Annotated in this window: 58 protein-coding genes, 1 tRNA gene and 3 pseudogenes (2 of these 62 only partly in view); 30 read left to right on the top strand and 32 right to left on the bottom strand. The window is 63.3% G+C overall.

Features of this window, described 5'->3' with window-relative positions; translation table 11 throughout:
- Positions 1-345 carry the 3' end of a thioredoxin domain-containing protein gene (locus tag NKH50_RS05050; RefSeq protein WP_352877071.1) on the top strand. Its footprint begins 1671 nt before the window's first position, so only the last 345 of its 2016 coding nucleotides appear in the window; the start codon falls outside the window, past its left edge; it ends in the stop codon at positions 343-345.
- Between the two features lie 178 nt (positions 346-523).
- Here the strand turns inward: NKH50_RS05050 and rho are convergent, their stop codons facing one another.
- The 3 genes from rho to hemE form a co-directional block, all read right to left on the bottom strand.
- Entirely contained in the window at positions 524-1789 is a 1266-nt protein-coding gene (gene rho / locus NKH50_RS05045) for a transcription termination factor Rho (RefSeq protein ID WP_023675925.1), read from the bottom strand.
- 166 nt (positions 1790-1955) lie between these two features.
- On the bottom strand, positions 1956-2495 hold the full coding sequence (hemJ, locus tag NKH50_RS05040; RefSeq protein WP_502906839.1) for a protoporphyrinogen oxidase HemJ: 540 nt from the start codon (positions 2493-2495) through the stop codon (positions 1956-1958).
- Positions 2496-2500: 5 nt separating this feature from the next.
- Entirely contained in the window at positions 2501-3529 is a 1029-nt protein-coding gene (hemE, locus tag NKH50_RS05035; protein WP_352877068.1) for a uroporphyrinogen decarboxylase, read from the bottom strand.
- Positions 3530-3930: 401 nt separating this feature from the next.
- Between hemE and NKH50_RS05030 the strand changes: the two genes are divergently transcribed.
- The 5 genes from NKH50_RS05030 (at position 3931) to dnaQ (ending at position 7760) form a co-directional block, all read left to right on the top strand.
- The gene (locus NKH50_RS05030; protein WP_254817949.1) at positions 3931-4749 is read left to right on the top strand and encodes a pyruvate, water dikinase regulatory protein; all 819 of its coding nucleotides are present in this window, start codon (positions 3931-3933) and stop codon (positions 4747-4749) included.
- A 171-nt stretch (positions 4750-4920) separates the two neighbouring features.
- The gene (locus tag NKH50_RS05025) at positions 4921-5520 is read left to right on the top strand and encodes a Maf-like protein (protein ID WP_352508600.1); all 600 of its coding nucleotides are present in this window, start codon (positions 4921-4923) and stop codon (positions 5518-5520) included.
- The gene (locus tag NKH50_RS05020) at positions 5513-6355 is read left to right on the top strand and encodes a shikimate dehydrogenase (RefSeq protein WP_352877066.1); all 843 of its coding nucleotides are present in this window, start codon (positions 5513-5515) and stop codon (positions 6353-6355) included. Before NKH50_RS05025 ends, NKH50_RS05020 begins: the two co-directional genes overlap by 8 nt.
- Positions 6352-6954, top strand: a complete 603-nt coding sequence (gene coaE, locus NKH50_RS05015) for a dephospho-CoA kinase (protein ID WP_352877064.1) — start codon at positions 6352-6354, stop codon at positions 6952-6954. Before NKH50_RS05020 ends, coaE begins: the two co-directional genes overlap by 4 nt.
- Before the next feature lie 86 nt (positions 6955-7040).
- The gene (gene dnaQ, locus NKH50_RS05010) at positions 7041-7760 is read left to right on the top strand and encodes a DNA polymerase III subunit epsilon (protein WP_352508603.1); all 720 of its coding nucleotides are present in this window, start codon (positions 7041-7043) and stop codon (positions 7758-7760) included.
- 328 nt (positions 7761-8088) lie between these two features.
- On the opposite strand, the gene secB is transcribed toward dnaQ, so the two are convergent.
- A complete protein-coding gene (secB, locus tag NKH50_RS05005; RefSeq protein ID WP_352877060.1) occupies positions 8089-8589 on the bottom strand; it encodes a protein-export chaperone SecB in 501 nt (166 codons plus the stop codon).
- A gap of 113 nt (positions 8590-8702) precedes the next feature.
- The gene (locus tag NKH50_RS05000) at positions 8703-9194 is read right to left on the bottom strand and encodes an FxsA family protein (protein WP_254817955.1); all 492 of its coding nucleotides are present in this window, start codon (positions 9192-9194) and stop codon (positions 8703-8705) included.
- A 199-nt stretch (positions 9195-9393) separates the two neighbouring features.
- Between NKH50_RS05000 and NKH50_RS04995 the strand changes: the two genes are divergently transcribed.
- The 4 genes from NKH50_RS04995 to NKH50_RS04980 are packed head-to-tail and all read left to right on the top strand — an operon-like array spanning position 9394 to position 12187.
- Positions 9394-10101, top strand: a complete 708-nt coding sequence (locus NKH50_RS04995; protein ID WP_254817956.1) for a Tim44/TimA family putative adaptor protein — start codon at positions 9394-9396, stop codon at positions 10099-10101.
- Between the two features lie 23 nt (positions 10102-10124).
- A complete protein-coding gene (gene mltA, locus NKH50_RS04990) occupies positions 10125-11216 on the top strand; it encodes a murein transglycosylase A (RefSeq protein ID WP_352751410.1) in 1092 nt (363 codons plus the stop codon).
- A gap of 12 nt (positions 11217-11228) precedes the next feature.
- Positions 11229-11765, top strand: a complete 537-nt coding sequence (locus tag NKH50_RS04985; RefSeq protein WP_352508605.1) for a Smr/MutS family protein — start codon at positions 11229-11231, stop codon at positions 11763-11765.
- 53 nt (positions 11766-11818) lie between these two features.
- The gene (locus NKH50_RS04980; protein WP_352508606.1) at positions 11819-12187 is read left to right on the top strand and encodes a helix-turn-helix domain-containing protein; all 369 of its coding nucleotides are present in this window, start codon (positions 11819-11821) and stop codon (positions 12185-12187) included.
- Positions 12188-12196: 9 nt separating this feature from the next.
- On the opposite strand, the gene NKH50_RS04975 is transcribed toward NKH50_RS04980, so the two are convergent.
- The 3 genes from NKH50_RS04975 to NKH50_RS04965 all read right to left on the bottom strand — a co-directional run bounded on the left by NKH50_RS04975 (position 12197) and on the right by NKH50_RS04965 (position 14920).
- Positions 12197-12814 (bottom strand): transglutaminase-like cysteine peptidase, encoded by a 618-nt coding sequence (locus tag NKH50_RS04975; protein ID WP_254817960.1) that lies wholly within the window; start codon positions 12812-12814, stop codon positions 12197-12199.
- Positions 12815-13025: 211 nt separating this feature from the next.
- Positions 13026-14303 carry a polyhydroxyalkanoate depolymerase gene (locus tag NKH50_RS04970; protein ID WP_352751409.1) on the bottom strand — a complete coding sequence of 426 codons (1278 nt, stop codon included), beginning with the start codon at positions 14301-14303 and terminating at the stop codon, positions 13026-13028.
- A 257-nt stretch (positions 14304-14560) separates the two neighbouring features.
- Positions 14561-14920 carry a septal ring lytic transglycosylase RlpA family protein gene (locus NKH50_RS04965; protein ID WP_352701166.1) on the bottom strand — a complete coding sequence of 120 codons (360 nt, stop codon included), beginning with the start codon at positions 14918-14920 and terminating at the stop codon, positions 14561-14563.
- A 303-nt stretch (positions 14921-15223) separates the two neighbouring features.
- On the opposite strand from NKH50_RS04965, the gene NKH50_RS04960 reads away from it, so the two are divergent.
- Complete coding sequence (locus tag NKH50_RS04960; protein ID WP_352701165.1) at positions 15224-15409, top strand: hypothetical protein; 186 nt, start codon at positions 15224-15226, stop codon at positions 15407-15409.
- 58 nt (positions 15410-15467) lie between these two features.
- Here the strand turns inward: NKH50_RS04960 and NKH50_RS04955 are convergent, their stop codons facing one another.
- From NKH50_RS04955 to tauA, 4 genes and pseudogenes are all read right to left on the bottom strand, one after another.
- Complete coding sequence (locus NKH50_RS04955; protein WP_254817964.1) at positions 15468-15650, bottom strand: hypothetical protein; 183 nt, start codon at positions 15648-15650, stop codon at positions 15468-15470.
- A 6-nt stretch (positions 15651-15656) separates the two neighbouring features.
- A pseudogene (locus tag NKH50_RS04950) lies at positions 15657-16522 on the bottom strand (ABC transporter permease subunit).
- Positions 16519-17292, bottom strand: coding sequence for a taurine ABC transporter ATP-binding protein (locus NKH50_RS04945; RefSeq protein ID WP_352737878.1), 774 nt, complete (start codon positions 17290-17292; stop codon positions 16519-16521). Before NKH50_RS04945 ends, NKH50_RS04950 begins: the two are co-directional and overlap by 4 nt.
- Before the next feature lie 112 nt (positions 17293-17404).
- Positions 17405-18418, bottom strand: coding sequence for a taurine ABC transporter substrate-binding protein (gene tauA, locus NKH50_RS04940; RefSeq protein ID WP_352877052.1), 1014 nt, complete (start codon positions 18416-18418; stop codon positions 17405-17407).
- A gap of 97 nt (positions 18419-18515) precedes the next feature.
- Here tauA and NKH50_RS04935 point away from each other — a divergent pair, with 97 nt between their 5' ends.
- The 6 genes from NKH50_RS04935 (at position 18516) to NKH50_RS04910 (ending at position 25633) form a co-directional block, all read left to right on the top strand.
- Complete coding sequence (locus tag NKH50_RS04935) at positions 18516-18956, top strand: hypothetical protein (protein WP_352877050.1); 441 nt, start codon at positions 18516-18518, stop codon at positions 18954-18956.
- Between the two features lie 147 nt (positions 18957-19103).
- Positions 19104-19556 (top strand): RrF2 family transcriptional regulator, encoded by a 453-nt coding sequence (locus NKH50_RS04930; RefSeq protein ID WP_352476864.1) that lies wholly within the window; start codon positions 19104-19106, stop codon positions 19554-19556.
- 49 nt (positions 19557-19605) lie between these two features.
- On the top strand, positions 19606-20952 hold the full coding sequence (locus NKH50_RS04925) for an FAD/NAD(P)-binding protein (protein WP_352877047.1): 1347 nt from the start codon (positions 19606-19608) through the stop codon (positions 20950-20952).
- A 776-nt stretch (positions 20953-21728) separates the two neighbouring features.
- Positions 21729-23153, top strand: coding sequence for a pyridoxal-phosphate dependent enzyme (locus tag NKH50_RS04920; RefSeq protein WP_352877044.1), 1425 nt, complete (start codon positions 21729-21731; stop codon positions 23151-23153).
- Positions 23150-24331 carry a cystathionine gamma-synthase gene (locus NKH50_RS04915; RefSeq protein ID WP_352737875.1) on the top strand — a complete coding sequence of 394 codons (1182 nt, stop codon included), beginning with the start codon at positions 23150-23152 and terminating at the stop codon, positions 24329-24331. Before NKH50_RS04920 ends, NKH50_RS04915 begins: the two co-directional genes overlap by 4 nt.
- Before the next feature lie 324 nt (positions 24332-24655).
- Positions 24656-25633 (top strand): GlxA family transcriptional regulator, encoded by a 978-nt coding sequence (locus tag NKH50_RS04910; RefSeq protein WP_352737874.1) that lies wholly within the window; start codon positions 24656-24658, stop codon positions 25631-25633.
- A 137-nt stretch (positions 25634-25770) separates the two neighbouring features.
- On the opposite strand, the pseudogene NKH50_RS04905 reads toward NKH50_RS04910, so the two are convergent.
- Positions 25771-26052, bottom strand: a pseudogene (locus tag NKH50_RS04905) (GIY-YIG nuclease family protein); the annotation flags it as partial.
- A 267-nt stretch (positions 26053-26319) separates the two neighbouring features.
- Here NKH50_RS04905 and NKH50_RS04900 point away from each other — a divergent pair.
- The 4 genes from NKH50_RS04900 to NKH50_RS04885 all read left to right on the top strand — a co-directional run bounded on the left by NKH50_RS04900 (position 26320) and on the right by NKH50_RS04885 (position 31524).
- Positions 26320-27624: a M24 family metallopeptidase gene (locus NKH50_RS04900; RefSeq protein ID WP_352877040.1), complete on the top strand. Its 1305-nt coding sequence runs from the start codon at positions 26320-26322 to the stop codon at positions 27622-27624.
- Between the two features lie 352 nt (positions 27625-27976).
- On the top strand, positions 27977-28654 hold the full coding sequence (locus NKH50_RS04895) for an isochorismatase family protein (RefSeq protein ID WP_352737872.1): 678 nt from the start codon (positions 27977-27979) through the stop codon (positions 28652-28654).
- Between the two features lie 16 nt (positions 28655-28670).
- Entirely contained in the window at positions 28671-29672 is a 1002-nt protein-coding gene (locus NKH50_RS04890; RefSeq protein WP_352877037.1) for an alpha/beta hydrolase, read from the top strand.
- Between the two features lie 211 nt (positions 29673-29883).
- Positions 29884-31524, top strand: coding sequence for an ABC transporter substrate-binding protein (locus NKH50_RS04885; protein WP_352877034.1), 1641 nt, complete (start codon positions 29884-29886; stop codon positions 31522-31524).
- Between the two features lie 49 nt (positions 31525-31573).
- Here NKH50_RS04885 and NKH50_RS04880 read toward each other — a convergent pair whose 3' ends face one another.
- Positions 31574-33061 (bottom strand): pyridoxal phosphate-dependent decarboxylase family protein, encoded by a 1488-nt coding sequence (locus NKH50_RS04880; protein ID WP_352877031.1) that lies wholly within the window; start codon positions 33059-33061, stop codon positions 31574-31576.
- A 25-nt stretch (positions 33062-33086) separates the two neighbouring features.
- Entirely contained in the window at positions 33087-34172 is a 1086-nt protein-coding gene (locus NKH50_RS04875; RefSeq protein ID WP_352508625.1) for a PLP-dependent cysteine synthase family protein, read from the bottom strand.
- 247 nt (positions 34173-34419) lie between these two features.
- On the opposite strand from NKH50_RS04875, the gene NKH50_RS04870 reads away from it, so the two are divergent.
- From NKH50_RS04870 to NKH50_RS04850, 5 genes are all read left to right on the top strand, one after another.
- Positions 34420-36417 (top strand): transcriptional regulator, encoded by a 1998-nt coding sequence (locus NKH50_RS04870; protein ID WP_352877555.1) that lies wholly within the window; start codon positions 34420-34422, stop codon positions 36415-36417.
- A 784-nt stretch (positions 36418-37201) separates the two neighbouring features.
- The gene (locus tag NKH50_RS04865) at positions 37202-37591 is read left to right on the top strand and encodes a hypothetical protein (protein WP_352701150.1); all 390 of its coding nucleotides are present in this window, start codon (positions 37202-37204) and stop codon (positions 37589-37591) included.
- Positions 37592-37624: 33 nt separating this feature from the next.
- Positions 37625-38059 carry a hypothetical protein gene (locus NKH50_RS04860; protein WP_352701148.1) on the top strand — a complete coding sequence of 145 codons (435 nt, stop codon included), beginning with the start codon at positions 37625-37627 and terminating at the stop codon, positions 38057-38059.
- Positions 38060-38279: 220 nt separating this feature from the next.
- Positions 38280-38687, top strand: a complete 408-nt coding sequence (locus NKH50_RS04855; RefSeq protein ID WP_352877026.1) for a lysozyme inhibitor LprI family protein — start codon at positions 38280-38282, stop codon at positions 38685-38687.
- Between the two features lie 144 nt (positions 38688-38831).
- Positions 38832-39059: a DUF4087 domain-containing protein gene (locus tag NKH50_RS04850; RefSeq protein ID WP_352689803.1), complete on the top strand. Its 228-nt coding sequence runs from the start codon at positions 38832-38834 to the stop codon at positions 39057-39059.
- Positions 39060-39141: 82 nt separating this feature from the next.
- Here NKH50_RS04850 and NKH50_RS04845 read toward each other — a convergent pair.
- The 9 genes from NKH50_RS04845 to NKH50_RS04805 all read right to left on the bottom strand — a co-directional run bounded on the left by NKH50_RS04845 (position 39142) and on the right by NKH50_RS04805 (position 47854).
- Positions 39142-39226, bottom strand: a tRNA-Leu gene (locus tag NKH50_RS04845).
- Between the two features lie 73 nt (positions 39227-39299).
- Positions 39300-39920, bottom strand: coding sequence for a 2,3-bisphosphoglycerate-dependent phosphoglycerate mutase (locus NKH50_RS04840; protein ID WP_254817988.1), 621 nt, complete (start codon positions 39918-39920; stop codon positions 39300-39302).
- A gap of 74 nt (positions 39921-39994) precedes the next feature.
- A complete protein-coding gene (dapB, locus tag NKH50_RS04835; RefSeq protein ID WP_352877553.1) occupies positions 39995-40819 on the bottom strand; it encodes a 4-hydroxy-tetrahydrodipicolinate reductase in 825 nt (274 codons plus the stop codon).
- Positions 40820-40839: 20 nt separating this feature from the next.
- Positions 40840-42699: an ABC transporter ATP-binding protein gene (locus tag NKH50_RS04830; RefSeq protein WP_352701143.1), complete on the bottom strand. Its 1860-nt coding sequence runs from the start codon at positions 42697-42699 to the stop codon at positions 40840-40842.
- 118 nt (positions 42700-42817) lie between these two features.
- Positions 42818-43843, bottom strand: coding sequence for a glucokinase (locus tag NKH50_RS04825; protein WP_352648486.1), 1026 nt, complete (start codon positions 43841-43843; stop codon positions 42818-42820).
- A 121-nt stretch (positions 43844-43964) separates the two neighbouring features.
- Positions 43965-45050 carry a penicillin-insensitive murein endopeptidase gene (mepA, locus tag NKH50_RS04820; protein ID WP_352701142.1) on the bottom strand — a complete coding sequence of 362 codons (1086 nt, stop codon included), beginning with the start codon at positions 45048-45050 and terminating at the stop codon, positions 43965-43967.
- A 65-nt stretch (positions 45051-45115) separates the two neighbouring features.
- Complete coding sequence (locus NKH50_RS04815; RefSeq protein ID WP_352877023.1) at positions 45116-46024, bottom strand: SDR family oxidoreductase; 909 nt, start codon at positions 46022-46024, stop codon at positions 45116-45118.
- Positions 46021-47181: a tRNA epoxyqueuosine(34) reductase QueG gene (gene queG / locus NKH50_RS04810; protein WP_352701140.1), complete on the bottom strand. Its 1161-nt coding sequence runs from the start codon at positions 47179-47181 to the stop codon at positions 46021-46023. Before queG ends, NKH50_RS04815 begins: the two co-directional genes overlap by 4 nt.
- Positions 47162-47854: a glutathione S-transferase family protein gene (locus NKH50_RS04805; protein ID WP_254817994.1), complete on the bottom strand. Its 693-nt coding sequence runs from the start codon at positions 47852-47854 to the stop codon at positions 47162-47164. Before NKH50_RS04805 ends, queG begins: the two co-directional genes overlap by 20 nt.
- Before the next feature lie 161 nt (positions 47855-48015).
- Between NKH50_RS04805 and NKH50_RS04800 the strand changes: the two genes are divergently transcribed.
- Both NKH50_RS04800 and NKH50_RS04795 read left to right on the top strand, forming a co-directional pair.
- Positions 48016-48822, top strand: coding sequence for an undecaprenyl-diphosphate phosphatase (locus tag NKH50_RS04800; protein WP_352689800.1), 807 nt, complete (start codon positions 48016-48018; stop codon positions 48820-48822).
- Positions 48823-48916: 94 nt separating this feature from the next.
- The gene (locus NKH50_RS04795) at positions 48917-49522 is read left to right on the top strand and encodes an NAD(P)-binding protein (protein WP_352877020.1); all 606 of its coding nucleotides are present in this window, start codon (positions 48917-48919) and stop codon (positions 49520-49522) included.
- A gap of 137 nt (positions 49523-49659) precedes the next feature.
- Here the strand turns inward: NKH50_RS04795 and NKH50_RS04790 are convergent, their stop codons facing one another.
- The 4 genes from NKH50_RS04790 to rsmI form a co-directional block, all read right to left on the bottom strand.
- Positions 49660-49896 (bottom strand): metallothionein, encoded by a 237-nt coding sequence (locus NKH50_RS04790; RefSeq protein WP_254817997.1) that lies wholly within the window; start codon positions 49894-49896, stop codon positions 49660-49662.
- Between the two features lie 83 nt (positions 49897-49979).
- Positions 49980-50951, bottom strand: a complete 972-nt coding sequence (locus tag NKH50_RS04785; RefSeq protein WP_352689798.1) for a complex I NDUFA9 subunit family protein — start codon at positions 50949-50951, stop codon at positions 49980-49982.
- A 192-nt stretch (positions 50952-51143) separates the two neighbouring features.
- Positions 51144-51521: a YraN family protein gene (locus NKH50_RS04780; protein ID WP_023678973.1), complete on the bottom strand. Its 378-nt coding sequence runs from the start codon at positions 51519-51521 to the stop codon at positions 51144-51146.
- On the bottom strand, positions 51514-52440 hold the full coding sequence (rsmI, locus tag NKH50_RS04775) for a 16S rRNA (cytidine(1402)-2'-O)-methyltransferase (protein ID WP_352877017.1): 927 nt from the start codon (positions 52438-52440) through the stop codon (positions 51514-51516). Before rsmI ends, NKH50_RS04780 begins: the two co-directional genes overlap by 8 nt.
- A 176-nt stretch (positions 52441-52616) precedes the next feature.
- On the opposite strand from rsmI, the gene NKH50_RS04770 reads away from it, so the two are divergent.
- Both NKH50_RS04770 and NKH50_RS04765 read left to right on the top strand, forming a co-directional pair.
- The gene (locus NKH50_RS04770) at positions 52617-52802 is read left to right on the top strand and encodes a hypothetical protein (protein WP_352689797.1); all 186 of its coding nucleotides are present in this window, start codon (positions 52617-52619) and stop codon (positions 52800-52802) included.
- A gap of 7 nt (positions 52803-52809) precedes the next feature.
- Complete coding sequence (locus NKH50_RS04765) at positions 52810-52995, top strand: hypothetical protein (RefSeq protein ID WP_352877014.1); 186 nt, start codon at positions 52810-52812, stop codon at positions 52993-52995.
- A 48-nt stretch (positions 52996-53043) separates the two neighbouring features.
- Here NKH50_RS04765 and NKH50_RS04760 read toward each other — a convergent pair.
- The 4 genes and pseudogenes from NKH50_RS04760 to NKH50_RS04745 form a co-directional block, all read right to left on the bottom strand.
- Positions 53044-53368 (bottom strand): annotated as a pseudogene (locus tag NKH50_RS04760) (low molecular weight protein tyrosine phosphatase family protein).
- Between the two features lie 4 nt (positions 53369-53372).
- Positions 53373-54536, bottom strand: a complete 1164-nt coding sequence (gene hemW / locus NKH50_RS04755; protein ID WP_352877012.1) for a radical SAM family heme chaperone HemW — start codon at positions 54534-54536, stop codon at positions 53373-53375.
- Complete coding sequence (rdgB, locus tag NKH50_RS04750) at positions 54533-55180, bottom strand: RdgB/HAM1 family non-canonical purine NTP pyrophosphatase (protein ID WP_352877550.1); 648 nt, start codon at positions 55178-55180, stop codon at positions 54533-54535. Before rdgB ends, hemW begins: the two co-directional genes overlap by 4 nt.
- A 29-nt stretch (positions 55181-55209) precedes the next feature.
- Positions 55210-55270, bottom strand: the 3' end of a protein-coding gene (locus NKH50_RS04745; protein ID WP_254818002.1) for a VOC family protein. The gene runs 350 nt beyond the window's last position; only the last 61 of its 411 coding nucleotides appear in the window; its start codon lies beyond the right edge, outside the window — the gene reads right to left on this strand; it ends in the stop codon at positions 55210-55212.

The following is a 55270-nucleotide window of genomic DNA, read 5'->3' as shown; positions in this document are numbered from 1 at the left end:
TGGGAAAAAGCCTGGACGGTCGCCGAGCATGCAGCCGGGCGGGCTGAGCACCAGGGCTATGGCCAGGCGGGTACAGTCAATGCCTGTACCTTGGCGTTCGAGCCGTTGAAGTTGGTGATCGTGGAGAGATCTGAGAATCCAAGGCTTGTTCCGGTTGCGAATCGAAATCCGGACCCGCGCCGGGTGGACATCGTCGTGCCTGTCGGCTCGGCGACAAACCTGCCGACGCTGCCAGGCGGCGTCCTGCCACCAACCGAAAAGCCCGGCGCCTGGCTCTGCACCAGGCAGGTCTGCCTGCCAGTGATAACGGAAGCTGAGGAGCTGGAACGGATGCTGCGGCGGTGATGCACCTGGCGCTCCGTCCCTTCTCCCTTGTGGGAGAAGGTGGATTGGCGCGCAGCGCCGAGACGGATGAGGGGTGTTGGACGGAGTGCCGTCGTTGCCAAGCTGGAGCACCCGTCATCCGGCCGAGCGTCGCTCGCCACCTGCTGCTCCCACAAGGGAGAAGGGAAGGCCCGCAACCCTAAGTATTCATCGAATCGAAGAAATCCGCATTGGTCTTGGTCTGCTTGAGCTTGTCGATCAGGAACTCTATAGCGTCGGTTGTTCCCATCGGCGCCAGGATGCGGCGCAGCACGAAGATCTTCTGCAGGTCCTGGCGCGGAACCAGAAGGTCCTCCTTGCGGGTGCCGGACTTGAGGATGTCCATGGCCGGGTAGATGCGCTTGTCCGCCACCTTGCGGTCGAGCACGATTTCCGAATTGCCGGTGCCCTTGAACTCTTCGAAGATGACTTCGTCCATGCGGCTGCCGGTGTCGATCAGCGCGGTAGCGATGATGGTCAGCGAACCGCCTTCCTCGATATTGCGGGCAGCACCGAAGAAGCGCTTCGGCCGTTGCAGCGCGTTGGCGTCGACACCGCCGGTCAGCACCTTGCCGGATGACGGCACGACGGTGTTGTAGGCTCGGCCGAGGCGGGTGATCGAATCCAGCAGGATGACGACGTCGCGGCCGTGCTCGACGAGGCGCTTGGCCTTCTCGATGACCATTTCGGCAACCTGGACGTGGCGAACCGCCGGCTCGTCGAAGGTCGAGGAGACGACCTCGCCCTTCACCGAGCGCTGCATGTCGGTGACTTCCTCCGGCCGCTCGTCGATCAGAAGCACGATCAGGTAGCATTCCGGGTGGTTGGTAGTGATCGAATGGGCGATGTTCTGCAACAGCACCGTCTTGCCGGTGCGCGGCTGCGCCACGATCAGGGCGCGCTGGCCCTTGCCGAGCGGCGCCACCAGGTCGATGACGCGCGCCGAAATATCCTTGGAGGTCGGAACCTCCATCTCCATCTTCAGCCGCGAGGTCGGATAAAGCGGCGTCAGATTGTCAAAATGGATCTTGTGGCGGATTTTTTCAGGGTCGTCGAAATTGATCGTGTTGACCTTGAGCAGCGCAAAATAGCGCTCGCCCTCTTTCGGGCTGCGGATCGGCCCTTCGACCGTATCGCCGGTCTTCAGTGAGAACCGCCGGATCTGCGATGGTGAAATGTAGATGTCGTCAGGGCCTGGCAGGTAATTGGCATTGGCGGAGCGCAGGAAGCCAAAACCGTCCTGCAGCACTTCGACGACGCCGTCGCCGATGATCTCGATATCCTGGGTCGCCAGTCTCTTCAGGATCGCGAACATCAGCTCCTGCTTGCGCATGACGCTGGCGTTCTCGACCTCGAGCGATTCCGCATAAGCGATCAGCTCTGGTGGTTTCTTGTTCTTGAACTCTGTGAGCTTCATTTCTTGCATCATTAGACGGACTCTGAGTAAGCTTTGGGAAAAATATCGGCGGGATGCGACAAATGCCGGGCGCGGCCGAAGCGATAAATGGGCGGCGCATGACGGGAAGGAAGACCCGTCTTTTATCGTCGGTCGGTTGAAAGAGCAAGCCGCCTTTTGCGGGCAACCGAGGACGTCAGAACGGCTTTACGATAACCAGGACGACGATGACGATCATCAGCAATGTAGGGATCTCATTGACGATCCGCCAGTGCCTTGCCGATTTTTCATTGCGGTCTTCGGCAAATTTGCGGACGGCGCCGGCGAGATAGCCATGCATGGCCGACAGACCAACCACCGCAGCGATCTTGGCATGCAGCCAGCCGCCCTGAAAACCAAAGCCTTTCCAGGCGAGCCACAAGCCGAATGCCCAGGTAATCACCATTGCCGGATTGATGATGCCGCGCAGCAGGCGGCGCTCCATCACCTTGAAAGTCTCCGACTGGACGGAGCCTTTTTCGGCATCGGCATGATAGACCAGCAAGCGCGGCAGATAGAGCATGCCCGCCATCCAGGAGATGACGGCAATCACATGGATCGCCTTCGCCCAGGGATAGAAATCATCGGGCCCGAAGAAAAACAGCAGCCCGGCCAGCACCAGGAAGATGGCGATCGCAATTGCCGCGCGGCGCATCGCCCCTCGACCGCTGGTGCTGTTCGCATTGTCTGCGCCCATCATCGTCACGATGCGCTCCGCACCAGTTTCATCATCTGCTCGACATGCGCCAGCGGCGTCTCCGGCGTGATGCCGTGGCCGAGGTTGAAGATCAGTGGTCCGTCGCCCAGCGCCTTCAGGATCGCCGCTACGCCGTCGGCAAGCGCCTTGCCGCCGGCTACAAGCCTCAGCGGATCGAGATTGCCCTGCACGGCGCCGTCGCGCTGCAATTCCTTCGCCGTCGACAAGGGCACGGTCCAGTCGAGGCCCAGCCCGGTCACGCCGGTCTTCTGGCGATAGCTTCGATAGTGATCTCCCGCGCCCTTGGGAAAGCCGATGATCGGAACATTGGGATGGACAGCCTTCACTTGCCGGACGATCTCGGCCACCGGCTCGACGCAGAACAATTCGAAAGACGCTTCGTCGAGCACGCCTGACCACGAATCGAAGATCTGCACCACATCGGCGCCGGCTTCGATCTGGCGGATCAGATAGGCAGCCGAATGATCGGCGAGCACCTTCAGCAGCCGAAGAAAGGCCGCCGGCTCGCGATAGGCGAACAGCCTGGCCGGCGCCTGGTCGGGCGTACCGTGGCCGGCAATCATGTAGGTCGCCACTGTCCAGGGCGCACCGCAGAAGCCGATCAGCGTCGTTTCATCGGGCAGTCTGGCGCGCAATCGCCGCACCGTCTCGTAGACCGGCTCGAGATTCACGTGAAACGTTTCGCCGTCGAGAGCCTCGATCTCCACAGCCGTGATCGGCGTCAGCAGCGGGCCGCGTCCTTCCTCGAAGCGCACGTCGCGGCCGAGCGCATGCGGCACGACAAGGATGTCGGAAAACAGGATCGATGCATCGAAGCCGAAGCGTTCGATCGGCTGCAGCGTCACTTCGACGGCGAGATCCGGGTCGTAACAGAGATCGAGGAAGGATCCGGCCCGCCTCCTCGTCTCCCGGTATTCCGGCAGATAGCGGCCGGCCTGGCGCATCATCCAGACCGGTGGCGGAAACGCCGTCTTGCCTCTCAACACGTCCAGCACGATCCGGTCTTGAGGCATTGAGCGCTAGCCTTTCCAGGCTTCCCCATAATTAAATATTCTATGTTTAGGAATCTTATGATTCTAAGAGTCTGTTGGTTGTGGTGGTTGTCTCCTGTCCCGCTTTGCCCTGGAAAAGACCAGCCAGCATATTGTCGCGCGCTTCTCCAGCGGGATTGCAGGACTTTGTGGAAAACCGCGAATTTACGACTGGAGTCAATGCGTTGCCGCCACGCCAGGGAAATTACCCCTGTGGATGAAGCGAAGGCAAAAAGCTCCGTCCCCGGACTTGTCCCCAACCGCCCGGAGAAGCCGACAGCACATCGAATTGTGGACAAACCGGCATCTGATACAGTCGCTTTGCGGTGGCCGAGTTTTCCGCCCGGCTTATCCACATCGGCCCACAGCCTGGAATGTATCCTGTGAACAAACCGCAAAGCTTCTTTCATCTCCACCTGATTTCCGACGCGACCGGCGAAACGCTGCTGGCTGCCGGCCGCGCGGCTTCCGCGCAATACAAGGATGCGCGCGCCATCGAACATATCTATCCGCTCATTCGCACCGAAAAGCAGGTGACGAAGGTGTTCGAGGACATCGAAGAGGAGCCAGGCATCATCCTCTACACGGTGGTCGACCAGAAGCTTGCCCGCGGCATTGACGAACGCTGCGCGGCCATGGGCCTGCCTTGCGTCTCGGTGCTGGAACCGGTGCTGACGGTGTTCCAGTCCTATCTAGGCACGCCTGCCGGCCGACGCGTCGGTGCCCAGCATGTGCTGGACGCCGAATATTTCCGCCGCATCGACGCGCTCAACTTCACCATGGAGCATGACGATGGCCAGCTGCCGGCCAATATGGATGATGCCGACATCGTGCTCGTCGGCATCTCCCGCACCTCGAAGACGCCGACCAGCATCTATCTCGCCAATCGCGGCATCAAGACCGCCAACATCCCGATCGTGCTCGGCGTGCCGGTGCCCGAAAGCCTGGTCAATGCCACGCGGCCGCTGATCGTCGGCCTGGTCGCCACCGCCGAACGGATCTCGCAGGTCCGGCAGAACCGCATTCTCGGCACCAGCGCCTACGAACCGACCGACTATGTCGACCGTGCCGCGATCGCCGAAGAGCTCGCCTATGCCCGCCAGATATGCACGCGGCATGGCTGGCCGATGATCGACGTCAGCCGCCGTTCAATCGAGGAGACGGCGGCGGCCATCGTTGCCCTGCGCGGCAAGACGCGGTAGGGCATGTCGAGATTCAGGTGATGCCGGCCTGCGAACGGCGGTTTCCTGCGCTTCCGGTACTCACGGACCCAAATGTCCGCTCCGTTCCGGTTCTCGGAACCCACCATTCTCGACGCGGCCTGGCCTGAATCTCGACACACCCTAGTGAGCGCCAGGAAGCGGGCGAAAAAAATGGCGGAAAAAATCATCCTTGCCTCGGGCAGCCCGTTCCGCAAGGCGCTGCTCGTCAATGCCGGCATCACTGTCGAAGCGGTTCCGGCTTCTGTCGATGAGCGCGCGCTGGAGGCGCCGCTGCAGAATAGTGGCGTGTCGCCGGAGGACGTCGCCCTGGTGCTCGCCGAAGCCAAGGCCACCGAAGTCAGCGAGCGCAGGCCCGGCGCCCTGGTGCTCGGCTGCGACCAGACGCTGTCCCTCGGCGACGAGCTGTTCCACAAGCCCGCCGACATGGAAGGGGCGCGCCGTCATCTGCTGGCGCTGTCGGGCAAGACGCATCATCTCAACAGCGCCGTCGTGCTCGCCCGTGACGGCCAGGTTCTGTGGCGGCATGTCGGCATCGCCAGTCTGACCATGCGCAAACTCGATCCGGCCTTCATCGGCCGCCATCTGGCGCGCGTCGGCGCCAAGGCGTTGTCCAGCGTCGGCGCCTACCAGATCGAAGGCGAAGGCATCCAGCTATTCGAAAAAATCGAAGGCGACTATTTTACCATTGTCGGTCTGCCACTTTTGCCGGTGCTGGCCCAGCTGCGTGAGTTCGGGGCGATCGATGGCTGAAGCCTCGAAAAAAGCCTTCGTCACCGGCCACCCGATCGCCCATTCCAGGTCTCCGAAGATCCACGGCCACTGGCTGGCGAAATACGGCATAGACGGCGTCTACGAGGCCATTGACGTTGCACCGGAGGCCTTTGCCAAATTCCTGCAGACGCTGCGGGCACAAGGCTATCGCGGCGGCAACGTCACCATCCCGCACAAGGAAGCCGCCTTCGCTTTGGCCAAGCGGCGTGACGCCGACGCCGAACAGATCGGTGCGGTCAATACGCTGTGGTTCGAGAATGGCGAATTGTGGGGCGGTAACACCGATGCCCATGGCTTTGCCGCCAATCTGGACGAATATGCACCGGGCTGGGCGGCCAACGGCCCCGCCGTGGTGCTCGGTGCCGGCGGCGCCGCTCGCGCGGTCATCCATGCGCTGAAGCAGCGCGGCATCAACGATATCCGCATCGTCAACCGGACGCTTGCAAGGGCGCAGGAACTGCGCGACCGCTTCGGTGCCGGCGTCTCGGCCTATGGCATGGTGGCGACCGGCGAATTCCTCGAAGATGCCGGCCTGCTGGTCAACACGACAGCGCTCGGCATGCATGGCAATGAAGGCCTGTCCGCGGATCCGGGCAGACTGCCGGACCGCGCCATCGTCACCGACATCGTCTACGTGCCGCTGGAGACGCCGCTGCTTGCCACCGCCAAAGCGCGCGGCCTGAGAACCGTCGATGGGCTCGGCATGCTGCTGCACCAGGCGGTGCCCGGCTTCGAGCGCTGGTTCGGCATCAGGCCAGAAGTCACCGCCGAACTGCGGCAAATAGTTATTGCCGATATCGGCGCGATAAAATGATCGTGCTCGGCCTCACCGGATCGATAGGGATGGGCAAATCGACCACGGCCAAGATGTTTGCCGAGGCCGGCGTGCCAGTCCATGATTCCGACGAGGCTGTGCATCGCCTTTATGCCGGCAAGGCCGCGCCCTTGGTCGAGGCGGCCTTGCCCGGCACCACCAGATCCGGTGCGGTCGACCGCGCGGCACTGGCGGAGCGGGTGCTCGGCGACGCCCCCGCGCTGAAACGGCTGGAAGCGATCATCCATCCGCTGGTCCGTGCCGAGGCCGATGCGTTCCTGGCTGAAAATCGTGCCGCCGGCGCGCCGCTTGCCGTGCTCGATATACCGCTGCTGTTCGAGACCGGCGGCGGGAACCGCGTCGACAAGGTCGTGGTCGTCACCGCGCCGCCTGAAGTTCAGCGCGCCCGCGTGCTGGCGCGGCCGGGCATGAACGAGGAGAAACTGGCGTCGATCCTGGCCAGGCAGGTTCCCGACGCCGAAAAGCGCCGGCGCGCCGACTTTGTCATCGATACCAGTCAGGGCTTTGACGCCGCTCGCGCAGCCGTCAAGGCCATCATCGCGGAACTAGTCGTGGATAAGGCAGCCAGGCCTGGTTAAGAGGCTTGCAGACCCACATTAGTTGTTGCCATTTTGTTCCTGGTGTGATTCGGCTAGAATGATGGCGGCACCAGTGGACTGATTCGATGCGTGAGATCATCTTCGATACGGAAACCACCGGCCTCGACACGCGCGAGGACCGCGTCATCGAGCTTGGCGGCGTCGAGTTGGTCAACCGTTTCCCGACCGGCCGAACCTTCCACAAATATATCAACCCGCAAGGCCGCCAGATCCATCACGAGGCGCAGGCCGTGCACGGCATCAGCGCCGCCGATCTCGTCGGCAAGCCGACTTTCATGGAGATCGCCGAGGAGTTTCTGGCCTTCATCGACGGCGCCAAACTGGTCGCGCACAATGCCGGCTTCGACATCGGCTTCCTCAATCTCGAATTCGGCCGGCTTGGCCATCCGGCCATCGATCCGGGACGGATCGTCGACACGCTGGCGCTGGCGCGCCGCAAGCATCCGATGGGCCCCAATTCGCTCGACGCGCTCTGCCGCCGCTACGGCATCGACAACGGCCGCCGCACCAAGCACGGCGCGCTGCTCGATTCGGAATTGCTGGCCGAGGTCTATATCGAGCTCATCGGCGGCAAGCAGGCAAGCCTTATCCTCGACAGCATCCTGACTCCGGCGGGCGGCAGGCAGAATGTCGAAGACATCGATATTTCGATCGGCGTCAGGCCGATCGCCTTGCCGTCGCGCCTGACCGACGCCGAGCGCACCGCGCACGCGGGCATGGTTGGCACATTGGGCGAAAAGGCGCTCTGGCTGCGCGTCGCCCAGGAAGCGAGTTCCGCGGCATAGTTGGGGCCGATCGGCAGCGAACGTCGATAGTTCTGTTCAGTGGCAAATCGCAAAGTTTCGAGATTAGCTGAAACACCCTCCTTCGTGATCCCAGGGCGGAGCAAGGAGCGCAGCGACGCGGCGCAGACCCTAGGATGACGAAGGCATAGTGGCTAAGGCCAATCGCAGATGTCGCAGATTGGCAGTTGTCTTCCAGACATAGCGGATTGTGGCTGATGGGAACCATCGACGCTTGCGTCCGATCGGCCTTCAGCCTGTCGGGCGGGACATCGTTATAAAAAACCCGGCGCAAGGCCGGGTTTGTCAAACACTGGCGAGACAGCCGCGCTCAGCTCACCTTGATCTTGGCGGCAGCCTGGTCCTCTGCCAGCTTCTGCTGGAACATCTGCGCGAAATCGATCGGGTCCAGCATCAGCGGCGGGAAGCCGCCGTTGCGTGTTGCCTCGGCAATGATCTGCCGCGCGAACGGGAACAGCAGCCGCGGGCATTCGATGAACAGGATCGGCAGCATGTGCTCCTGCGGCAAGCCGCTGATGGCGAAGACGCCGCCATAGACCAGTTCGACATTGAACAGCACTTCCTGGTCGAACGACGCTTTGGCGTTCAGCGTCAAATTGACGTCGAACTGCTTGTCCGAAAGCGGATTGGCGTTGACGTTGACGTTGATGGCGATGCCGGGTGCCTTGTCGCGACCGCGCAGCGAGTTCGGTGCACCGGGGCTTTCGAAGGACAGGTCCTTCACATATTGCGCAAGCACGTTGAGCGAAGGCTGCGCCGCATTTCCATTACCGTTGGCTGCGCCGGTCGGCGCGTCGTCGTTGCTGGCCATAAGCTGTGGTCCTTTTGCCTGGGCAGCGTTGCTGACCGGATTGAAATTCGGGCGTTCGCTATCATGGCCGGCCCGACAAGACAAGTTTGCAAAAGACGCTGGTTGCTTTGCGGCTACTCGTCCTTGAGGCGGCGCCAGGGAGAATCCGGTCCGCGCGTATGGTCGTCGGCACGCGAATAGTCGCCGTCGTCGAGATCGATGATCTTGCCGCGTTGCCTTGCCCGCAAACCACTGCTGAAATCGGTGGCCAGCACGATGCGGCCTTTCAGCATCCGCCAGGCAAGATCGCGCACTGGCGGCAGGAACAGCAGAATGCCGAAAATATCCGAGATGAAGCCGGGGATAATCAAAAGGATCGCGGCCAGCACGATCATGGCGCCATGCGCAAGCTGGCCGCTCGGATCACGCCCGGCGTCCATTTCGGCACGTACCCTGGCCATGACGCCAAAACCCTGGTGTCGAAGGAGCAAGGCGCCGGCGACGCTCGAGGCCAGCACCAGCCCGACCGTCGCCAGCGCGCCGATCTGGCGGCCGACAATGACGAAACCGGCTATCTCCAGCAGCGGAAGCGCGAGAATGAACAGGGGAAACAGCGAGATACGCAAATCTTGACCGATCGTTTCGATGTTTTTGCCGGCCGGCGAGCAATCGCCGCTGGCACCAGAGCTGTTAGATAGGTATGGCTGCCTTTGATTTGAATGATTGCGCCATGCGTTCTATATGCTTTGGATACCGAACGCTATGTGATCGCGGCCCCTGCTTGGCCGCTGGTCCGGCCAAAGCAGGGATTGATTGGCGCAAGATATGGGCTTCTTCGACTTCGGCACGATTTTCTTTCTGATTGCGGCGGTGGTGATCTTCTTCCAGCTGCGCAACGTGCTTGGCCGACGCACGGGCAACGAGCGCCCGCCCTTCGATCCATATACGGCAGCGCGCAAAAACGACAAGGATGCCGCCCAGAAACCCGAGAACGTGGTTTCGCTGCCGCGCAAGCGCCTGACAGGAGAGCCGGCGGCCGACACCTATGCGGCGATCGATGCCTTTGCCAAGCCCGACACCGATCTCAACCGGGGCCTGCGGGCGATCAAGGACAATGATCCGACGTTCGACCCGAAGACCTTCGTCGACGGCGCAAAGATGGCTTATGAGATGATCGTCATGGCCTACGCGGATGGCGACCGCAAAACCTTGAAGAACCTTTTGTCGCGCGAGGTCTATGACGGCTTCGTCGCGGCCATCGGCGACCGTGAGGCGAAAGCCGAAAAGATCCAGTCCTCCTTCGTCGGCATCGACAAGGCCGACATCGTTTCGGCCGAGATGAAGGGCAGCGAGGCGCACATCACGCTGCGCATTGTCAGCGAGCTGATTTCGGCGACCCGCGACAAGGCCGGCGCTGTCATCGACGGCGATCCCGAGACCGTCGCCGAGGTCAAGGATGTCTGGACCTTCGCCCGCGACACGCGCTCGCGCGATCCGAACTGGAAGCTCGTCGCCACCGAAGAAGAAGACTGAACTGGACGGCGGCGGAGGCTGTCGTGTCGCTTTCTCGAGCCTTCAGCGAAAAATCCTTTGGCCAATTGCCGGGCTGGGGCGAGGACGACCATCTCCCTGCCTTTGACGCCTTTCGCCGCTCGGCCTTTCATATCCTGACCAAACCCTACCGCTCCGGCGCGCTCGGCGTCGACTACAATGGCTTTGCCGATGCCTATGCCGAAGCGCGTACCGTTTCGTCGGCGAATCGGTTGCAGGCCCGAAGCTTTTTCGAGCGCCATTTCGTTCCGGCCCGTATCGATGCCGAAGATGGTGGTCCCGGCCTGGTAACCGGCTTTTATGAGCCGGAGGTCGAAGCCTCGCCGGTGCGCACGGAACGATTTTCGGTACCGTTGCTGGCGCGCCCTGCCGACCTGGTCGACATCGACGACGGCAATCGTCCTTCCGGCTTGGATCCTTATCTCGCCTTCGCTCGTGCGGCGCCGAACGGCCCGGTCGAATATTTCGACCGCGGCGAGATCGAACGCGGCGCGCTTGCCGGAAAAGGGCTGGAAATCGCCTGGCTCGCCGACAAGGTCGACGCCTTCTTCATTCACGTGCAGGGCGCGGCACGGCTCAACATGACCGATGGCAGGCTTCGCCGCATCACCTATGCCGCCAAATCCGGCCAGCGCTTTACCGGACCGGGCAAGATCCTGAGCGAGCAAGGCGAGATCCCGCTGGAGAAGGTGACGATGCAGTCGATCCGTGCCTGGTTCAAGGCGCATCCGGAGCGCGTCGACGAGACCCTGTGGCGCAACCGCTCCTATATCTTCTTCCGCGAGATGGGCGTCGACGACCGGGAGCTCGGCCCGATTGCTGCCGCCAAGGTGCCGCTGACACCCGGCCGCTCGATCGCCGTCGACCGGCTGCTGCACACGTTCGGCACGCCCTTCCATATCGACGCGCCGTCCCTGACCGCCTTCGACGGAAAACCGTTCCGGCGGTTGATGATCGCGCAGGACACCGGTTCGGCGATCACCGGCCCGGCCCGCGGTGATTTGTTTGCCGGGTCGGGCGAAGCGGCCGGCGAGATCGCCGGCGTTATCCGCAACGCCGCCGATTTTTATGCGCTGATCCCCCGGTCGCTGGTTTAGAGGAGCAGGCCGATGACCCGGCGCATCGACAGGCTGAGCGAGGACGACCGGGTGCTGTGGAACCTGGTGGCGCGCACGGCAAAACCGCTGAAGGGCAGAACCGCCGTCGAAATTCCACACGTTGGGCCGGAGATCGACGAGACCAGGCAGGCGCCGCCCCCGGAACAGGTCGCGGGCAATCCTGCCGCGGCCGCAAAGCCGAAGGCGCAGCATGTCTCCCATGCACTCGACGAACCGACGCTGGACAAGCTGTCGAACGGCCGGCTGCCGATCGAGGGCCGCGTCGACCTGCATGGCCTGACCCAGGACCAAGCCTATTCACTGCTGTTTTCCTTCCTGTGCCGGGCGCATGCCGGCGGCATCCGCTACGTCCTGGTGATCACCGGCAAGGGCTCTTCGTCGGGCGGTGATGGCGTCTTGCGGCGCGCCGTGCCGTCATGGCTGTCGACACCCGCCTTCCGGCCCCTCGTCTCCAGCCACGACCATGCCGCCCGCAAACATGGCGGCTCGGGTGCGCTCTATGTCCGCTTGCGGCGGGCACGCTCATGAGGGCATGCCGATGAGGGACGCACCTATGAGGATGCATCCATGAAGGTGCGCTTGTGACCCCGTTCGGCGAAAAGCTTCGCGTGCTGCGAAACGAGCGCGGCGTCAGCCAGAAGGACATGGCCAAGGCGATCGGCGTCAGCGCAGCCTATCTCTCGGCGCTGGAACACGGCCGCCGCGGTGCGCCGAGCTGGACGCTGATCCAGAAGATCATCGGCTATTTCAACATCATTTGGGACGACGCCGAGGAACTGGCGCGGCTGGCCGAAACCTCGCATCCGCGCGTCAAGCTCGACACGTCGGGCCTTAGCCCGGCGGCGACCGAACTTGCCAATCTCCTGGCCGACAATATTGAAAAGCTCGACGAAGCCGAGCTTCGCCGCATCACTGCGTCGATCCGCGCCGCGCTGGCACGGCCGAAATGAGTTGCCTTGTTACTGGACCGAGCCGACCAGAACCTGCTGGCCGCCGCGGATGGAGACCCACCGGCCGGTATTGTCGATCGCCTGCCGCTTGAGGAAACGATAGCCGGTCTGGTCCCAGGAACGGACCTGGTCGGTCAGATTGTCAAGGATGTAGTCGCCCTTGTCGGTGCGCACCGTCAGCACCGCGTGGCCTTCGCCATCCGGCTTGCGCACGACGGTCATCAGCAGATCGGCAAACGAGACGCCCAGCCGGTTCAGCTCACGGCGCTTTTCCAGGACATAGTCCTCGCAATCGCCAACGCCCTTGTCGGGATAGGCCCAGACCTCATCCTTGCCGTAGATGTCGAAGTCGCTCTCCGGCTTGACGGCGGCGTTGACCTTTGCCGTGACGCTGAGCAGCTTGCGCCACAGCGAGCCGGTCAGGCTGGCGGGCGACAGATCCTTCGGGCGGATCGAGCATTCGGAGGCGTAGCTCTTGCAGAAATCATAATGGCCGATCGGCTGTGAGGTCGGGCCACCTGTTATCATCGGGCCGGCCGCCGAGGCCGAACTGGCCCAACCTGCCGCCACAGTAAGTCCGGCCAGCGCGCACAGGCGCAGCGTTCTCGCCATTGGTGAGGAAATCATTGTCCCCGCTTGTCCCTTGTTATTAACGAAACGTTAAGGGGTATTTACAGTCCGTGTCAATTATGAGGATGGATTGATTTTGCGGCATGGTTACCCGCGTGGCGCCAACGCGACTATTGTGCAACAGGTCGACCCGCCGCACGGCCGCGCCAACCGATGATTTTGGCATAGACCGACCTGATGCGGATTGACGGGCATCATCACTGGTCGCCTATTTCTTGCCGGTCCTGACCAGCTTGGGCTTCACCGCAACACGGTTCTGACGGCCGTAGCTGGTGATGAAGTCGACGATGCGCGGCACGATTTCGGAACGGAAGCGCGAGCCGTTGAACACACCATAATGGCCGACCGCAGGCTGCATGTAATGGGCGTGCCTGTCGGCCGGGATGTTGATGCACAGGTCGTGCGCGGCCTTGGTCTGGCCGAGTCCGGAGATGTCGTCGTTCTCGCCCTCGACCGTGAACAGGGCGACATTGCGGATCGCCGAAGGGTCGACCGCGATACCGCGATGCGTCATTTTGCCCTTGGGCAGGGCCTGGCGGACAAACACGGTGTCGACGGTCTGCAGGTAGAATTCCGCCGTCAGATCCATCACCGCCAGATATTCGTCGTAGAACTCGCGGTGCTTCTCGGCATTGTCACCGTCATGCTTCACCAGATGCATGAAGAAGTCCTTGTGGGCGGTGATGTGGCGGTCGAGGTTCATGCTCATGAAACCCGAAAGCTGCAGGAAGCCGGGATAGACCTCGCGGCCGAAGCCCGGCACCGGCCAGGGCGCGCGCATAATGACGTTGTCGCGGAACCAGTCGATGCCCTTTTCCTGCGCCAGCAGATTGACCGCCGTCGGATTGCGGCGCGTGTCGATCGGCCCGCCCATCAGCGTCATCGTCGAGGGCACGAACGGATCACCCTTGGCTTCCATCAGTGCCGCCGCCGCCAGCACCGGCACCGAAGGCTGGCACACCGCCATCACATGGGTGTCGGGGCCCAGCGCATGCAGCATGTCGACGATGTAGTCGATATAGTCGTCAAGATCGAAGCTGCCGTCGGCCAGCGGCACCATGCGGGCATCGACCCAGTCGGTGATATGCACGTCGGCATAGGGCAGCATCGCCTCCACCGTGCCGCGCAGCAGCGTCGCATAGTGGCCCGACATCGGCGCCACGATCAACAGCTTCGGATCCGGCCGGCGCCCGGCAGGAACCGCCCGCTCGAAGCGGACCAGGTTGCAGAACGGCCGCGACCAGACGGTGTGTTCGCGGACTTCGACGTTTTTCCAGTCGACCACGGTCTTGGTCAGGCCGAATTGCGGCTTGCCGTAGCGGCGCGTCGTGCGCTCGAACAGTTCGGCCGTTGCCGCAACCGAGCGGCCCCAGGACGTGTGTGAGACCGGATTGAGCGGATTGGAGTAGAACAGGCGCACCGCATCGGCATAGAGGCGCGCCGGCTGCAAGGCGGCGTGGTTCAGTTCGTAGAGCTGGTAGAACATCGAGAACCCCGCTGCCGACTGCGATCGAAGGGCCGACGAGCAGCGCCGAGCCTTGAATGCTTTGCGGGGAAGTTAGCAACAATCTGCTGCGATGCAATACGTCAACCTGCGTGATTTATGCTCGTTCTTTCGTCCAAGGCGTTGAGAATCCGCCTTCAACGGCAACAGCCGGCTCAATGTGCACCTGCGAAGGCCAGGCAAGGGCCGGCTATCGGGACAATCGTTGGAGGCGGCGTCCGGCCGTGGCGGCCGGACCGTTAGACCCGTGCCATGCAGACAGCCGTATGGCCCGAGCTGATGAAGCCAAGCTGACTGGCTGCGCCCTTCGACAGATCGAGCATCCGGCCCCTGATAAAGGGGCCGCGGTCGTTGATGCGCACGACGACGCTGCGGCCATTGTTGCGATTGGTCACCTTCAGCTTGGTGCCGAACGGCAGGCTGCGATGCGCGGCGGTCAGCGCCGACGGGTTCATGCGCTCGCCGGAAGCGGTTCTGGAATGCAGTGAGTACCAGGAGGCACGGCCGCACTGAGCGGCGGCGTTGGCGGTGGATGCGCCGACCGTCAGGCCGGCCGCAATCGTGGCCGCGACGAGCGCGGCCTGATAGCTTTTCTTCATGCTTGGGGTTAGCTCCGTTGACAGACCCAAGCCGTTAGGTGCGGAACAAGGCAGCAAATGCGGCAATGATCTGTCGGTTCCATGGCAATGTTACACGTTTGGAGTCGGCGCGAAACAATTTGTCAGAGACTTTCCGCAGCGAGGCGCAGCTTCTTTGATGATGTCTGCGCCGATCTCCGGGCGTCTTGCACAAGATCAGAGATTAGCATCCAAGTAGAAGTTGGTGTAATCGAGCGGCCTCTTTTCGCTGTTCCATTCCGGCTGGAACGCGGTTTATGATCGACTTGGAACGGAGTTCTAGCGATGAGATTGATCAAAAATCTGCTGGCCTTGATTGTGCTCGCCATGGGCGTGCTGTGGACGTTGCAAGGCATCGGCGTTATCGGCGGCAGCTTTATGACCGGCCAGTCGCAATGGCTCTATGTCGGCATCGTCACCGCGCTGGTCGGCCTGGCCGGCCTGGCCTGGGCGAACCGTTCGCGCGTTTGAACGGGCGTCCATGCTCAAGCTCCCTTGAGAGCAGCGCACAGCGGACCCTGGCGGCCGGTCACCGCGACCAGTACTGCCAGCCCCAGTAGAAACTTTCGTCGCGCGGCGGTAAGCGGTTGCGCTCCGCGTCCAGATGCACCGGCGTTTTGCGTTCGCCGTCAGGCGGCTGTTTGTCCCCGGCCTTGATCAGGCGGAGCCAATGGCCGAAATGCGCGAACAATACAGCGATGGAATGGGGCATTGTCGGTCATTCCCGCCCTGCCCACGGGACGAGCACCCGCTCGATCCTGCGGATGATGAATTCGAGCACGAAGGCAATGGCCGCGATCACCAGTATGCCCATCACCACCACGTCGGTGACGAGGAACTGGGCAGCGGACTGGATCATGAAACCGAGCCCGCGCGTCGCGGCCACCAGCTCGGCGGCGACCAGCGTCGACCAACCGGCGCCAAGCGCGATGCGCAGACCGGTCAGGATCGAGGGCAGCGCGCTGGGCAGGGTGACGTGCCTGATCACTTGGCGCTGCGTGGCGCCAAGCGAGCGCGCTGCATTGATGCGTTCCTGCGAGACGCCGCGAACACCCGATGCCGTCGACAGCGCAACCGGCGCCAGCATGGCAATGGCAATCACCAGGATTTTGGACGGCTCGCCAATGCCGAACCAGATAATGATCAGCGGCAGATAGGCGAGCGGCGGGATCGGCCGCAGGAATTCGAGCAGCGGATCGAAGAGGCCACGCCCGATCGTGCTGACGCCGATCGCCGCCCGATGGGAACGCCGACGACGATGGCGACGATCAGCGCTGCAAACACGCGCCACAGGCTGGCGGCGATATGCTGGAGCAGCGTCGCGTCGACAAAGCCGTCACGGGCGACGACGACAAATTTGTTCCAGACTGCCACAGGCGACGGCAGGAAAACCGGCGACACCAATTGCAGGTGGGCCGATACCGTCCACACTGCCAGCACCATCAGAATGGTGATCGCGCTAACCACGCGGGCCGAAACGCGGCTGCGTCTCGGCCGCGGCCGCGACCATGGCACCGACAGCGCGTCGGCTCCGTCGTCGACCTTGGAGCGCCGCGGCCGCTCGGTATAGGAGGTAACGGTCATGCTGCCTCCCCTTCGAAGATCGCGTCGGTCAGCTCGCCGCGCGCCGCGGCGAAGGCGGGATCGGCCTTGATGCTGCGAATGGCCTCGCCGGCTGCATAGCGCCGGCTGAAACCGGCCTCGAAACTCCGCACCACCCGGCCAGGGCCGGGAGCGAGCACAATGATGCGAGTGGCGAGCACCAGCGCTTCGTCGATGCCGTGCGTGACCATCAGCACGCCGACCTGGCTTGCCGTCCACAGATCGAGCAGCGTTGTCTGCATGCGTTCCCGTGTCAGCGCATCGAGTGCGCCCAGCGGTTCGTCGAGCAGCAGGAATTGCGGCTCGGCTGCCAGCGCCCTGGCCAGGCCGACGCGCTGGCGCATGCCGCCGGAAAGCTCCCAGATGCGCTTGTCGCCGTCGCCGTCGAGCTTCACCAGCGCCAGAAGGTCGTCGGCAGTCCGCGCCCGTTCGGCGGCCCTGACACCGCGCAGCCTGAGAGCAAAGGCGACATTTTCCCGCGCGGTCAGCCACGGAAACAATGCGTCGTTCTGGAACACGACGGCGCGGTCCGAGCCTGGCGCCGTGATCGGCCTGCCGCCAATCGTGGCGCGTCCGCGCACAGGCTCGACCAGGCCCGCGGCGACGTTGAGCAACGAGGTCTTGCCGCAGCCGGAACGGCCGACCAGGACAACGAAGTCGTCCTTAGCGATGTCAATCGACACGCGTTCGACGGCCGGCGCCGGCTGGCCGTCATAGTGAACCGAGACTTGGTCGAGCACGAGATGCGTCATGTGGGGTCGCCGATATTCTGAACCTGCCAGCCCCGAAGCCGTTCCTCGTCAGCGGCTCCGGGGCAGGCAACGCGCGTGTCAGGGAAGAGAGGACGCGCGTATTGAGCCGCCGCTAATTCGAGGCCAGCGCCTCGCCGACATATTTCGACGACACGTATTTCGAATAATCCGGCAAGACGGCGTCAATCTTGCCCTGCTCCTTGAGGAAGGCCGATGTCGCCTCGACCGCCTTGACCGTGCCGCCACCGAGGAACTTGTCCGAGGCCTGCTCCTCGAGCGTCGGGAAGACATAGCCTCTCAGCAGTTGCGGCACGTCTTCGAGCTTGGCCCCGGTGATCCTGGCGATCTTGGCCGCTTGCGGCGAGGACACCGACCATTGATCCGGCTTGGCCAGGAAGTCGGCATAGGCAGCGCCCGTCACTTTGACGAAGTCGCGCACCGCTTCCGGGTTCCTTTCGGCGAAGTCGGTGCGCACGATCCAGGCGTCGAAGGTCGGCGCGCCCCAGGCTGCGACCTGCGAGGAATCCAGCACGACCTTGCCCGTCGTCTTGATCTGGCCGAGTGCCGGATCCCAGACATAGGCGGCGTCGATGTCGCCGCGCGCCCATGCCGCCGCGATCTCCGGTGGCCGCAGGTTGAGAATATCGACCGACTTCGGGTCGACACCCTCATGCTTCAGCGCGGCAAGCAGGCTGTAATGCGTCGTCGAAACGAAGGGCACCGCCACCTTCTTGCCGGCAAGGTCGGCGGCCTTCTCGATGCCGGCGCCATTGCGGGCGACAAGGGCCTCGGATTCGCCGATCAGCCCGACAATGAAGATTGTCTGGATGGGAAGCTCGCGGCTCGCCGCGGCCGCCAGCGGGCTCGAGCCGACATAACCGATGTCGACCGAACCGGAAGCGATGGCGGCGATCACGTCGGCGCCGGAATCGAATTTCCGCCAGTCGATTGCCGCCTTGGTCGCGCTCTCATAGGCGCCGTCGGCCTGCGGCACCTTCGAGGGTTCGACGACTGTCTGGTAGCCGATAGTGATCTTGAGGTCCTGCGCATCGGCTGGGCCGAGAAAGGCGGCACCAGCCAGAGCCGCCGAGGACAAGAGAACGATACGTCGCGAAATGGTGGACATGAAAGGCTCCTTGGAAACGAGAAAAACCCGGATTGCGTTGCATAGTCACCTAACTCTATCGTTCTTGTAGAGTTAAATCCTTCCAATCGGCTCGGCCTTGTTAGAAAAAGTCGTCTGGCTAGGGCCGTTGCCCATTCGCACGCTTCTGGGTGATGGCCCGGGTGAGAACCATCGTCCTTGCCCGGGAACCTCTTCCACGTCGTTCATGCCCGCAACAAGGATTTTCCCGTTTTCACTCCTGCATCGGCAAACCCATGCCGCGAGCAGCCAAGAAATTGGAAACAAGTTCCCTGTGTTCGCGGTTAAGTCTAGTATCCTTATCGACATTGAAGGATTGGAGAGGACGATGAGCGACGCCACCCTCCTTGTTGCCGTGCGCGGCATGCTTTGGCCTTCAAATTCAGGGGCAGAAGCTGCCGTCGGTATCCTAGCCGATCGGGACATTCCTGCCGCCGGCCAGTTTGGCGGTGTGCCATTGGCGGCGGCTTCTGTGCTCGCAAGGGCACAAGCCCCGGCTAAAATGGCCATTGCGGCTTGAAAACGAAGCAAAATCAACGTTTCTCGGCTTGTATATCATGTCACTAGAATTTATCTGTAGTGACAGCTTGGACGCGGCGGGGAGGCACGCCAGGCGTTTCGCAACCGGTGGCCTTGCGCCATCGCATGACAGAGAAACGTTCGGGTTATGCTCACGAAAAAAGGTAAGTACGGCCTCAAGGCGCTCGTCCATCTGGCGCGCCTGCCGGTTGGACAGCTCGCCTTCGTCAACGACATCGCCACAGGAAACAATATTCCGAAGAAGTTCCTTGATGCCATTCTTGGCGAATTGCGCAATGCCGGGTTCGTCCAGAGCCGCAAGGGCAAGGACGGCGGCTATCGGCTGGCGCGCCCGGCGGACGAGATCAAGGTCGGTCACGTCGTGCGCGTGCTCGACGGGCCGCTTGCCCCCATTCCTTGCGCCAGCCGCACCCAGTATCAGCGCTGCGAAGACTGCAACGAGGCGACATGCCAAGTCCGACACCTGATGCTGGAGGTCCGGCAGGCCATCGCCGAGGTGCTGGATCAGCGCAGCCTCGCCGAAATGCGCGATATCGTCGGCGACGAAGACTTTTCGGCGGCGTTGAAAATCCAGGCCTGAACCAATCTCTCCTGAGCCGGCGACGATCGCCAGGACAGCTGGTGTGCGTATGACCGGGCGCGCTACGCCAAATTCGATCATCATTGTCGGTGGCGGCGCCAGCGGCGTCGTGCTTGCGGCGCATCTGCTGAAGTCGCCCAATCCCGATCTCCGCGTCAGCCTGATCGAAAAACGCCCGCATTTTGGGCAAGGCATGGCCTATTCAACGCTGCTGTCGGCGCATGTGCTGAATGTCAGCGCGTCGGGCATGAGCGCCTATGCCGAAGATCCCGGCAACTTCTCGCGCTGGCTGCTTGAACGCGGCATAGCGACGCCGGAACAGGCGCCAGTCTATGCGCCGCGCAGCGTCTACGCCCGCTATCTCAAGGAGCTGCTCGACGAGCTCGAGGCGCGTGAGCAGCAGACGGGCCGGCTACGCCTGATCCGCGAGGAGAGCCTGTCGATCTCGCCGACCGCTTCCGGCGTCGAGGTGGCGCTGGCCAACGGCACCAGCGTAGTTGCGCATCTTGCCGTGCTCGCCACCGGGCATGACGAAGAGCCGGGGGCGGGGCAGGGGCATGCGATCAGGATGGGATCCGAGGCGGACACTGCGCTCGACCCCGAAGCCCAAGTCCTGGTGCTGGGCACCGGCTTGAGCATGGTCGATGCCTTCCTGTCGCTCGAGCAGCGCGGCCACAGCGGCGCAATCGTCGCGGTGTCGCGGCGCGGCCTGCTGCCTTCGCCGCATCGCAAGGGCAATCCGATCAAGCTCGACGTTGCCGATATTCCGCTCGGCACCCAGCTTTCCTATTTCGTCGGCTGGTTCCGCGACCTGATCCGGGAAAACCAGAGGGCCGGCATCGACTGGCGCGACGTCGTCGACGGTCTGAGACCCTTCAACCAGAAGATCTGGCAGAACTGGCCGTCCTCGGCCAAGCGCCGCTTTGTCGAGCACACCAAGGCCTGGTGGGACATCCACCGCCATCGCATGGCGCCGGAAGTCTACGCTCGCGTTGCCGAGGCGGTGCAAGCGGGCCGCATCCGCCTTGTCGCCGGGCGCGTCGTCGAGATCGCCGGCGGCGACGGCTTCAGGGTACAGGTCCAGTCGCGCCACACGCAGCAGCTCGAAAGGTTCGACGTTGCTCGCATCTATGATTGCACAGGCATCGCCAGGGACATCTCAACCACCTCGAACAGCGTGGTGCGGTCGCTGGTTGATCGCGGGCTGGCAAGGCCGGATCCGCTGCGGCTCGGCCTCGATGTAACCGCCAACTGCGAGGTCATCGCCGGCGACGGCACGGTATCCGCCAAGATCCTCGCCGTCGGGCCACTGACGCGCGGCACCTTCTTCGAAATCGACGCCATTCCCGATATTCGCGTGCAGTGCGCGCGCCTGAGCAAGCGCTTGCTCGGATAAGGCCCCTTTGTCTCGACGCAATTTCGGATGCAAGACCGCCGACCAGCCAGCCCGTCGTGGTCGATACAGCCAGGCGATGACGATCGCCACAGGTTTCGGCCGTCTCGCATTGACCGGATTGGTGTCGCGCACGCTCGTCTTCGTTCTCCTCCATGGATTTTGTCGCCGGCGCGGCCGCGAGCCGCGACCCTGGTCAGATGACCGGGCAAATTCTGCTTTCGTCGTCGCCGTGCCTTGCCTACTATGGGGCATGACCCAACGCGGAAGACTCTACGGCTGTCCGGTCGAGTTCGCGCTCGACGCGCTCGGCGGCAAATGGAAGACGGTGATCCTGGCGCGCATCAAGGAACAGCCGATGCGCTAATCCGACCTGCGCCGGCTGATCCCTTCGCTTTCCGACAAGATGCTGAAGACCTCGTCAGCCTCTCGGTCTATATCGCCGCCGACCTGGATATAGGGCCGGCCTTCGGCGCCTGGATGGCCTTCTGGGCAAACCGTGGCGCGCCGCCGATCATCAAGGTGCTGCGCGTCGCCGGCCTCGGCAATCCGGATTTTCTGATCGAGATCGAAGCCCAGGCCGCGATCGCCTGAACCCTAAGCAGGTTCTGCAAATCTTTTGCCCTGCCTGGAGCCGGCGAAGCTTTCGCGAAATTCCATTCCCCTGCTGGCGGCCGGATTGGCACGATCTATCTTCTTTCCAACTGCAAACGGCTGGAAAAGACGGTAGGTTGCCGTCTTCCAGGGCGGTTGCTCATTCTGGCAACGGAGCATCTGATATGAGCAAGCACAAGATCGTGGCACAGGACGATGCATCGTCCCGCCTGCGCCCGCCCTATGCCTCGGTTCTCGACCTGATCGGTCAGACGCCGGTCGTCGAGCTGACCAAATTCGACATCGGCAAGTGCCGGCTGTTCATCAAGCTCGAAAGCCAGAATCCCGGCGGCTCGATCAAGGACCGCATCGCGCTGTCGATGATTGCCGCCGCCGAAAAACAGGGCAAACTGAAACGCGGCGGGACGATCGTGGAGGCGACCGCCGGCAACACCGGTCTTGGTCTCGCCCAGGTCGGCATCCCCAAGGGTTACCACATCATCCTTGTCGTGCCTGACAAGATGTCGCGCGAAAAGATCCAGCATTTGCGGGCGCTCGGCGCCGAAGTGCGCATGACGCGTTCCGATGTCGGCAAGGGCCATGCCGAATACTATCAGGACATGGCCGAAAAGATCGCCGCCGAGTTGCCCGGCGCCTTCTACGCCAACCAGTTTGCCAACCCGGCCAATCCGCATGCCCACGAGACCACGACCGGGCCGGAAATCTTTCAGCAGCTCGAAGGCGATGTCGATGCGGTTGTCGTCGGCGTCGGCTCCGGCGGCACACTGACCGGGCTCGGCCGCTACTTTGCGAAAGTCTCGCCGAAGACCGAGATGGTGCTCGCTGATCCGGTCGGCTCGGTGCTGGCGCCCCTGATCAAGACCGGCAAGATGGTAGAGGCCGGAAGCTGGACCGTCGAAGGCATCGGCGAGGATTTCGTGCCGCCCAACGCCGATCTGTCGCTGGTCAGGAAGGCCTACTCCATCCCCGACAAGCAGAGCATGCTTGCGGTGCGCGACCTGCTTTCGAAGGAAGGCATTCTCGCCGGCTCGTCGTCCGGCACGCTGCTTTCGGCAGCACTCCGCTATTGCCGCGAGCAGACCGTGCCGAAGCGCGTCGTCACGTTCGTCTGCGACAGCGGCAACAAGTACCTGTCGAAAGTCTTCGACGATTTCTGGCTGGCCGAGCAGGGCCTTGCCGAGCACGAGCAGCATGGCGACCTGCGCGACCTGGTGATGCGCACGCTCCGCACCGGCGATGTCGTGTCCGTCGGCCCCGACGAAAGCCTGCTCAACGCCTATGGCCGCATGCGCCGCTCGGATGTCTCGCAACTGCCGGTGCTGGACGAGGGCAAGCTCGTCGGCATCATCGACGAAAGCGATATCCTGGCCAAGGTCGAAGGCCCCTATGACAGCCGCTGGGACCGCTTCAAGGCCCCGGTTAGGACGGCGATGACCACCAATCTGCACACGCTGCAGGCCAGCCAGACGCTGGATGCGCTGCTGCCGGTGTTCGACCGCAACGAGGTCGCCATCGTCTTCGACGGCGACGAATTCATTGGCCTGATAACCCGCATCGACCTGATCAACCATCTGAGGCGCGCCCGATGACCATAAAAGCCACTGTATCGGGCAAAAACCGCCTCGCCTTCTCGACCCGCACCATCCATGGCGGCCAGAGCCACGACCCGACGACGGGCGCGGTGATGGTACCGATCTACGCCACCTCGACCTATGGCCAGCAGAGCCCGGGCGTGCACAAGGGCTTTGAATATGCCCGCAGCCAGAACCCGACCCGCTTTGCCTTCGAACGCGCTGTGGCCGACCTCGAAAGCGGCACAGCCGCTTTCGCCTTCGCTTCGGGGCTGGCGGCGATCGCCACGGTGTTTGAACTGCTCGATTCAGGCGCGCATATCGTCGCCACCGACGACATCTATGGCGGCACGTTCCGATTGCTCGAGCGGGTGCGCAAGCGCTCGGCCAATTTGCAGGTCGACTTCGTCGACTTCACCGATCTTGCCGCCGTCGAGGCGGCGATCCGCCCCGAGACCAAGCTGCTCTGGGTTGAGACGCCGACCAATCCGCTGCTGCGTGTCGTCGATCTGGAAGCGGTCGCGGCACTGGCCAGGCACAAAGGCGTGCTTTCGGTCGCCGACAACACCTTCTGCAGCCCCTATCTGCAGCGGCCGCTGGAGCTCGGCATCGACATATCAGTCCATTCGACGACCAAATACCTCAATGGCCATTCCGACATGGTCGGCGGCGTCGCCGTGGTCGGCGACAACAAGGATCTCACTGAGCGGCTGAAATTCCTGCAGAACGCCATCGGCGCCATTTCCGGGCCGTTCGACAGTTTCCTGGCGCTGCGCGGCTTGAAGACGCTGGCGCTCAGGATGGAGCGCCATTCGTCCAACGGCCAGAAGATCGCGCACTGGCTGGAAAGCCGCCCCGACATCCGTCGTGTCATCTATCCCGGCCTGCCCAGCCATCCGCAGCACGCCATCGCCAGGCGGCAGATGCACGCCTTCGGCGGCATGATCACCGTCGAGCTCGACCGCGACCTCGCCGGCACCAAGCGCTTCCTCGAACACACGCAACTGTTCACGCTGGCCGAAAGCCTCGGCGGTGTCGAAAGCCTGATCGAGCACCCGGCGCTGATGACGCACGGCTCGATCCCCGCGAAAAAGCGCGCCGAGATCGGGATATCCGATTCGCTGGTGCGCTTGTCTGCCGGGATCGAGGATGGCGACGATCTGATTGCGGATCTAGATCAGGCGCTCGCGAGTTGAGCCCGGCAACAAGAACCTTGCGAGACGTCGGCGGACAGTGCGCCTCTGCCCTACCGGGCATCTCGGCCACGAGGGGTGAGATTGGCCGTCATCTTGCGCTTTCGCCAACCTCCAACACTGAAACACGGACGGGACGGCGAAGCTGCCAATCTCCCCCCTCGAGGGGGAGATGTCCGGCAGGACAGAGGGGGGCGTGAAGGATCGCCAACGAGCGGCGCTTGTTCTGCATCCATCCATGTGTCTTACATTCTATTCCGTTGACCTTGGCGCCATCTGGCAGAATTGTAGCTTCCTGATCCACCTTGCTGCCTGGCTCCGGAAGCTATGGACAACCGACAACGCAACCAACCGACGGCAAGCGACACCCCGCTCACCTTCGCCATCCTCGTCTTCCCCGGCTTTCCGATGATGGCGTTCAGTTCGGTCATCGAGCCGCTCCGCGCCGCCAACGTGCTGGCCAAGCGGGACTATTATCGCTGGATCATTGTCGGCGCCGCCGAAGGCCCGGTCGAGGCTTCGAACGGCGTCGTCATCCAGCCCGGCTTTTCCGCCCATGACGCGCCGAAGGTCGATCGCATCGTCGTCTGCTCGGGCGGAGATGCCGATCATCTCGTCGCGTACGATGCCGTGAGCTGGATCCGCAAGAGCCTGCGCGGTGGCGCCCATATCGGTGCTGTGGCGGATGCGGCGTTCTTCCTTGCCCGCGCGGGTCTGCTCGACGGCCATGCCTGCACCTTGCACTGGACCAGCCAGGCCGCCTTCACCGAGGCCTTTCCCGACATCGAGCTCAGGCGCGATCTCTACGTCATCGACCGCAAGCGCTTCACCTCGGCCGGCGGTGTCGGCAGCCTCGACATGATGCTGGAGATCATCACCCGCGATTATGGCGCCGAGCTGTCGGCCGGCGTCGCCGAGTGGTTCGTGCACAGCCCGCTGCGCTCCAGCGTCGACCGCAAGCTGATGCCGCTGCGCTTACGCACCGGCGTGCAGAATGAACTGGTGCTGTCGGCCATCGCCATCATGGAGGATGCAGTGGAGGAACGGCTCGGCATGGCGGAGTTGGCGAATAGGCTTGGCGTCTCCTCCGACAAGCTCGAACGCAATTTTCGCTCCGAGCTCAGCATTTCGCCCAACGGCTACTACCGCCGGCTGCGGCTGAAGCGTGCCGCCGACCTGCTGGCGCATTCCACGCTGATGGTGCGCGACGTGGCGCTCGCCTGCGGCTTTGCCTCGATGTCGAGCTTTGCCCGCGCGTTTCGGGAAGAGCATGGGCATGCGCCGAAGGTGATGCGGAGGCATTAGGGGCCTCTGCAAGCCGCAAACGTCGGAGATTGGCCGAACACCCCTCCACTTCGTCATCCCAGGGCGGAGCAAGGAGCGAAGCGACGCGGCGCGGACCCTGGGATCCATGCCGTTACCTCGCGGCAGTGCGCCTGCGGACCCGTCCCGCGAAAAAGCTCGAACCATTCCGGATTGGTCTTCTCGATGAGCTCGATCTTCCATTGGCGTGGCCAGCGCTTCAGCGACTTCTCGCGCTGGATGGCGTCGACAATGTCGAAATGTTCCTCATACCAGACCAGACGCTGCACACCGTAGCGGCTGGTGAACCGCGAGCCCTCGCCGGATTTGTGCTCCGGCATGCGGCGGCCGAGATCATTCGTAACCCCGATATAGATCGTGCCGCGCTTCTGGCTTGCGGTCATGTAAACGTAGCCGGTCATGGTTTCAGGGTAGCGAGCATCGATGCGCGCACAAGCGCCATTCCGCCGCATTCTACGACCAATGTCACGGCATGGATCCTAGGGTCTGCGCTGCGTCGCTTCGCTCCTTGCTCCGCCCTAGGATGACGAAAACGTTCGGGCCCACAGTCAATCGCCGAGGTAATTGAAGGGGGCTGCCGCCTAGCGGCATCCGGCACAACACCTGCGGGATTTCGCACAGACTTTGCGCCACCCTTGGCCCATCCTCGCCGCTTCCAGGAGGCACCCATGAGCATTGTCGTTTTTGACCCCGACAGCACCGAGGACGTCGACTTCAAGGACCGCATGCGCCATCCGGCGGCGGCCGATCCGGCCGGCGGCATGTGGCTGTCCGATACCGAGCCGTCCTTCATCGACGCCGACGCGCTGCGCAAGGGGCGCCTTGCCAAGCTGCGTGCCTGGATGCGCGAGGCCGGCTATGGCGGCGTCGTTTTGTTCGACCCCTACAACCAGCGTTACGCCACCGGTTCGCGCAACATGTTCGGCTATTTCCTGCGCAACTCGACGCGCTACTTCTTCATCCCCACCGAAGGGCCGATCGTGCTGTTCGAATATCCGCAGAGCTACCATGTCTCGATGGTGCTCGACACGATCGACGAGGCGCGTCCGTCCAAGCTGGTATGGTCTTCGGTGTCGGGCCGCGACGACGAAACCGCGGGTCCCTTCGCCGACGAGATCGCCGATTTGCTCAAGGCGCATGGCGGCGGCTCGATGAAGCTCGGCCTCGACCGCTGCAGCCATCTGCAGGCGCTGGCGCTCGAAAAGCGCGGCTGCGACGTCCGCGATTGCCAGGGCGAGATTTTGGCGGTGCGCGCGGTCAAGACGCCCGAGGAAGTAAAATGCCTGCAGGTGTCGATGGCCGGCGCCGAGGCCGCCGTCTATGCCGTGCGCGAGGCGATCAAGCCAGGCGTTTCCGAAAACGAGCTGTTCGCCATCATGTATGGCGAGGTGATCCGCCAAGGCGGCGAGTTCATCGAAACCCGTTTGCTGACCTCGGGCCAGCGCACCAATCCTTGGTTCAACGAAGCGAGCGGCCGCAAGATCAGGCCGGGCGAACTCTTGGCGCTCGATACCGACACGATCGGCTGCTACGGCTATTATTCGGACTTCTCGCGCACCTTCCGCTGCGGCCCGGGCAGGCCGACGGATTACCAGAAGTCGCTCTACAAGATGGCGCACGACCAGGTTCAGCACAATATCGGGGTCGTCAAGCCGGGTATGACGTTTCGCGAGATTGCCGAAAAGGCCTGGAAAATTCCCGACCGCTTCGTCGACCAGCGCTACACCTCGGTCATGCACGGCGTCGGCATGCATGGCGAGACGCCGTTCATCGCGCACGCCATGGATTACGAAACCTATGGTCGCGACGGTGTCATCGTGCCCGGCATGGTGGTCAGCGTCGAAAGCTATATCGGCGAGAAGGGCGGCCGCGAGGGCGTCAAGCTGGAGGACGAGATCCTGATCACCGAGACCGGCACCGAACTTCTGTCGCGGTTCCCTTATGAGGACGATTTCTTGGAGAAACAGGTTTGATGCTCGTTCCCTCGCAAAGTTTTGATAGACGGACGCGTTTGGCCGGTCGCACGCTTTGGCGACTGTCGGAAACACCCTTTGCTTCGTCATCCTGGGGCGGAGCAAGGAGCGCAGCGACGCGGCGCAGACCCCAGGATCCATGCCGTGACTTCAGAACGCTGCTGCGGTGCAGGATTCTGTTCCGCCGCATTCCTCGGCAGCCGTCACGGAATGGATCCCAGGGTCTCCGCGACGGAGCTTCGCTCCTGCTTCGCCCTGAGATGACGAAGCTGGCTAGGCGTCGCCCAATCTCCACGGCTTGCGGTAGCCCACCGAAAGGAACAGCGTTGGCCGGGAAGCCAGGCAGTTTTGCATGAAAAGCCCGATCTCGATCAAGTCCGGCAAGGCGGCGGCGGTGTTCATCGATCTCCAGGAGGAGCATCGGCGGGACAAGCGCTATCTGGTCGAAGGCTATGGCGATATCCTCGCCAACGTACAGCGCCTGCAGGCAGCGGCACGGGCCAATCATGTGCCGTTGTATCACTGGGCCTATGTCGTCGATCTCGCCACAGCACGGCCGTTCCACCCGGTCGAGGCCAACGGCAAGTCGGCCTTTTCCGACAAGGACGATCCGCTGACGGCGATCTGTCCGGAAGTGGCGCCTGCAGCCGGCGAGACGATGCTGGTCAAGACCGATGCCAGCGCCTTCCGCGCGGGGCCTGCCGCCGGGCGGCTCAAGGCCGACGGCATCGAGTGGCTGGTCGTCGCCGGCGTCTGGACCGAGGCCTGCATCGATGCCACCGTCAAAGATGCGGTGGCGCTCGGGTTTCGCGTGCTGCTGGTCAAGGATGCCTGCGGCAGCGGCAGCTCGGCGATGCACCAGACGGCCATTCTCAACCTCGCCAACCGGCTCTATGGCGGCGCCGTCACCACCACCGAGGCCGCCTGCCGGCTGCTGGCCGGCGAGACGGTCGATGCCTGGCAGGTCGAGGGCTCAGTGCCGCTGCGTTTCAGCTACGAAAACGCCGCCCGGCTCTATGCCGAGCTCTGAGCGGAATCGCGCCGCGATGGTCACCGAAGCCGATCGACCCGAAATAAAAGACCGCGGAAAATACCAAACGCTGCTCGATCCGGAACTGTGGGCCTATATCGACAGGGTCAACGAGTGGTATCCGCCCGAAATCGTCTACATGCCGATCGACAGGCAGCGGGCGGTCTATGACGCCATGTGCCGGGCGTTTCGCGAGCCCTATCCACCCGGCGTCAAGGCCAGCGACAGCAGCGTCGGCGACCGTGCGATCCCGGTCCGGCGTTACCATATGGCGGGAACGGCGCCGCAGGCGATGGTCGTCTATTATCACGGCGGCGGTTTCGTGCTTGGCGGGCTCGACAGCCATGACGACATCTGCGCCGAGATCTGCGCCGGCACCGGCTTTGCGGTTCTGTCCGCCGACTACCGGCTGGCGCCGGAACATCTGCATCCGGCGGCCTTCGAGGATGCGCTGGCGGTGTTCGAATGGGCTGCGGCGACGACCGGCTTGCCGATCGTGCTCTGCGGCGAGAGCGCCGGCGGCAACCTGGCCGCAGCAGTGGCGCAGGCGACACGCACTCATCCTCGCCGCGCGATCGGCCAGGTGCTGATCTATCCCGAGCTCGGCGGTGACGAGCTAGACGGCCCAGAGCTGGACCGCAAAGCGCGCACCGGCTCCTATATCGAGCACGCCGAAGCGCCGCTGCTGACGTTGCGGGACGTCGAATTCTACCGCCATATCCGGGCAGCGAAGGGGCAGTCGCCGGACGACCCGACATTTTCGCCACTTGGCGATAGCGACTTCTCCAGCCTGCCGCCGACGGTAATCGTCACCGCGCGATGCGATCCGCTGTCATCGGACGGCCAGACCTATCGCGACCGCATCCTTGCCGCCGGCGGTAAGGCATGGTGGCGCGAGGAGCCGCGCCTCGTGCACAGTTTCCTGCGCGCCCGCAAGACCGTGCCGCGCGCCAGCGAGGCCGTTGATCGCATCGTCGCGGCTATAGCCGCGCTGGGCGGGGGTAAGTGGCCGGAGTGACGGCGGAGTGCGGCTCTCATGCCGGCCAGGCAAGCGCAGAAATCCTCTCTCCTCAAGCTCCCCACTGCGGAACAGCGCACAACAACTGCGGAAAACCGAACACTTGCCCGCTCAGGCCAGCATTATCATCACCTCACGTAAGGCGCCCTGCGAAACGCAACCACCCCCGCGGCGCGGTCGGTCGGAGGCGCCCAACAAAGAGGGAACGACGATGAAGTTCATGCTGACCGATCGGAAATTGCATCCGCAGGCCGCGCCCGTCGCCGACGGCTTCAAGAAGGGCCAGATGAACCGGCGCGAATATCTCGCCACCATGGCCGCGTTTGGTGTCAGCGCTGCCGGCGCGCTGGCGCTTGGCGGGCTTGCTCCGTCACCGGCCAGGGCCGAGGAGGCGAAGCGCGGTGGCGTCTTGCGCGTTGCCATGAACGTCAAGGGCTGGAAGGATCCGCGCACCTTCGACGGCGTCGAGATGTCCAACGTCGCCCGCCAGTGTAATGAATATCTGGTGCGCTGGAACCGCGACTTCACCTTCGAGCCATGGCTGCTCGAGAGCTGGGAGACCAGCGACGATGCCCGCGTGCTGACGCTGCATGTCCGCAAAGGCGTCAACTGGTCGAATGGCGACACCTTCAACGCCGACGATGTCATTCACAATCTGACGCGCTGGTGCGATGCGTCCGTCGCCGGCAATTCTGTCGCCGCGCGGATGGGCGCGCTGGTCAACGCGGACACCAAGAAAGCCGTCGACGGCGGCATCGAACGCGTCGACGACTTCACCGTGCGGCTCAATTTGCCCAAGCCCGACATTTCACTGATTGCCGGCATGGCCGACTATCCGGCGCTGATCATGCACCGCAGCTATGAAGGCGACGGCGACCCGATGAAGGCATTGGCGATCACCACCGGGCCGTGCGAACTCGTGGCATGGGACGCCGAGGTCGGCGCCGAAGTCCGCCGCAAGGACAAGCCATGGTGGAAGGGCGAATTCTACCTCGACGGCATCAAATGGGTCGACTACGGTTCCGATCCCAACGCCATGCTGTCTGCCTTCGAATCGGGCGAGATCGACACCGACCACGAAACCGCCTCCGACACGGTTGCGCAGACGGACTCCATGGGCCTGAGCAATTCCGAGATCGCCACCGGCTCGACGATCGTCGCGCGTTTCAATGTCGCCAATCCGCCCTATGACGACATCAAGGTGCGCCGCGCCGCCCAGCTCGCCGTCGACAACGCCGCTGTGCTGAAGATCGGCATGGACAACCGCGGCAAGCCGGCCGAGAACCATCATGTCGGGCCGATGCATCCCGAATATGCCGATATCGGCCCAGCCGTGCGCAACATCGATCAAGCCAAGGCCCTGCTCGCCGAGGCCGGCAAGGCCGATCACGAATACGAGCTCATTTCGGTCGACGTCGACTGGCAAAAGACCACCGGCGACGCCATCGCAGCGCAGATGCGCGAGGCTGGGCTGAAGATCAAGCGCACGGTGCTGCCGGCCGCCACCTTCTGGAACGACTGGAGCAAATATCCGTTCTCCTGCACCGAATGGCTCGGCCGGCCGCTGGGCATCCAGGTGCTGGCGCTGGCCTACAAATCGGGCGCCGCCTGGAACGAGAGCGCTTACGCCAATCCGGAATTCGACAGCCTACTCGACAAGGCGCTGGCGATGCCCGATGCCGGCGACCGCAAGGAGATCATGGCGAAGATCGAGCAGAATCTCCGCGATTCCGGCATTATCATCCAGCCCTACTGGCGCTCGGTCTACCGCACCTACCGCAAGGGCGTCCATGGCTGCGAGCAGCACCAGTCGCTCGAGCAGCATTTCGAGAAGGTTTGGCTCGAGGCGTGACTCGTGCCGCCCGACGGAAAGCCGGCGCCCAAGGCAGCGGAAGCCGGCGTCAGCCGGCGGTGCCCGCCCTTGAAATCTCCCGCCCGAGGCGCACCGTTTCCCGCACCAGCAGGTCCAGATCGTCACGCCGGGTACGGTGGTTGTTGATGGCGACCCTGAGGCAATGCCGGCCATGCACCGTCGTGTCGGAAATGGCGGCGATGCCTTCTTCCTGCAGCCTCAGCATGATCTCGGTATTGAGCGCTTTCAGGCGCTCAGCGTCCAACCCATCGGCGCGATAGCGAAAGCAGACGATGTTGATGTTCACCGGCGCCACCAGCTCGAGCGCCGGTTCGGCCTCGATCAGCTCACCGAGATAATGCCCTTGCGCGATGTTCTGGTCGATCAGCCGGCCGAACTTTTCGATGCCGTGTTCTCGCAGCGCCATCCACACCTTCAGCGCCCGGAAGCCGCGTGAGGTCTGCAAGCCGTAGTCGTGCAGCCATTGGCCGGAGGCCAGGCCGCGCGGCGTCGATTCCAGATATTCCGGCGTCACCGCGAACGTGCGGCGATGCGCGGAGGCATCCCGGATCAGCGCGCAGCCGACCTCGAAGGGCGCGTGCAGCCATTTATGCGGATCGAGCGCGATTGAGTGGGCGTGCTCGATGCCGGCAACGCGATGCGAATTGTCCGGCGCAATCGCAAGCAAGGCGCCGATGCAGCCATCGACGTGAAACCACAGATCCTCTTTTGCCGCCAGGTCGGCCAGCGCTTGCAGATCGTCGATTGCGCCGGTGTTCACCGTGCCGGCCGTACCGATCACGCAGGCCGGCTTGAAACCGGCGTCACGGTCCTCGGCGATCGCCGCCCGTAACGCAGCGATGTCGATCCGCAGCCCGGCATCGCTCGGGATGCGGCGCAGCGCCCGGTTGCCGAGGCCGAGCGCCTCCATCGCCTTGCGATGACAGGAGTGAAGCTGGTCGGAGCCGTAGAAACGCAGTGGCTTGTCGATGCCAGCAACGCCGTGCTCGCGTATGTCGATGCCGGCCTTGGCGTTGCGCGCCACGGTCAGACCGATGATGTTGGCCATCGAGCCGCCGCTGACCAGTGTGCCGCTGGCCGATTGCGGAAAGCCCATCATTTCCTTGCACCAGTCGACGACCTGGTTGTCCATCAGCGCGGCGGAATGGTTGCCGCCGCCGAGGTTGGAGCCCTGGATCGCCGCCAGGAAATCGCCGAGCGCGCCGGTGAAATTGCTCGAGCCCATATACCAGGACCAGAAGCGCGGATGGATGTTGCCCATCGGATAGGGCATCAAGCTCCTGGTGACGTCGCCATAGATTTCTGCCAGCGGCGCCGGCGAACGCGGCAGCGGCGATGTGAAGAAGGTCCTCACATCGACCGGCATCTCCTGCCACACCGGACGCTCTCTGACATCGCGCAGGTAAGCGACGGCATCGTCGACGATCCGATGCGACAGGACCTGCACATCGGCCCAGTTCGAGGGGTCAAGCGTTTCCTCGCTGGCCGTGACGGCCAATCCAGGTTTCGTGTCCATGCAGGCCGCTCCCGATGTGCCGCCGTCACGCCGGAAACTGGCAGCCGGGCGTCGACTGCGAAAGCGCGGTCTCCTCGGCGTCCATCTCCGCTTCGATGCCGTCGAACAGCGGCGTGGTCATGTAACGCTCGCCGGTGTCGGGAAGCATGCACAGGATCACCGAGCCGGGTAGCGCCTTTTCCGCGATCTGCCGCGCCACCGCGAAGGTCGCCCCGCCGGAGATGCCGGTGAAAATCCCTTCCTTCTGCGCCAGCGCCTTGGCCCATTTCATGCCCTCGGGCCCGGCAATCGGCACCACGTCGTCGTAGAGGCTTGTATCGATCGCCTCCTGCAGCACGTCCGGAATGAAGTCGGGCGTCCAGCCCTGGATCGGATGCGGCTCGAACGCTGGATGGCTGGCGGCAGGCGCGCCGCCGGCGCCGCGCTGCTGCGGCTTGCCGCTGCCGATAAGCTGCGCATTGGCCGGTTCGGCGAGCACGATCCGGGTCTCCGGCCGCTCGCGGCGCAGCACGCGTCCGACGCCGGCGACGGTGCCGCCCGTGCCATAGCCGGTGACGAAACAGTCGAGCCGCGAGCCGGCGAAATCGTTGATGATCTCGCGCGCCGTGGTCGCTTCGTGAATGGCGGCATTGGCCTTGGTCTCGAACTGGCGGGCAAGGAACCAGCCATTGGCCTCGGCGAGCTCCACCGCCTTCGTGTACATGCCAAAACCCTTCTGGGCGCGCGGCGTCAGCACCACCTTGGCGCCCAGCATGCGCATCAGCTTGCGGCGTTCGATGGAAAAACTGTCGGCCATCGTCACCACCAGCGGATAGCCCTTCTGGGCGCAAACCATGGCAAGGCCGATGCCGGTGTTGCCGCTGGTCGCCTCGACCACGGTCTGGCCCGGCTTCAAGGCGCCGCTGCGCTCGCCCTCCTCGATGATGTTGAGTGCCAGCCTGTCCTTTACCGAGGCGGCGGGATTGAAGAACTCGGCCTTCACATAGATCGTGGCATGGTCCGGTCCGAGATTATTGATGCGGATCACCGGCGTATCGCCGACCGTGTCGAGAATGCTGTCGAACAGACGGCCGCGCCCGGCGGTGGTTCTGATTTTCTGTTGATGCAACATGTCGATCTCCTCGCGTTGTCGTTGTCTCTTGTCGTCACGGGCCGGTTACAGACCGGTGGCTTGGGCGGCGAGGTTTCGAGACCTTGCCACGCTACATCTGCCTCCCGGCAATGCCAGTATCCGGCGCGGGAATTCGCTGCCGGATGCACCGTGTCACGTTTGGTGATAAAACAAAGGCCGACTGGCCAGCGTGGGAGCAGGCGTGGAAACTTACGTGGAATCCGCCCGATCGAGCCTCGGCGGCGAGATGGCCGGTCTTTCCGTGCGTCTGCTCGGACCGCTGACGATCGCACGCAACGGCATCATCATCCAGCTCCCAAAATCGCGCAAGCTGCGTGCGCTGCTCGCCTATCTGGCGCTGGCGCCACATCCGGTCGGCCGCAGCCGCCTCTGCGAGCTTTTGTGGGATGTGCCGAACGACCCGCGCGGCGAGCTTCGCTGGTGCCTGAGCAAGCTTAGAGGCATCCTCGATGAACCGCACCATCGCAGGGTCGAGACACCAGGCGACACGATCGCGCTTGATCTGAAAGGTGCTTCCGCCGACGCTATCGACATAGCCTCGGCCGCCGCCAAGGGCGTTGAGACGCTCGGTCTGGAGCGGCTCCAGGCTCTTTCCGGAATGTTCGCCGGCGATTTTCTCGATGGGCTGGAGATCGACCGCAGCCCGCATTTCGACGGTTGGCTGATCGCTCAGCGCCGCCGCTTCAGCGCCTGGCACGCCGCAATCCTGGAACACCTCGTCAACAAGCTTCCGGCGGATGCCGACGAAATGTCCTCGCATCTGGACAAATGGCTGGAACTCGCTCCGTTCGACGGGCGCGCGCATATGGCTCTTCTGAAAAGGCTGGCGCAGCGCGGCCAGTTTGGCGCGGGCGAGGAACATCTCGCTTCCGCGGCGCGGCTGTTTGCTTCAGAGGATCTGGATTTCGGAGCCGTTCGTGAGGCATGGCGGACGATCCGCGGTGAACGACCTGCAGCAGCGCTCTGGGCGCGACCTTCACTCGTACCCGCGGCCCCCCACGCGTCAATTGTGCCTCCCCGTTCCGATACTGCTGCATCGCAGAAGGCTTCGCTCGCCGTGATGCCGTTTGCCGAAGAGGCGGCTGTCGGCGGCCCGCGCGGTGGATTGGCCGACGGCCTCACCCACGACATCATCACCCGCCTGGCCAAGCTCAGGGACTTTTTCGTCATCGCACGCGGCTCGGTGTTTGCGCTCGCCGAAAAAAACATTGCGCCGGAGGACGCCGGCCGCCGGCTCAACGTCGACTATGTCGCCACCGGCACGGTACGCTGCCAGGCAGCCCGCGTCGTGGTCAGCGTGGAACTTGTCGAGGTGCGCACGGCCAGGATCGTCTGGGCCGAGACGTTCGAGCGCAGACCGGACGACATCTTTACCGTGCTCGACGACATCGGCAACAGCATCGTCTCGTCGATCTCGGCCGAGATCGAAACCGTCGAGCGCAACCGCGCCATGCTGAAGGCGCCCAATTCGCTGAACGCCTGGGAAGCCTACCATCGCGGGCTCTGGCACATGTATCGCTTCACCCGCACGGAAAACGAGCAGGCCCGGCATTTCTTCGACACGGCCTTGAAGCTCGATCCGACCTTCGCCCGCGCCTATGCCGGCCTCTCCTTCACCCATTGGCAAAATGCCTTCCAGCGTTGGGGCGACCGCGACCAGGAAAGCGCCCTGGCCTTCGAGGCAGCCGGCCAGAGCCTGCTCGTCGACGATCACAATCCAGCCGCTCACTGGGCCATGGGGCGGGCGCTGTGGCTGCGTGGCGAACAGGACGGCTCCCTCACCGAGCTCGAACGCGCCGTAGACCTCAGCCCGAATTTCGCGCTCGGCCACTATGCGCTGTCGTTCGTCCATTCGCAGTCCGGCGACCCGCAGGCCGCGATCGGCTCGTCCGACCATTCCAGGCATCTGAGTCCCTTCGATCCACTGCTGTTCGGCATGTTGGGCGCCAGGGCGATGTCGCATGTCCGGCTTGGCCAGTTCGATGAAGCCGCCGAATGGGCGCTGAAAGCAGCCGCCCGTCCCAACGCCCATGTCATCATCCTGGCGATTGCCGCGCATTGCCTTGCGCTGGCGGGCCGGCTGAGTGAGGCACGAAGTTTCGCCGCTGCGCTGCGCAAGATGCTGCCGAACTACTGCGCCGACGATTTCATCGGCACCTTTCGCTTCGAGCCGGACGCCGAGGCGCTGTTCCGGCAAGGCGCCAAGCGGATCGGGCTGGGGTGAGACAAGGCGGGGTTCGTCCGGCTTTCTAAACCGCTCATCGCGGCTGGCGCCACGAAACATCGTCATGTCCGCAGCCAAGGCGCATCGTCAGGCTGACCTTGAGGATGTTTGCAGTCGCCTGGCCCGACGGCCAGTACGAAAAGTCGGCAAAGGGGCGGCGTTTCTTTTGGCCCTCGCAACGGGTTGGGCTGGGTTCGAAAAAAATACCACGATAGATCGCGATTAGGGCGATCTTATAAGAAACGGTCTCGTCGCGTTTTTTTCGTAGAGCAGGCGAAAAGTCACAACGCTATGGAGTATTACTTGTATCAATGAGAAACAAAGCTAATGGAACGTTCCGTAATCTTGCGGCAGATGCATGTTTCAGTGCCTGCTAAGATAACCGGTGCTGATTCCGAAATATTAAGCATCTGCCAAATTCAACCTGCGATATTGGGATTTGTCCTTGTCACAGGCGGACTCGGATGCAATTTCTTGGAAGCACAGCCGCGTCAGCGGATTGTTGAAACATGCTTGGGCGGACGGGGCACTAAGCATGGAGAGGAATATTGACATTCGCTAATGCGGCGGCCCCCGCCGGGAGCGTTCCCTCCGACGTGAGAGATTACGGCAACCATCGGCTAAGTCGTCGAATGCGTCGCCCACAGCCTGGCTCTCGTTCGATGGCCGGCGAAGCTTTGCCCTCCTCCGATTGGCGCCAGACTCCGCGGCAAAGGCGGGGATCGCCGCCTGCAACGGCCTTCCGACATCGACGATGTCCGCCAGCCAGTCGGAGGAATGAACCATGAAATTCGTAATCTGTGCGGCCTTGGCCACTGCTGTGATGGCGATCGCCGGTTGTACCACCGACGATTACGATGATTGTCGCGGAAAGGGCTGCCTGGTTGATCCGTCCCACAAAGGCGGCCGAAAGATTGATGACCGGCCGCAGTTCGACAGGAACGGCAATCCCAACTTCGATACCAGGGGCCGTTACATCGGCTGCCATGGGCTCGGATGTAAAGTCGACGATCCTGATGACGGGGATCAAACGATCGACGACAGACCGCAGTACGACAAAGAAGGCAATCCGAACTTCGATACGCAAGGCAACTACCAAGGCTGCCGCGGCATCGGCTGCGAGGTCGATATACCGGACGATGACAATTCATCGGACGATGACGATTCCGAATAAGGGACTCCGGGGCGAAAAAGGAGGAAGCCAATTATGCCTGAATTCAGCGGCCTGGTCCGGCGACATGCCAAAATCGTTATGGCCGGCCTCACGGGGCTGGGAATGACGCTGACATCCGCTTTCGCTGCGGGTAGCGCCTGCGACGGCATAAAGGTCGAAGCGACGAAGGCGCGCAAGCAGGAATATGCATCTCTCGTCGCCTCGGCGTTGAACAACAAGGTCAAGCCCGCTCGGGTGAAGTTCATCACGATCATGGAGAACGGCAACTGGAGCGCCGCTTACGTCTCCACGCCCGTGGGCGACGACGGTGTGATGTTCTTCCAGACAGTCGACGGAAAGAAGCAGTTTCGCGACGTGTGGGGCGGCTATGCCGAGCCGTCGGAAAAACCTGAACTGGTATCCTGGGCGAAGAAGCTCGGAGCGCCGCAAGACCTGGCAAAGTGTTTTGCCGAGCAAGTTACGGAATGATGGTGATCGGTGGACATTTGCCGCCGACGCCGTTGGCATGAGGAGAACAACTATTCCGGCGTGACGGAAGTCGCGTCACGGTCTCCAAAGGCGACAAAGCGGATCCAACGAAAACCAGATAATCAGACCATGGGCACGGCTAACCGTGGCAATGACGGACAGCAACATGGGGCGGGGCTGAGCAACTTAAGAGCTTGACTGCAACCGGAAAGGGAAATCGATGAAAACCGCAATACTGATTGCTGCCATGGTTCCGGCCATGCCGACTGTCGCCTTCGCCAAGGACAAGTGCGCCGATGCCAAGGATCAGGCCACCATGAAGCAGTGCTTCGGTGCCGAGTTTCAGAAATCCGACAAGAAGCTCAACGAGCTTTACAAGCAGATCGAAGCCCGCCTGAACGACGATGCGGATACCAAGAAGCTGCTTGTCCAGGCACAGCGCGATTGGGGCAAGTTTCGCGACGCGGAGTGCAGTTTCCAGACGGCGGGAGCGGCCGGAGGAAGCATGATGCCAATGCTCATCGCGCAGTGCATGGACGGCCTTACGCAATCCCGTGCCAAAGATTTCGAAGGCTATCTGAAATGCCAGGAGGGCGACATGAGCTGCCCTGTTCCGGCCGCGAACTGACACACGCCACAGCTGATCTGATCACGATGACGCCGGCGGCGAGCTTGGCGTCGCCGCCGGACATGCAAGGATGCGAGGGGTTGCGTCGGCGCGCAAGGGCAGTGCGGACAATTTGCTCAACGGCGATTTCATCGACGGTCCACTGTGCGATGTCCAAAGGGAGCCTGTGGCGGCATCGACAATGTGCCGGCCTTTGACAAGCGGCAATTCGTCGAGACCAATGTGCCCGGTTCGGGCCATGGCTACGGATGTGCGTGCATGAGCGTCGTGACCAACGCCAAACAGCAAAAGATCACCAGAGTAATCTCGGGCGAAATCCTTCCGCTGGTGCGCTGTCGCAACGACAGATCGCTGCCTAGCCCGGGCCGATAATTATTGGATACAAAAAAGCCCGGCAAAACCGGGCTTTTTCTTGGAGTCTCCGAACCATATCAAACGGTCCGAAACGGGAATTTGGTGCCCAGAAGAGGACTCGAACCTCCACTCCTTGCGGAACACGGACCTGAACCGTGCGCGTCTACCAATTCCGCCATCTGGGCTGGTGCGCGCTCATTAAGCGGGCGAGGGATGAGTGTCAACGCGCTTTTTTGAATGCCGCGTTCCTTCTCCGCCTCAGCCCTCCAGCACTTCCTTCGATGCCACCGTCGAATCGGCGTTGAGCGTATAGATGACCGGCACGCCGGTGCCGAGTTCGAGCTTGACGATCTCCTCGCCCGATTTGCCGTCCAGCGCCATGATCAGCGCGCGCAGCGAATTGCCGTGTGCTGCCACCAGCACGGTACCGCCGCGCAGCACATGCGGCTGCAGATCGTGCAGGTAATAGGGCCAGACGCGCGCGCCGGTGTCTTTCAGGCTTTCACCGCCGGGCGGCGCCACGTCGTAGGAGCGGCGCCATATATGCACCTGCTCCTCGCCCCATTTCTTGCGCGCATCATCCTTGTTGAGGCCGGAGAGATCGCCATAGTCGCGCTCGTTCAGCGCCTGGTCGCGGATGGTCTCGAGCTCGCTCTGGCCAACGGCGTCGAGAATATGCTGGCAGGTCTTCTGCGCCCGGATCAGCGACGACGTGAAGGCGATGTCGAATTTCATGCCGCGCGCCCTGAGCTTGGCGCCGGCCGCCTTGGCTTCGGCATGACCCAGTTCGGTCAGGTCGACGTCGCGCCAGCCCGTAAACAGGTTCTTCAGGTTCCATTCGCTCTGGCCGTGGCGCACGAGCACGAGAGTTCTCGACATATTTGCTCCTTCAAATTTTGTGAATCAGCCAAATCTTGTGGATCAGCCAAGTCTGTGGATCAGCCAAGTCTGTATCAGCTTGTCAGGCCGAGTACGTCCCGCATCGAATAGAGGCCCGGCTTGCGGCCGCGCGCCCACAGGGCTGCCTTGACCGCGCCGCGGGCAAAGATCGCCCGGTCTTCGGCGTGGTGGGCAAGCGTGATGCGCTCGCCGGTACCGGCCAGCACCACACTGTGGTCGCCGACCACCGAGCCGCCGCGCAAGCTGGCGAAACCGATCGAGCCGCTCTTGCGCACGCCGGTATGGCCGTCGCGCACGCGAACATCGTTGCCGGCAAGTGCTACGCCGCGCCCGGCAGCGGCGGCTTCGCCGAGCAGCAGCGCCGTGCCCGACGGCGCGTCGACCTTGTGCCGGTGGTGCATTTCCAGGATCTCGATGTCGAAATCGTCGGCGTCGAGCGCGCGCGCCGCCTGCTCAACCAGCACCGCCAGCAGATTGACGCCGAGGCTCATATTGCCTGACTTGACGATCGTCGCGTGCCGTGCCGCCGCCGCGATCCTGGCGTTGTCTTCGTCCGAGCAGCCGGTGGTGCCGATGATATGGGCGATGCGCGCCTGCGCGGCGTAGCCGGCGAATTCGACGGTCGCCGCCGGCGTGGTGAAATCGAGCACGCCGTCGGCCTTGGCGAAGGCCGGCAGCGGATCGTCGCCGATTGCCACCTCGAGCATGCCGACGCCGGCCAGTTCGCCGGCATCCTTGCCGATATGGGGTGAGCCGGCCCGCTCGATGGCGCCGGCGACGCGGGCACCCGGTATCGCGTGGATGGCGCGGATCAGCGCCTGGCCCATGCGGCCGGCCGCGCCCACCACCACCAGGCCCATTTCCCCCGTTTCATTGATGTTGACGGTCGGTGTGTCGCTCATGAATGTCTCCCGGCCGCCTGTTTCGCGTGACCATTTTGCGCCGCAGTCTGGATTGGCTTGGCATCATCGACAAGCCCCAGCCCTTTCCTGCCCTGCACCCGGTGGAACCGCGCATAGACGCTGTGCGGGTCGGCCATCAACGAGGCATGCGTGCCCTGTTCGACCAGCCGGCCCTGCTCGAGCACGATGATATGGTCGGCATTGACCACCGTCGACAGCCGGTGCGCGATGACGATAGTGGTGCGCCCTTCCATGACATGGGTCAGCGCTTCCTGGACGCGGGCCTCGGCCTCGTTGTCGAGCGCCGAGGTGGCTTCATCGAGCAGCAGGATCGGCGCCTGCCGAACGATGGCGCGTGCAATCGATACACGCTGGCGCTGGCCGCCCGACAGCGTCACGCCGTTCTCGCCGACCGGCGTGTCGTAGCCTTGCGGCTGCTGGCGGATGAAATCGTCGGCCGCGGCCTGTTGCGCGGCGCGTTCAATCTCGGCGTCGGTGGCGCTCAGACGTCCGTAGCGGATGTTGTCGCGGATGGTGCCTTCGAACAGATAGGGCTGCTGCGAAACATAGGCGATCGAGCCGCGCAGCGAATGCTTGGTGACCTTTGAAATGTCCTGGCCGTCGATTTCGATGCTGCCCGACTCGACGTCGTAGAAGCGCTGCAGCAGCGCAACCAGCGTCGTCTTGCCGGCGCCCGAGGCGCCGACGATGGCGGTCACCTTGCCGGCGGCGGCGACAAAGCTCAAATCCTGCAGGACCGGCGCTTCTTCGACATAGCGAAAGGACACGTTGTTGAAGCGCACTTCGCCAGAGGTGAATTTCGCCTCGGCGGCTCCCGGCACGTCACCCTGCTGCGGCTCGAGGTCGAGAAGCTCGTAGATCATGCGCGCATTGACCAGCGACTTTTCCATGCCGACCTGCATACGCGCCAGCCGCCTGGCGGGGTCATAGGCAAGCAGCAGGGCGGTAATGAAGGCAAACACCGCGCCCGGCGGCTGGCCGCCGACGGTCGCCCGGTAGCCGGAATAGGCGATGACGCCGGCGACGGCGAAGCCGGCCAGCATTTCGGAGATCGGCGTCAGCCGTTCCGAGACGCGGGCGATCTTGTTTGCCCGCTGCTCGGCGCCGGCGACGAGGCCGCCGATGCGGCGCGACAGCTCTTCTTCCAGGGTGAAGGCCTTGACGATGGCGATGCCTTGCGTTGCTTCCTGCATGGCGCCGATCAGCCGCGAGTTGATCTGCACCGATTCACGGGTGATGCGACGCACCCGGCGCATCAGATAGGTGACACTGTAGATCAAAGGCGGGCCGATCAGCAGCGACATCGCGGAGAGCATCGGGTCCTGCCAGATCATGACGCCGACCAGCGCGACAAGCGATACCGCATCGCGCGCCAGCGATGTCAGCGTCATCGACAGGAGATCGCGGATGCCGTTGACGTTCTCGTTGATCTGCGCGGCGAGCCGGCCCGAGCGGGTGTCGTTGAAGAAGCCGACGCCGAGCTTCATCAGGTGGTCGAAGATGCGGCGTTGATAGCGCGCTACCAGATTGTTGCCGATTTTGGCCAGCGTCACTGCCTGGCCGTAGCTGGCCAGCCCGCGCAGCATGAAGGCGGCCAGGATCGACACGCTGATCAGCGCGATAAGATCGCCGCGCCGTTGGTAGAAGATCTGATCGATGACATCCTTCATGATCCACGCTGTGAAGGCGGTCGTCGCCGCGATCGTCACCAGGCACAGCACGGCAAGAGCATAGTACCAGCGATAATCGCCGCTGTTCTCGGCGATGATGCGGCGGATAACAGCCACGATCTCGCTGGGACGGACTTTCCCTTTGGTTGGTGCTGGAAGTGTCACGTTTGAGCGCTTTGTGGTTTCGGTTCGGCCGGGCTGCAATTCGGCAACCTCTTAACGCCCCAATGGCGGCTTGCCTATGGCCGGGGACGGCGAAACTTCGTCGCGCGCGGCTTGTGTCCTAAACCCGCCAGCGTCGCCCCGCCGTCTGCACGCCGAACAGCGACGGATTTCTGGCATAGGCGGCCAGCCCTAAAAGCGCTGCCAGCGGATGGGTGATGACGTAGACCGGCATGCTGCGCATCAGGGCGCTGTGCGGCGCCTTGTCCTCGAAGGCAGCGCGGAAACTGCCGGTCCGAAGCGCCGGCAGGATTTTTTGCGCGATGCCGCCGGTGAGGAAAACACCCCCGCGGCTCATGAACACCAGAGCGAGGTCGCCGGCGGTGCGCCCCAGGCAGGTGACGAAGATCGACAGCGCCTCTTCGGCCACGGGATCGTTCCTTGCCAGCGCCGCGGCGGTGATCTCGGCAGGCGTGGTGAAGGGCGACGGCTTGCCGTCCGCTTTGGCCACCGCCCGGTAGGCGTTTACCAGGCCGCGTCCTGAGAGGATCTGTTCGCCGGAGATGCGACCCTCGAGCTTCTCGATATGCGGAAACACCTCGAAATCACGCGACGAGCGCGGCCCGATATCCATATGGCCACCCTCGCCGGGCACCGGTATCCAGTGATGCAGCGCATAAACCAGCCCGGCGACGCCGAGCCCGGTTCCCGGGCCGAGCACCACCCGCCCGGAATTCGGTTCCGGCTCGTCGCCGCCGATCTTTTCCATGTGCTCTTCGCCGAGCGCGACGACAGCCAGCGCCTGCGCCTCGAAGTCGTTGAGCACCACGACGTCGCCGAGACCGAGACTGGCGAACATCTGTCTCGGCTTGACGATCCATGGGCAATTGGTGAGGGGGATCTCGTCACTCTCGACAGGGCCGGCCACCGCCAGCACAGCTGAATTCGGCCGGACCGACGAACGGTCGAGCACGGCCGACTGGATCGCCTCGTCGATCGTATTGAAGTTGGCGGTTTGAACGATGGTCGGCTCGCCGGCCTCGGAATTCGCGTCAAGTACGATCGAGAAGCGCGCATTGGTGCCGCCTATGTCGCCGATCAGGATCGGAAATCGCAACAGAGTGTCGTCGTCGCTTACGCCTGGCATGCTCTCGTCCGTTCCCGACGCGTATCGCCGTTCTCTCGTTGACTAGCGCATGACCGCAAAAAGGGAAATCGGTTTTCGAAGTGGAGATGCACGGATGCAGACAGCGAACACGCTGCCCGCATCAGTGCCCCGGTCGTGGCCGCGGCAGCGGAATGCCGAACTCGGGCGTCGCCATAAAGGCGTTCGCCGAGGCCGGAAGCGCTGCCGCGCCGGCTGCGAGCGTCGGCGGCGGCGAAGGCTCTGCCGCGGGAGCGGGTGCGGCCGCAACCGGCACGCCGTCGCCATAGTAGGTGACTGCTTCCGCCGAGGGCGGAGCCGGCGCGTCGAGCACGAACTGGCATTGCCTGGGCAGGTTCGCCATCGTCATCACGTCGCGTGCCTTCGGCTTGGCCGGGTTCTTGTTGGGACGCCACGGCTCCTCGGTGAACCACCAGGCCAGCGCCTGGTCGCAGCCATCGCCCGGCGCCGTCGCTTCCTGCGCCTTGCAGTCGGGTGACCCAGGCTGGCAGCCGATGCGAATGTGGAAGTGGTAGTCGTGGCCCCAGAACGGCCTGACCTTGCGCAACCAGCTACGGTCGCCTTTGACCGTGTCGCAGAGCTTCTTCTTGATCCCGGGATTGACCAGGATGCGCTCGACTTCGGGATAGCTCGCGGCGCGCCTCAACAGCCGCGTATGCATCGGCGTCCACAGCCCGTCCTTCACCAGATGGGTCTTTTCGTCGACCATCAAGGTAGCGCTGATATTTTCGCGCTCTTCGGCCGAGAGCTTGCGGTCGGGCATCGGCGTCAGCCAGATGTCGGCGTCGAGGCCGATCTGGTGCGAGGCATGGCCGGTCAGCATCGGACCGCCGCGCGGTTGCGAGATGTCGCCGATCAACAGGCCCGGCCAGCCATCGGCGGCGGCATCGCGCGACAGCTTCTCGATCAGCGCGATCATTGCCGGATGGCCCCAGCGGCGATTGCGCGACGGTCGCATCACCTCCCAGTGCCGGCCGTCCAGGGGCAGGGCGACGCCGCCGGAAAAACAGCCTTTGGAATAGAAGCCGATCGATTGCGCTGCTGCGAGTGCCGGCAGCTTTTTGGCGCCGAACAGGTCCTTTGCCCGTTGCTCGGCACTCCCTGGCTGCGTTGCAAGCGCCGCCAAGCTGGCGACGGCCAGTGCTGCCGTCAGCGGCAGCGTTTTGCCGGGCAAGGCTCGCTTCAACATTTTCCCCAAGCTGGACCCCTCCGCGATTTGAACCGCATCATACCATAGCCCGCGCAACGTATCGATCAGGACCGTTTCATCGGGCTGCGCGCCTCGCCGTCGCGCCAGTCGCCGCTCGCCCACATGGCATCGAGCGCCGAGCGATAGTCGGGAAAGCGAAAGCCATAACCGGCCGCCTTGATTGCCGCGTTGGCGACACGCTTGTTCTCGCCATAGAAAGACCGCGCCATGGGCGAAAGCTGGGCGGTCTCGAACGGAATTTCGGGCGGCGGCTCGATGCCCATCAATTGGGCGGCATAGGCGACGACGTCCTGCGGCGGCGCCGGCAGGTCGTCGGTGATGTTGAAGATGCCGCCGCGATTGCCTTCGGCCAGATGCCAGAGCGCGCCGGCAATGTCGTCGCAATGGATGCGGTTGAACACCTGGCCCGGCTTGACCAACCGCCGGGCGGTGCCGTTTTCCAGATTGACCATTGCGTTACGTCCTGGCCCATAAATGCCGGAAAGTCGCAGGATCGCCACCGGTCGGCCGACGTCGTGGCCCAGTTTCAGCCAATCCTGCTCGGCGGCAACCCTCATCGCTGATCGTTTCGATACTGGCCGGCATTCGGCGGCCTCGTCCACCCAATTGCCGCCATGGTCGCCATAGACGCCGACGGTGGAGAGATAGGCGATCCATCCGAGCTCCGGCATGTTGGCCGCGATCTCCTCGCGGGCCGCGCCCAGCACCGGGTCGCCGGCCTCGTCCGGCGCGACCGAGACGACGAGATGGGTTGTCTTCCCAAGGGCATCGCCGATTTCGGAGGTCAGCGTGCCATCGAAACGCAGCGGCACGATACCGGCTTGCCGCAGCGCCGGGAATTTTTCCAGCGACCGTGTTGTACCGAAGATCGTTGTGTCGGCATCCCTGTTGGCGCGGGCGAAGGCCTTGCCCGAATAACCGGCGCCGAAGACGAAAATCTGCTTTTTTGTCATGTATGCGCCTCGATCGGCTTTGGCAGGGCCAGAAGCCATTCGCCTCTCACCGCCTCGTCATCTTCTGCCTGCAAAGCGGCTGCGGCACGTTCGGCAAACTCCCGACCCGGCACCAGCCGCGACAGCGCCCATACTGCGGCTCCGCGAACCAGGGGCGAGGCGTCGTCGAGCAGCGCGCGAACGGCGCCGGCCAGCGACAAGTCCTGGGAATTGCCGGCCGCTATCAGCACGTTGCGGATAAAACGGTCGCGGCCGATGCGCTTGATCGGCGAGCCCGAAAAAAGCGTTCGGAAGACAGTGTCGTCGAGACGCAGCAGCTCGGCGATCGGCGGTTCGCGCAAGTCCGGGCGGGCGGCAAGCCTTGCCTCCGAAGCGGCTTGGGCGAACTTGTTCCACGGGCAGGCGGCCAGGCAGTCGTCGCAGCCATAGATGCGATTGCCGATCTTTTCCCGAAACTCATGCGGGATCGGTCCTTTGTTCTCGATGGTGAGGTATGAAATGCAGCGCCGCGCATCGAGCCGGTAAGGCGCCGGAAAGGCGTCGGTCGGGCAGGCGTCGAGGCAGGCCCGGCAGGAGCCGCAATGATCGTTCTCAGGCGCGTCCGGCACCAGCTCGGCCGTCGTGAAGATGGTGCCGAGGAACAGCCAGGAGCCATGCGCGCGGCTAACCAGGTTGGTGTGCTTGCCTTGCCAGCCGAGGCCGGCCGCCTCGGCCAGCGGCTTTTCCATCACCGGTGCGGTGTCGACAAACACTTTCACGTCACCACCGGCGCGCGCCACGATCTTGCCGGCGATCTCCTTCAGCCGGCCTTTCATCACGTCATGATAGTCGCGGTTCTGCGCATAGGCCGAGATCGCGCCGCGGTCGCGCTTCGCCAGCACCTCGCGCGGATCGTGGTCGGGGCCGTAATTCATCGCCAGCACGACGATCGAGCGGACCTCTGGCCAAAGCGTCCTCGGTTTGCCTCGCCGCTCGAGCGTTTCGGCAATCCAGCCCATCGAGCCGTGAAAGCCGTCAATAACGAATTCGGCCAGCCGCTCCGGCGCCTGCGGGATCGCATCGGGCGTGGTGACGGCAACGGCGTCGAAGCCGGCGTTCCGCGCCTCGCGGTCGATGAGCGCGCGCAGCTTTGCCGTATCAGAAATCGAGATCCGCATAATGTGACACCGGCGACAGGCCGCGCACCCGGTCGGACAGAAGCGGCCGGAACGAAGGCCGTGATTTCACCCTTGTATACCATTCGCGCGCGGCGCTGTGTTCGCGCCAGTCGATCTCGCCGAGATAGTCGAGCACCGACAGTGCCGCCGCCGCCGCGAGATCGGCATAGGTGACCTTGTTGCCGGCCAGCCAATGACGGGTGCCGGCCAGCCAGTTGGTGTATTTCATATGCTGGCGAATATTGGCGCGGGCGGCGCGGATCGCCGCCGAATCGGGCGACCCGCCGCCTGCCGTTTCTGGCATGACCGGCTTCAGGACGCGCTCGCGCACCAGATGCCGGGTAACCTCGCTTTCCGCCTTGTTGAGGTACCAGTCGGTCAGCCGGCGGATTTCGGCGCGCTCCATCGGATCCTCGGCGAACAGCCGCTTGTCGCGCTTGAGTACGCCGCGCGTCTCGTCGAGATATTCGGCGATGACCATCGCGCCGACGATCGGCACGTCGCCCTCGGCAAGCAGGATCGGCAGCGTGCCGGCCGGGTTCAGTGCCAGGAACTCCTTGCGCCGCGTCCACGGCTTTTCTTCGATCAGCGCCAGTTCCTCGGCATACTCGCCAAAGGCGAGGCGGACGAAGCGGCAGCTGGCGAACATCGGATGGTGGAAAAGCGTCAGCATGGTCCCGCGATAATAGAGCGCACTGGCAAATCGCCGGCTGCGCCGGTAAGTCTTGGCCGCCCGATTCAGGGGCTGTCAGGGTGCTGCGACCTATAGGGGGAGTTCCGCGCCGTGACAAGCAAACCGTTTTCTCAAGCCCGCCCTCCAACGCCGAGGTTGCCATGGAAAGCCAAACCGTAGTCGAAGCGCTGCTGCTCGGCATGCTCGAGGGCCTGACCGAGTTTATTCCGGTGTCTTCGACCGGTCATATCCTGCTCGCCGGCCATTTCCTCGGCTTTCATTCGACCGGCAAGGCCTTCGAGATCCTGATCCAGCTCGGCGCCATATTGGCGATCCTCAGCGTCTATTTCCGCCGTCTCTGGAAGATGCTGCTCGAGCTGCCCTACGATCGGCTGACGCGGCATTTCGTCCTTGGCATTCTCATCGCATTCCTGCCGGCGGCCATTATCGGCGCACTGGCGCATGACTTCATCAAGACGGTGCTGTTCGAATCGCCGCGGCTGATCTGCATCATGCTGATCATCGGCGGTGTCATCCTACTGCTGGTCGATCGCATGACGCCGAAGCCGTATTACCACGATGTCGAGCGGTTTCCGACCAGGCTTTATCTGCAGATCGGGCTGTTCCAGTGCTTGTCGCTAATCCCCGGCACGTCGCGTTCGGGCTCGACCATCGTCGGCGCGCTGCTGCTCGGCGTCGACAAGCGGGCGGCGGCGGAATTCTCTTTCTTCCTTGCCATCCCGACGATGGTCGGCGCCTTCGCCTTCGACCTGTTCAAGAACCGCAATGTGCTAAGCAGCGCCGACTTGCCCATCATCACGGTCGGCTTCGTTGCCGCCTTCGTCACCGCGCTAATCGTCGTGCGCTTCCTGCTCGACTACGTCTCGCGCCATGGCTACGCGCTGTTCGGCTGGTGGCGGCTGGTCGTCGGCATCGTCGGGCTGACGGGGCTGGCAATCTGGGGGTGAGCCGGCGCGGATAGCGCAATCCCAGCCGGAACTCTATTCTTGCCCGAAGCCGAGCCATACGATCTTGTGGACGTATGGTTGGCAGGGGGAATGCGTGAGCGAAGTTCTTGACGCCCTCGTTATTGGCGCCGGTCCGGCGGGTCTCGGCGTCAGCTACTTCTTGAAACGGCAGGGCCGCAACCACCGTGTACTCGATCGAGGCCGGATTGGCGAAACGTGGCGAACGCAGCGATGGAACTCGTTTCGACTGAACTCGCCGACCGTCCGCTCCATCTTACCCGGTGATTCCTACGACGGCCCCGAGCCCTGGGGCGCGAAGCGCCTGGTTGACGAGTACATCGAGCGCGCCGGCCTCGATGCGCCACTGGCCGAGGACGATCCGGCCGAGACGATTGAACCGCGCTTGCCCGATCCTCCGATCCGCTCCCTCGACTGGACGGCGAGCGGCATCAGATCGGTGATCTGGTGCACGGGCTTCACCGGCGATTTCTCGTGGGTTCGGCTTCCCGGCGCGCTCGATGCAGCCGGCCAGCCCGTCCACGAGGATGGCGTCGGCGCTGTTCCAGGTCTCTTTTTCCCCGGCCTCGATTTCGGATCGACGCGGAAGTCGGGCACCATACCGGCCATTCCAGAGGAGACGGCGGCCGTCGTGGAGCGACTTGTCCAAGCGCGAGCCGACTTGCCACGGAACGGCGTCTAAACCAGCCGTCGAACGCGGGTTCTTGAACTGCAAGAACATGACAGCTCTGGCGCGATCAAGACGACGTACGCTGCCTAGCGGACCGAGCCGGCGCAGTCGTTCGGAATGGTCGACCTGGAGACGCCAAAGGAGGCGCGTCAAGGCGCACGATCGGTCAGCGCGCTCGCGCCTTCCTCCGCGGCGCAATGTGCGCAGCAGTAGATGATGTCATCCTGTTCGACGCCATGTCCGATGATCCGGCATCCGCAATGCGGACACGTCGGAGCAAGTTTCTGGACCGCGCATTCGAAGCTGTCGAATGTGTAGGTCTCGTCGGCCATCGTCACGTTGAAAGCCTTATCGTAGTCATTCCCGCATTGATCGCATCTGGCCATAGTTCTTTTCCTTCTTTCACTGGCTCCAAGCTCGACCAACCTGTCGCGCGGCGATAGGTTCCCGCCAGGATCAGGGGGCCGTCCTAAGGCGGAGACGACCGCGAGCCTGTGCCACGACGCTGTTCGATCGCACGGATCACCTCGTCGATACCCCGCGGCTCGATGTCGAGTTCCTTCAGGCCAGGCACGTCGATTGCTGCCACATTGTCCTGACGCATGAGATCGACCTGGTTGCGCGTTATGGGGGCAGCCGGGAGGAGTTCCGCGACGCCAGCCAAGGCGTTCCATACCGCAAACGGCACCGGCATCAGCTGGACGTGCGTCCCGAGCTGTCGGGCGATCTCCCGAAGCAGTTCCTTATAGGTATAGATGCGCGGGCCAGCGAATTCGAATATGGATGAACCCTTGTGGGTTCGCCCGTCGATCAGCCGGCTCACTGCTTCTGCGACGTCCGCCACATGGACCGGCTGAAGCCGTGTGCCACCATCGCCGAACAGCGGATAGACCGGCAGGAGGCGTATCAGCCTCACAATGGTCGTCAGGAAAGTGTCGTCAGGTCCTGTCATGACGGCGGGACGCACAATGAAAGCGCCGGGAAATGCGCTTTCCACGGCACCTTCTCCGCGCCCACGCGCCCTTATGTAATTCGAATCCGATTGAGGATCGGAGCCGATCCCTGAAATCTGGACGAACTGGTCGATCGCGCGGTCGCGCGACGCGGCAGCGAGATCGGCCGCGGCTTTCACATGCACGCGTTCAAAGGTCTGGACGCCCTGCTCGACGTAAAGACTGACAGCATTCACGACCGCCTGCGATCCGGCAATGGCCGACCCGATCGAGGACGCATCCGTTATATCCGCGTCGACTGCTTCGGGCATCCTCGTAATCGAGGAAAAGACCAGGGCCACGCGAGCCGGATGGCGAGATGCGACGCGCACCGTGAAACCTCTTTCCAGGAGTCGCTTCACGATCCTGCGCCCGAGAAAGCCAGTTCCGCCGAACACGGTGACGATCCGTTCCGGGTTGAGATCGTCGGGATCCATTTGCCTCGCCATCCCTTTGTCCTCGCATAGCTGCCACGAGGACTGCCCTGGCCGGCACTTGAACCAGCCCGTCGAACATCAGGACGATTGAGGAACAACGCAGGAACGCTTTTGTTCCAGTCAGCGCTGGGCGGATGCTTGACAGATCGGCAAACCATGATCTGAACCGCAGGCGCAGCAAAACGGCCCCACTTCGAGAATGGCCTAGTTTCGCCCGTAAAACACATTCTCGACATGCACCGGCCAACGCCACGGCAGCACCGCCACCATGTCGAAGCGCACCGATAATTTTCCGTAGTCGGATTGGCGCGACAGCCAGAAATCGGCGGCGCCTTCGATGCGGTGCTCCGATTCGCGACCGACGGCTTCCATTGCCTCCATCAGCGTGCGGCGCGCCTTGACCTCGACGATCAGCACCAGATCGCCACGCCGCGCGATCAGGTCGATCTCGCCGAACCTGGTGCGGTGGCGGCGGGCAAGAATTCGGTAGCCTTTCAGCATCAGCGCCGCCGCCGCCAGCCATTCGCCGTGATGGCCGCGCCGGTAGGCCTTTTGCCGGCTGGCGCTTGGCCGTTCAGCCATCGCCGTCTCCGCCGGCCCCGTCTCTTCCAGCATTCTTGAGGTCGAGCAGCCGACGATAGAACGTCTGCTTCTGGCCACCCGTCATCTTGGCGGCTTCCGCCGCTGCCTTGGAGGCCGGCATTTCGGCGGCGAGCGAAAGCAGCAGCCGGTCGATGTCTTCTGGCTCATCAGCGACCGCATCGGCCGGGCCGACGCAGATGACGATTTCACCCTTGGGCGTATCGGCTCCCGCATAATGGCCGGCGAGCGATTGCAGGGTGCCGGTCCGCATCTCCTCGAAAGTCTTGGTCAGCTCGCGGCCGATCGCCGCCTTGCGGGCACCGCCCAGCACCTCGACCATGGCACTGAGCGTCTCGGCCAGCCGGCGCGGCGATTCGAAGAAGATCAACGTTGCCGGCACCGCCTTCAGCGCTTCCAGCCGCGTCAGCCGCTGCCCGGTCTTCACCGGCAGGAAGCCGGCAAACAGAAACGCGTCCGAGGGCAGGCCGGATGCCGTCAAAGCGGCAAGTGCTGCTGACGGGCCGGGGATCGGCACGACACGAATGCCGCGTTCCAGCGCCTCACCGACCAGCCGGTAGCCGGGGTCGGAGATGAGCGGCGTGCCGGCATCCGCGATCAGCGCTACGCTTTGGCCGGCCAGCAGCGCCGCGATCAGCTTCGGTCCGGCCTCGCCGGCATTGTGCTCGTGGTAGGCGGTGGTGCGGCGGCGGATGCCGTAGCGGTCGAGCAGCACGCGGCTGACACGTGTGTCCTCGCAAGCGACGATATCGGCGGCGGCGAGCGTTTCCAGCGCGCGCAGCGTGATGTCGGCGAGATTGCCGATAGGCGTCGCCACCAGGTAGAGCGCCGGCTCGAGCGGCCGGGCGGCGATTTCGGTCTGCCCGACCACATAACTGCGTTTGGCCGATTCGCCGGTCACCTGCACAACTCCGTTCGACCCTGTTTGGCACGGCTCACGCTTGGTTGCAAAAGCCTGGGTTGCAAAGGCCCGGGTTCCAAAAGGGATGCCGACGTGAACCAGCCGCCATGCCTTCGCCATAGTAGGGAACGAAACCGTTGCCGGCGAATTTTACACCTGATCTCGGGAGGAGCAGGATGAACAGCCTGACCATACAGGACGTTTTCGAACCCTACTATGCCGGCCGCAAACGCTTCGCCGCGCCATGCGACAAGAGCCTGCCTGCCGAAGCCGCAGATGGCAGAGCCAAGAAGCCGCTTGCACGCCAGCGATCGACAGAGAGCAAGCAAGCAAACGAAACCGACCGCACGATGGAGCACTGACCGGACGATGCCCAATCGCTTCGACATTTTCATCACCCGCCTCGAAACAAAAAGCGCCCGCGATGGCGCAGCGTCACATTCCGCAGACGACCAGCACCATGCCTCACGCGACAAAAGCGAGATCAAGCCGGCCCGTTCCGGAGAGACCAGCGAAAAAGATCGCGCCAAACACCGCCACAAGCACGAGGCTTGACCCCGCAAACCTTAGCGATCGGTCGAGACAGTTCTCGAAGCGCGGTTGCTAATGCTCCGCCATGTATCCTTCACCCAGATACTTCGAGACGCGGGGCTCCAGCAGGTCCACCAGAGCCGGGTCCATGAATGCATAGTCGTCGGGAATATCGAGGCAGATTACTCGAGCCTTTTTCAGGCTTGTCTTGAATTTCTGCTGCAGTTTGGCGCGGTGCGTTTTTTCCATCACGAAGATGATGTCGGCCCAGGCGACGAGTTCATGCGTCATTAGTGCCGGCCGAAGCGACCTCGATGTCCCGCCGCTTGGAAAACACCTGCTCCGCCGTCGGGCTGCGCAAGCGATTCTGGCTGCAGGTGAAGAGAACGTTCTTCAACGTGCTATCTGGCCAAATCCGCCACGACCGCATCGAGCACGATCATGCCGGCCGGCGTGGCGCGCAGGCGGGCATTGCCGATCGGTGCCACCAGGCCTTCGTCCTGCAGCACCGACAGCCGTGCCGTCGACAGGCCGCGCCCTGAAAATGCCTCGTAGCGGGAAAGGTCGATGCCTTCCGCCAGCCTCAGCCCCATCAGCAGGAACTCGTCGGCCTCTTCCGAGCGCGTCAGGATTTCGCCGCCGGTAACGCCATGGCCCTTGGCCTCGACCAGATTGGCCCAGGTCTCCGGCATTTTCTCGGCGATCGTCACCACGCGGCGGCCATTTTCGACGAACCGGCCATGCGCGCCGGGACCGACGCCGACATATTCGCCATAACGCCAGTAGGTGAGATTGTGCCGGCTTTCGGCGCCGGGCCTGGCGTGGTTGGAAATCTCGTAGGCCGGCAGTCCGTGCGCGGCGGTGATCTCCTGTGTCAACGCGTAGAGATCGGCGGCAAGCTCATTGTCTGGAATGATGAATTTCCTTGCCGCATGCAGTGCATGGAACGGCGTGCCTTCCTCGATGGTCAGCTGATAGAGCGACAGATGGTCTGCGGCGTGGCCGATCGCCTGCTCGAGCTCCGCCTGCCACGCTTCCGGCGTCTGACCAGGTCGCGCGTAGATCAGGTCGAACGACAGCCGTGGGAATATCTCGCGCGCCAGGCCGATCGCATGCAGGGCCTCATCGACATTGTGCAAACGGCCGAGGAAGCGCAGATCCTTGTCGTTCAGCGCCTGCACGCCAAGCGACACCCGGTTGACGCCGGCCGCGCGATAGCCGCGAAAGCGCTCGGCCTCGACCGAGGAGGGATTGGCCTCCAGCGTCACCTCGATGCCATCAGGCACCGTCCAGTTCTTCGCCACTGCATCCAGCACCGCCGCCACGGTCTGCGGCTTCATCAGCGATGGCGTGCCGCCGCCAAGAAAGATACTGGTCACCTCGCGCGGCCCGGTGCGGCCGCGCATCGTCGCCAGCTCGGTCTCGAAGGCGCGGGCAAAACGCTCCTGGTCGACCGGCTGGTGGCGGACATGGCTGTTGAAGTCGCAATAGGGGCATTTGGCCGCGCAGAACGGCCAGTGGACGTAGACGCCGAAACCGGGGCTGCGGTCGAGCAGCATGGTCATGCGCCGGCCAATCGGGCTTGGGCGAATTTCTGGAAGGCACGGGCACGGTGCGACAATGCGGTTGGCTGGCCGGGCTTCCAGCCATGCTTTTCCTCCGCGCTCATCTCGCCGAAGGTCTTTTCGAACCCATCGGGCAAGAACACCGGATCGTAGCCGAAGCCGAGCTCGCCGCGCGGCGGCCATACCAGCGTGCCCTCGACCTCACCGCGAAAATATTCCGCCTGGCCATCAGGGAAGGCAAGGCAGATGACCGCGACAAAGCGGCCCTTGCGCTGGGCAGGCGTGATCGCGCCAACTTCTTGCAAGGCCACTTCCGTGCGCTGCATGGCCATGCCGAAGTCGCGGGAGCCGTCCGGCGTCTCGGCCCAGTTGGCGGTGTAGACGCCGGGTGCGCCGTCGAGCGCATCGACACACAGGCCGGAATCGTCCGACAGCGCCGGCAACCCAGTGGCCTTGGCGGCGGCCAAGGCTTTTATGAGGGCGTTCTGCTCGAAAGTGGTGCCGGTCTCGTCCGGCTCCGGCAAGCCGTATTCCTTTGCGGACTTCGCTTCTATGCCGAATGGCGCCATCAGATCGGTGAATTCGCGCAATTTGCCGGCATTGTGGCTTGCGACGACGATCTTATGCCCATCAAGCGAATGAATAGTTGGTGAATGAACAGGCGGCGAATGCATCAGATGCCCCAGATTCTTGGCTCGGCGAATTCGATCGAATTGCCTGAGGGGTCGCGAATA

Source organism: Mesorhizobium sp. M1027 (assembly GCF_040318745.1).
In the GTDB taxonomy this organism is placed as follows: Bacteria; Pseudomonadota; Alphaproteobacteria; order Rhizobiales; family Rhizobiaceae; genus Mesorhizobium.
The sequence above is the reverse complement of the archived record's forward strand: the minus strand, read 5'-3'. Positions and strand labels throughout refer to the sequence as shown.

Excerpts from the sequence above, each read along its gene's own strand:
- rho (WP_023675925.1), bottom strand. The coding sequence starts at position 1,789 with ATGCAAGAAATGAAGCTCACAGAGTTCAAGAACAAGAAACCACCAGAG.
- hemJ (WP_502906839.1), bottom strand. The coding sequence starts at position 2,495 with ATGGGCGCAGACAATGCGAACAGCACCAGCGGTCGAGGGGCGATGCGC.
- hemE (WP_352877068.1), bottom strand. The coding sequence starts at position 3,529 with ATGCCTCAAGACCGGATCGTGCTGGACGTGTTGAGAGGCAAGACGGCG.
- NKH50_RS05025 (WP_352508600.1), top strand. The coding sequence starts at position 4,921 with ATGGCGGAAAAAATCATCCTTGCCTCGGGCAGCCCGTTCCGCAAGGCG.
- NKH50_RS05020 (WP_352877066.1), top strand. The coding sequence starts at position 5,513 with ATGGCTGAAGCCTCGAAAAAAGCCTTCGTCACCGGCCACCCGATCGCC.
- coaE (WP_352877064.1), top strand. The coding sequence starts at position 6,352 with ATGATCGTGCTCGGCCTCACCGGATCGATAGGGATGGGCAAATCGACC.
- dnaQ (WP_352508603.1), top strand. The coding sequence starts at position 7,041 with ATGCGTGAGATCATCTTCGATACGGAAACCACCGGCCTCGACACGCGC.
- secB (WP_352877060.1), bottom strand. The coding sequence starts at position 8,589 with ATGGCCAGCAACGACGACGCGCCGACCGGCGCAGCCAACGGTAATGGA.
- NKH50_RS04995 (WP_254817956.1), top strand. The coding sequence starts at position 9,394 with ATGGGCTTCTTCGACTTCGGCACGATTTTCTTTCTGATTGCGGCGGTG.
- NKH50_RS04985 (WP_352508605.1), top strand. The coding sequence starts at position 11,229 with ATGACCCGGCGCATCGACAGGCTGAGCGAGGACGACCGGGTGCTGTGG.
- NKH50_RS04975 (WP_254817960.1), bottom strand. The coding sequence starts at position 12,814 with ATGATTTCCTCACCAATGGCGAGAACGCTGCGCCTGTGCGCGCTGGCC.
- NKH50_RS04970 (WP_352751409.1), bottom strand. The coding sequence starts at position 14,303 with ATGTTCTACCAGCTCTACGAACTGAACCACGCCGCCTTGCAGCCGGCG.
- NKH50_RS04965 (WP_352701166.1), bottom strand. The coding sequence starts at position 14,920 with ATGAAGAAAAGCTATCAGGCCGCGCTCGTCGCGGCCACGATTGCGGCC.
- NKH50_RS04960 (WP_352701165.1), top strand. The coding sequence starts at position 15,224 with ATGAGATTGATCAAAAATCTGCTGGCCTTGATTGTGCTCGCCATGGGC.
- NKH50_RS04955 (WP_254817964.1), bottom strand. The coding sequence starts at position 15,650 with ATGCCCCATTCCATCGCTGTATTGTTCGCGCATTTCGGCCATTGGCTC.
- NKH50_RS04945 (WP_352737878.1), bottom strand. The coding sequence starts at position 17,292 with ATGACGCATCTCGTGCTCGACCAAGTCTCGGTTCACTATGACGGCCAG.
- tauA (WP_352877052.1), bottom strand. The coding sequence starts at position 18,418 with ATGTCCACCATTTCGCGACGTATCGTTCTCTTGTCCTCGGCGGCTCTG.
- NKH50_RS04930 (WP_352476864.1), top strand. The coding sequence starts at position 19,104 with ATGCTCACGAAAAAAGGTAAGTACGGCCTCAAGGCGCTCGTCCATCTG.
- NKH50_RS04925 (WP_352877047.1), top strand. The coding sequence starts at position 19,606 with ATGACCGGGCGCGCTACGCCAAATTCGATCATCATTGTCGGTGGCGGC.
- NKH50_RS04920 (WP_352877044.1), top strand. The coding sequence starts at position 21,729 with ATGAGCAAGCACAAGATCGTGGCACAGGACGATGCATCGTCCCGCCTG.
- NKH50_RS04915 (WP_352737875.1), top strand. The coding sequence starts at position 23,150 with ATGACCATAAAAGCCACTGTATCGGGCAAAAACCGCCTCGCCTTCTCG.
- NKH50_RS04910 (WP_352737874.1), top strand. The coding sequence starts at position 24,656 with ATGGACAACCGACAACGCAACCAACCGACGGCAAGCGACACCCCGCTC.
- NKH50_RS04900 (WP_352877040.1), top strand. The coding sequence starts at position 26,320 with ATGAGCATTGTCGTTTTTGACCCCGACAGCACCGAGGACGTCGACTTC.
- NKH50_RS04895 (WP_352737872.1), top strand. The coding sequence starts at position 27,977 with ATGAAAAGCCCGATCTCGATCAAGTCCGGCAAGGCGGCGGCGGTGTTC.
- NKH50_RS04890 (WP_352877037.1), top strand. The coding sequence starts at position 28,671 with ATGGTCACCGAAGCCGATCGACCCGAAATAAAAGACCGCGGAAAATAC.
- NKH50_RS04885 (WP_352877034.1), top strand. The coding sequence starts at position 29,884 with ATGAAGTTCATGCTGACCGATCGGAAATTGCATCCGCAGGCCGCGCCC.
- NKH50_RS04880 (WP_352877031.1), bottom strand. The coding sequence starts at position 33,061 with ATGGACACGAAACCTGGATTGGCCGTCACGGCCAGCGAGGAAACGCTT.
- NKH50_RS04875 (WP_352508625.1), bottom strand. The coding sequence starts at position 34,172 with ATGTTGCATCAACAGAAAATCAGAACCACCGCCGGGCGCGGCCGTCTG.
- NKH50_RS04870 (WP_352877555.1), top strand. The coding sequence starts at position 34,420 with ATGGCCGGTCTTTCCGTGCGTCTGCTCGGACCGCTGACGATCGCACGC.
- NKH50_RS04865 (WP_352701150.1), top strand. The coding sequence starts at position 37,202 with ATGAAATTCGTAATCTGTGCGGCCTTGGCCACTGCTGTGATGGCGATC.
- NKH50_RS04860 (WP_352701148.1), top strand. The coding sequence starts at position 37,625 with ATGCCTGAATTCAGCGGCCTGGTCCGGCGACATGCCAAAATCGTTATG.
- NKH50_RS04855 (WP_352877026.1), top strand. The coding sequence starts at position 38,280 with ATGAAAACCGCAATACTGATTGCTGCCATGGTTCCGGCCATGCCGACT.
- NKH50_RS04840 (WP_254817988.1), bottom strand. The coding sequence starts at position 39,920 with ATGTCGAGAACTCTCGTGCTCGTGCGCCACGGCCAGAGCGAATGGAAC.
- NKH50_RS04825 (WP_352648486.1), bottom strand. The coding sequence starts at position 43,843 with ATGCCAGGCGTAAGCGACGACGACACTCTGTTGCGATTTCCGATCCTG.
- mepA (WP_352701142.1), bottom strand. The coding sequence starts at position 45,050 with ATGTTGAAGCGAGCCTTGCCCGGCAAAACGCTGCCGCTGACGGCAGCA.
- NKH50_RS04815 (WP_352877023.1), bottom strand. The coding sequence starts at position 46,024 with ATGACAAAAAAGCAGATTTTCGTCTTCGGCGCCGGTTATTCGGGCAAG.
- queG (WP_352701140.1), bottom strand. The coding sequence starts at position 47,181 with ATGCGGATCTCGATTTCTGATACGGCAAAGCTGCGCGCGCTCATCGAC.
- NKH50_RS04805 (WP_254817994.1), bottom strand. The coding sequence starts at position 47,854 with ATGCTGACGCTTTTCCACCATCCGATGTTCGCCAGCTGCCGCTTCGTC.
- NKH50_RS04800 (WP_352689800.1), top strand. The coding sequence starts at position 48,016 with ATGGAAAGCCAAACCGTAGTCGAAGCGCTGCTGCTCGGCATGCTCGAG.
- NKH50_RS04790 (WP_254817997.1), bottom strand. The coding sequence starts at position 49,896 with ATGGCCAGATGCGATCAATGCGGGAATGACTACGATAAGGCTTTCAAC.
- NKH50_RS04785 (WP_352689798.1), bottom strand. The coding sequence starts at position 50,951 with ATGGCGAGGCAAATGGATCCCGACGATCTCAACCCGGAACGGATCGTC.
- NKH50_RS04780 (WP_023678973.1), bottom strand. The coding sequence starts at position 51,521 with ATGGCTGAACGGCCAAGCGCCAGCCGGCAAAAGGCCTACCGGCGCGGC.
- NKH50_RS04770 (WP_352689797.1), top strand. The coding sequence starts at position 52,617 with ATGAACAGCCTGACCATACAGGACGTTTTCGAACCCTACTATGCCGGC.
- NKH50_RS04765 (WP_352877014.1), top strand. The coding sequence starts at position 52,810 with ATGCCCAATCGCTTCGACATTTTCATCACCCGCCTCGAAACAAAAAGC.
- hemW (WP_352877012.1), bottom strand. The coding sequence starts at position 54,536 with ATGACCATGCTGCTCGACCGCAGCCCCGGTTTCGGCGTCTACGTCCAC.